The 54,894-nt window shown below is 65.8% G+C and carries 52 protein-coding genes and 3 pseudogenes (2 of these 55 only partly in view); 21 read left to right on the forward strand and 34 right to left on the reverse strand.

Features of this window, described 5'->3' with window-relative positions:
• The 3 genes in view from L6D75_RS17135 to L6D75_RS17145 are tightly spaced (at most 7 nt apart) and all read left to right on the forward strand, a layout consistent with a single transcriptional unit that may run on beyond the window.
• Nucleotides 1-429, forward strand: the 3' portion of a protein-coding gene (locus tag L6D75_RS17135) for an iron-containing redox enzyme family protein (RefSeq protein WP_176517492.1). It extends 906 nt beyond the left edge of the window; 429 of the gene's 1,335 nt are visible here — the last part of the coding sequence; its start codon lies beyond the left edge, outside the window; the stop codon is at nt 427-429.
• Complete coding sequence (locus L6D75_RS17140) at nt 429-1,382, forward strand: methyltransferase (RefSeq protein WP_176517491.1); 954 nt, start codon at nt 429-431, stop codon at nt 1,380-1,382. Before L6D75_RS17135 ends, L6D75_RS17140 begins: the two co-directional genes overlap by 1 nt.
• Nucleotides 1,383-1,389: 7 nt before the next feature.
• Nucleotides 1,390-2,505 (forward strand): carboxylate-amine ligase, encoded by a 1,116-nt coding sequence (locus L6D75_RS17145; RefSeq protein WP_176517490.1) that lies wholly within the window; start codon nt 1,390-1,392, stop codon nt 2,503-2,505.
• A gap of 25 nt (nt 2,506-2,530) precedes the next feature.
• Here the strand turns inward: L6D75_RS17145 and L6D75_RS17150 are convergent, their stop codons facing one another.
• From L6D75_RS17150 to L6D75_RS17165, 4 genes are all read right to left on the reverse strand, one after another.
• On the reverse strand, nt 2,531-3,925 hold the full coding sequence (locus L6D75_RS17150; protein WP_236193718.1) for a purine-cytosine permease family protein: 1,395 nt from the start codon (nt 3,923-3,925) through the stop codon (nt 2,531-2,533).
• A 274-nt stretch (nt 3,926-4,199) separates the two neighbouring features.
• Nucleotides 4,200-5,609, reverse strand: coding sequence for an amidase (locus L6D75_RS17155; protein WP_176517488.1), 1,410 nt, complete (start codon nt 5,607-5,609; stop codon nt 4,200-4,202).
• Nucleotides 5,609-6,202, reverse strand: a complete 594-nt coding sequence (betI, locus tag L6D75_RS17160; protein WP_176517487.1) for a transcriptional regulator BetI — start codon at nt 6,200-6,202, stop codon at nt 5,609-5,611. The genes L6D75_RS17155 and betI overlap by 1 nt, the downstream gene beginning before the upstream one ends.
• A gap of 199 nt (nt 6,203-6,401) precedes the next feature.
• Nucleotides 6,402-7,025, reverse strand: coding sequence for a LysR substrate-binding domain-containing protein (locus L6D75_RS17165; RefSeq protein ID WP_236193720.1), 624 nt, complete (start codon nt 7,023-7,025; stop codon nt 6,402-6,404).
• 1 nt (nt 7,026) lies between these two features.
• Between L6D75_RS17165 and L6D75_RS17170 the strand changes: the two are divergent.
• Nucleotides 7,027-7,311: pseudogene (locus tag L6D75_RS17170) on the forward strand (MFS transporter); the annotation flags it as partial.
• A gap of 19 nt (nt 7,312-7,330) precedes the next feature.
• Here the strand turns inward: L6D75_RS17170 and L6D75_RS17175 are convergent.
• The 9 genes from L6D75_RS17175 to phnD all read right to left on the reverse strand — a co-directional run bounded on the left by L6D75_RS17175 (nt 7,331) and on the right by phnD (nt 15,531).
• Nucleotides 7,331-8,131: an aminoglycoside phosphotransferase family protein gene (locus L6D75_RS17175; RefSeq protein WP_176517500.1), complete on the reverse strand. Its 801-nt coding sequence runs from the start codon at nt 8,129-8,131 to the stop codon at nt 7,331-7,333.
• Nucleotides 8,124-8,495: an ASCH domain-containing protein gene (locus L6D75_RS17180; protein ID WP_176517501.1), complete on the reverse strand. Its 372-nt coding sequence runs from the start codon at nt 8,493-8,495 to the stop codon at nt 8,124-8,126. The genes L6D75_RS17175 and L6D75_RS17180 overlap by 8 nt, the downstream gene beginning before the upstream one ends.
• Before the next feature lie 64 nt (nt 8,496-8,559).
• Nucleotides 8,560-9,432: a LysR substrate-binding domain-containing protein gene (locus L6D75_RS17185; RefSeq protein ID WP_176517484.1), complete on the reverse strand. Its 873-nt coding sequence runs from the start codon at nt 9,430-9,432 to the stop codon at nt 8,560-8,562.
• Nucleotides 9,433-9,538: 106 nt separating this feature from the next.
• Entirely contained in the window at nt 9,539-10,366 is an 828-nt protein-coding gene (gene phnX, locus L6D75_RS17190; protein ID WP_176517483.1) for a phosphonoacetaldehyde hydrolase, read from the reverse strand.
• Between the two features lie 35 nt (nt 10,367-10,401).
• Nucleotides 10,402-11,694: an MFS transporter gene (locus L6D75_RS17195; protein ID WP_176517482.1), complete on the reverse strand. Its 1,293-nt coding sequence runs from the start codon at nt 11,692-11,694 to the stop codon at nt 10,402-10,404.
• Nucleotides 11,695-11,804: 110 nt separating this feature from the next.
• On the reverse strand, nt 11,805-12,896 hold the full coding sequence (gene psrA, locus L6D75_RS17200; RefSeq protein ID WP_176517481.1) for an iron-containing alcohol dehydrogenase PsrA: 1,092 nt from the start codon (nt 12,894-12,896) through the stop codon (nt 11,805-11,807).
• 159 nt (nt 12,897-13,055) lie between these two features.
• Nucleotides 13,056-13,874 (reverse strand): phosphonate ABC transporter, permease protein PhnE, encoded by an 819-nt coding sequence (gene phnE, locus L6D75_RS17205; RefSeq protein WP_176517480.1) that lies wholly within the window; start codon nt 13,872-13,874, stop codon nt 13,056-13,058.
• A 2-nt stretch (nt 13,875-13,876) separates the two neighbouring features.
• Nucleotides 13,877-14,665, reverse strand: a complete 789-nt coding sequence (phnC, locus tag L6D75_RS17210; RefSeq protein WP_176517479.1) for a phosphonate ABC transporter ATP-binding protein — start codon at nt 14,663-14,665, stop codon at nt 13,877-13,879.
• Nucleotides 14,662-15,531, reverse strand: coding sequence for a phosphonate ABC transporter substrate-binding protein (phnD, locus tag L6D75_RS17215; RefSeq protein WP_176517478.1), 870 nt, complete (start codon nt 15,529-15,531; stop codon nt 14,662-14,664). The genes phnC and phnD overlap by 4 nt, the downstream gene beginning before the upstream one ends.
• Nucleotides 15,532-15,642: 111 nt before the next feature.
• Here phnD and L6D75_RS17220 point away from each other — a divergent pair, with 111 nt between their 5' ends.
• Both L6D75_RS17220 and L6D75_RS17225 read left to right on the forward strand, forming a co-directional pair.
• Nucleotides 15,643-16,521 (forward strand): LysR substrate-binding domain-containing protein, encoded by an 879-nt coding sequence (locus L6D75_RS17220; RefSeq protein WP_176517477.1) that lies wholly within the window; start codon nt 15,643-15,645, stop codon nt 16,519-16,521.
• Nucleotides 16,522-16,573: 52 nt separating this feature from the next.
• Nucleotides 16,574-16,807 (forward strand): hypothetical protein, encoded by a 234-nt coding sequence (locus L6D75_RS17225; RefSeq protein ID WP_176517476.1) that lies wholly within the window; start codon nt 16,574-16,576, stop codon nt 16,805-16,807.
• A 288-nt stretch (nt 16,808-17,095) separates the two neighbouring features.
• On the opposite strand, the gene L6D75_RS17230 is transcribed toward L6D75_RS17225, so the two are convergent.
• On the reverse strand, nt 17,096-17,551 hold the full coding sequence (locus L6D75_RS17230; RefSeq protein WP_176511462.1) for an REP-associated tyrosine transposase: 456 nt from the start codon (nt 17,549-17,551) through the stop codon (nt 17,096-17,098).
• Between the two features lie 253 nt (nt 17,552-17,804).
• Here L6D75_RS17230 and L6D75_RS17235 point away from each other — a divergent pair, with 253 nt between their 5' ends.
• Nucleotides 17,805-18,077 (forward strand): PepSY domain-containing protein, encoded by a 273-nt coding sequence (locus tag L6D75_RS17235; RefSeq protein WP_176511463.1) that lies wholly within the window; start codon nt 17,805-17,807, stop codon nt 18,075-18,077.
• 53 nt (nt 18,078-18,130) lie between these two features.
• Here the strand turns inward: L6D75_RS17235 and lhgO are convergent, their stop codons facing one another.
• Entirely contained in the window at nt 18,131-19,372 is a 1,242-nt protein-coding gene (gene lhgO, locus L6D75_RS17240; protein ID WP_176511464.1) for an L-2-hydroxyglutarate oxidase, read from the reverse strand.
• 55 nt (nt 19,373-19,427) lie between these two features.
• Nucleotides 19,428-20,414, reverse strand: a complete 987-nt coding sequence (gene glaH, locus L6D75_RS17245; protein ID WP_176511465.1) for a glutarate dioxygenase GlaH — start codon at nt 20,412-20,414, stop codon at nt 19,428-19,430.
• A 166-nt stretch (nt 20,415-20,580) separates the two neighbouring features.
• Here glaH and csiR point away from each other — a divergent pair, with 166 nt between their 5' ends.
• The 6 genes from csiR (at nt 20,581) to L6D75_RS17275 (ending at nt 26,287) form a co-directional block, all read left to right on the forward strand.
• On the forward strand, nt 20,581-21,273 hold the full coding sequence (gene csiR, locus L6D75_RS17250) for a DNA-binding transcriptional regulator CsiR (protein WP_176511466.1): 693 nt from the start codon (nt 20,581-20,583) through the stop codon (nt 21,271-21,273).
• Nucleotides 21,274-21,427: 154 nt separating this feature from the next.
• On the forward strand, nt 21,428-21,982 hold the full coding sequence (locus tag L6D75_RS17255) for a helix-turn-helix domain-containing protein (protein WP_176511467.1): 555 nt from the start codon (nt 21,428-21,430) through the stop codon (nt 21,980-21,982).
• A gap of 27 nt (nt 21,983-22,009) precedes the next feature.
• On the forward strand, nt 22,010-23,356 hold the full coding sequence (locus L6D75_RS17260; RefSeq protein ID WP_176511468.1) for a glutamine synthetase family protein: 1,347 nt from the start codon (nt 22,010-22,012) through the stop codon (nt 23,354-23,356).
• A gap of 67 nt (nt 23,357-23,423) precedes the next feature.
• Entirely contained in the window at nt 23,424-24,197 is a 774-nt protein-coding gene (locus L6D75_RS17265) for a gamma-glutamyl-gamma-aminobutyrate hydrolase family protein (protein ID WP_176511469.1), read from the forward strand.
• 55 nt (nt 24,198-24,252) lie between these two features.
• On the forward strand, nt 24,253-25,611 hold the full coding sequence (locus L6D75_RS17270) for an aspartate aminotransferase family protein (protein WP_176511470.1): 1,359 nt from the start codon (nt 24,253-24,255) through the stop codon (nt 25,609-25,611).
• Nucleotides 25,612-25,732: 121 nt separating this feature from the next.
• Complete coding sequence (locus L6D75_RS17275) at nt 25,733-26,287, forward strand: helix-turn-helix domain-containing protein (protein ID WP_176511523.1); 555 nt, start codon at nt 25,733-25,735, stop codon at nt 26,285-26,287.
• Between the two features lie 66 nt (nt 26,288-26,353).
• Here L6D75_RS17275 and L6D75_RS17280 read toward each other — a convergent pair whose 3' ends face one another.
• The 4 genes and pseudogenes from L6D75_RS17280 to L6D75_RS17295 form a co-directional block, all read right to left on the reverse strand.
• A complete protein-coding gene (locus tag L6D75_RS17280) occupies nt 26,354-26,818 on the reverse strand; it encodes a hemerythrin domain-containing protein (RefSeq protein WP_176511471.1) in 465 nt (154 codons plus the stop codon).
• A gap of 83 nt (nt 26,819-26,901) precedes the next feature.
• Nucleotides 26,902-27,759, reverse strand: a complete 858-nt coding sequence (locus tag L6D75_RS17285; RefSeq protein WP_176511472.1) for an SDR family oxidoreductase — start codon at nt 27,757-27,759, stop codon at nt 26,902-26,904.
• Between the two features lie 307 nt (nt 27,760-28,066).
• Nucleotides 28,067-28,331, reverse strand: a pseudogene (locus L6D75_RS17290) (SDR family oxidoreductase); the annotation flags it as partial.
• Nucleotides 28,332-28,366: 35 nt separating this feature from the next.
• Nucleotides 28,367-29,569 carry a zinc-dependent alcohol dehydrogenase gene (locus L6D75_RS17295; RefSeq protein ID WP_176511474.1) on the reverse strand — a complete coding sequence of 401 codons (1,203 nt, stop codon included), beginning with the start codon at nt 29,567-29,569 and terminating at the stop codon, nt 28,367-28,369.
• 261 nt (nt 29,570-29,830) lie between these two features.
• On the opposite strand from L6D75_RS17295, the gene L6D75_RS17300 reads away from it, so the two are divergent.
• From L6D75_RS17300 to L6D75_RS17325, 6 genes are read left to right on the forward strand one after another with little or no spacing between them, the layout of a single operon-like run.
• Nucleotides 29,831-30,682 (forward strand): STAS domain-containing protein, encoded by an 852-nt coding sequence (locus L6D75_RS17300; RefSeq protein WP_176511475.1) that lies wholly within the window; start codon nt 29,831-29,833, stop codon nt 30,680-30,682.
• A 4-nt stretch (nt 30,683-30,686) separates the two neighbouring features.
• Nucleotides 30,687-31,049 (forward strand): STAS domain-containing protein, encoded by a 363-nt coding sequence (locus L6D75_RS17305; protein WP_176511476.1) that lies wholly within the window; start codon nt 30,687-30,689, stop codon nt 31,047-31,049.
• Nucleotides 31,046-31,450: an anti-sigma regulatory factor gene (locus tag L6D75_RS17310; protein WP_176511477.1), complete on the forward strand. Its 405-nt coding sequence runs from the start codon at nt 31,046-31,048 to the stop codon at nt 31,448-31,450. Before L6D75_RS17305 ends, L6D75_RS17310 begins: the two co-directional genes overlap by 4 nt.
• Nucleotides 31,441-32,457: an ATP-binding protein gene (locus L6D75_RS17315; protein ID WP_176511478.1), complete on the forward strand. Its 1,017-nt coding sequence runs from the start codon at nt 31,441-31,443 to the stop codon at nt 32,455-32,457. Before L6D75_RS17310 ends, L6D75_RS17315 begins: the two co-directional genes overlap by 10 nt.
• The gene (locus tag L6D75_RS17320; protein ID WP_176511479.1) at nt 32,450-33,325 is read left to right on the forward strand and encodes a sensor histidine kinase; all 876 of its coding nucleotides are present in this window, start codon (nt 32,450-32,452) and stop codon (nt 33,323-33,325) included. The genes L6D75_RS17315 and L6D75_RS17320 overlap by 8 nt, the downstream gene beginning before the upstream one ends.
• Complete coding sequence (locus L6D75_RS17325; RefSeq protein ID WP_176511480.1) at nt 33,315-35,261, forward strand: response regulator; 1,947 nt, start codon at nt 33,315-33,317, stop codon at nt 35,259-35,261. The genes L6D75_RS17320 and L6D75_RS17325 overlap by 11 nt, the downstream gene beginning before the upstream one ends.
• A 32-nt stretch (nt 35,262-35,293) precedes the next feature.
• On the opposite strand, the gene L6D75_RS17330 is transcribed toward L6D75_RS17325, so the two are convergent.
• Both L6D75_RS17330 and L6D75_RS17335 read right to left on the reverse strand, forming a co-directional pair.
• Nucleotides 35,294-37,081, reverse strand: coding sequence for a thiamine pyrophosphate-requiring protein (locus tag L6D75_RS17330; protein ID WP_176511481.1), 1,788 nt, complete (start codon nt 37,079-37,081; stop codon nt 35,294-35,296).
• Between the two features lie 72 nt (nt 37,082-37,153).
• Complete coding sequence (locus L6D75_RS17335) at nt 37,154-37,537, reverse strand: hypothetical protein (protein ID WP_176511482.1); 384 nt, start codon at nt 37,535-37,537, stop codon at nt 37,154-37,156.
• A 170-nt stretch (nt 37,538-37,707) separates the two neighbouring features.
• On the opposite strand from L6D75_RS17335, the gene L6D75_RS17340 reads away from it, so the two are divergent.
• Entirely contained in the window at nt 37,708-39,048 is a 1,341-nt protein-coding gene (locus L6D75_RS17340) for a cation:proton antiporter (RefSeq protein ID WP_176511483.1), read from the forward strand.
• Nucleotides 39,049-39,052: 4 nt separating this feature from the next.
• Here the strand turns inward: L6D75_RS17340 and L6D75_RS17345 are convergent, their stop codons facing one another.
• The 8 genes and pseudogenes from L6D75_RS17345 to L6D75_RS17380 form a co-directional block, all read right to left on the reverse strand.
• A complete protein-coding gene (locus tag L6D75_RS17345; RefSeq protein WP_176511484.1) occupies nt 39,053-41,254 on the reverse strand; it encodes a xanthine dehydrogenase family protein molybdopterin-binding subunit in 2,202 nt (733 codons plus the stop codon).
• Nucleotides 41,251-42,240: an FAD binding domain-containing protein gene (locus tag L6D75_RS17350; protein WP_176511485.1), complete on the reverse strand. Its 990-nt coding sequence runs from the start codon at nt 42,238-42,240 to the stop codon at nt 41,251-41,253. The genes L6D75_RS17345 and L6D75_RS17350 overlap by 4 nt, the downstream gene beginning before the upstream one ends.
• The gene (locus tag L6D75_RS17355) at nt 42,237-42,764 is read right to left on the reverse strand and encodes a (2Fe-2S)-binding protein (RefSeq protein WP_176511486.1); all 528 of its coding nucleotides are present in this window, start codon (nt 42,762-42,764) and stop codon (nt 42,237-42,239) included. The genes L6D75_RS17350 and L6D75_RS17355 overlap by 4 nt, the downstream gene beginning before the upstream one ends.
• Nucleotides 42,765-42,925: 161 nt before the next feature.
• A complete protein-coding gene (locus L6D75_RS17360) occupies nt 42,926-46,051 on the reverse strand; it encodes an efflux RND transporter permease subunit (RefSeq protein ID WP_176511487.1) in 3,126 nt (1,041 codons plus the stop codon).
• An 8-nt stretch (nt 46,052-46,059) separates the two neighbouring features.
• A pseudogene (locus tag L6D75_RS17365) lies at nt 46,060-47,268 on the reverse strand (efflux RND transporter periplasmic adaptor subunit); the annotation flags it as partial.
• On the reverse strand, nt 47,265-48,518 hold the full coding sequence (locus L6D75_RS17370; RefSeq protein ID WP_176511488.1) for a TolC family protein: 1,254 nt from the start codon (nt 48,516-48,518) through the stop codon (nt 47,265-47,267). The pseudogene L6D75_RS17365 and the gene L6D75_RS17370, both read right to left, overlap by 4 nt.
• A gap of 90 nt (nt 48,519-48,608) precedes the next feature.
• Entirely contained in the window at nt 48,609-48,959 is a 351-nt protein-coding gene (locus L6D75_RS17375; protein WP_176511489.1) for a hypothetical protein, read from the reverse strand.
• 61 nt (nt 48,960-49,020) lie between these two features.
• A complete protein-coding gene (locus L6D75_RS17380; protein ID WP_176511490.1) occupies nt 49,021-49,287 on the reverse strand; it encodes a FecR/PupR family sigma factor regulator in 267 nt (88 codons plus the stop codon).
• Between the two features lie 192 nt (nt 49,288-49,479).
• On the opposite strand from L6D75_RS17380, the gene L6D75_RS17385 reads away from it, so the two are divergent.
• The gene (locus L6D75_RS17385; RefSeq protein ID WP_176511491.1) at nt 49,480-49,971 is read left to right on the forward strand and encodes a DUF1543 domain-containing protein; all 492 of its coding nucleotides are present in this window, start codon (nt 49,480-49,482) and stop codon (nt 49,969-49,971) included.
• Nucleotides 49,972-50,105: 134 nt separating this feature from the next.
• On the opposite strand, the gene L6D75_RS17390 is transcribed toward L6D75_RS17385, so the two are convergent.
• The 4 genes from L6D75_RS17390 to L6D75_RS17405 form a co-directional block, all read right to left on the reverse strand.
• Nucleotides 50,106-52,274, reverse strand: coding sequence for a TonB-dependent siderophore receptor (locus L6D75_RS17390; RefSeq protein ID WP_176511492.1), 2,169 nt, complete (start codon nt 52,272-52,274; stop codon nt 50,106-50,108).
• Nucleotides 52,275-52,400: 126 nt separating this feature from the next.
• Nucleotides 52,401-53,240 (reverse strand): TIGR03915 family putative DNA repair protein, encoded by an 840-nt coding sequence (locus tag L6D75_RS17395; RefSeq protein WP_176511493.1) that lies wholly within the window; start codon nt 53,238-53,240, stop codon nt 52,401-52,403.
• Nucleotides 53,231-54,451 (reverse strand): putative DNA modification/repair radical SAM protein, encoded by a 1,221-nt coding sequence (locus tag L6D75_RS17400; protein WP_176511494.1) that lies wholly within the window; start codon nt 54,449-54,451, stop codon nt 53,231-53,233. The genes L6D75_RS17395 and L6D75_RS17400 overlap by 10 nt, the downstream gene beginning before the upstream one ends.
• 88 nt (nt 54,452-54,539) lie before the next feature.
• Nucleotides 54,540-54,894: the 3' portion of a GNAT family N-acetyltransferase gene (locus tag L6D75_RS17405; RefSeq protein ID WP_176511495.1), read on the reverse strand. Its footprint extends 101 nt past the window's final position; the window shows 355 of its 456 coding nt (coding positions 102-456); its start codon lies off the right edge, out of view — the gene reads right to left on this strand; the stop codon is at nt 54,540-54,542.

Raw genomic sequence — 54,894 nt, forward strand, 5'->3', positions numbered from 1 at the left:
CACTGCCTGCTGCAAGGCCGCACCATCAACCAGTGGCTTGCCGAGCCTGCCGGGATGCCGGGTTTTTTGCGCGCACTAGAGGCGCAGCGCTGGGTGCGCCGCGGTGAAGACCCGCAGCACAGCCGTTTCTGGACCCTGATCGACGGCCCGGTGGCCGCCATGTTCGGCGTGTTCAATGCCTATGAAAAACAGCTCTGGTACGACTGGATCGCCAACGACTGGCCTGGCGTGACCTACCGGCGCGTGGCGCCCGGGCAGTGGGAAAAGGAACTGGCGCTGGAGCCCGAGCACGACACCTCGCAGGGCCTGCCTGGCGTCGAACGCATGATCGAGCAGATGTCGGCCGGCCGCCATGCCGAGCCCGAGGGCCTGCGCGCCACCCGCGATTTCATCCGCGCCACGGGCCTCGCCCACGGAGGGCCGCACTGATGTTGCTCGACCAGCAGCAGGCCCAGGCCGACCACGCGCTGTTGCAACTGGGGCGGCGCCTGCGCGCCGATGGCTATCGCTTCATCTGCCCGACACCGGCCACGCAGGCGCGGGTCAATGCCCGGCCCGAGCTGCACCAGGCCCATGACCTGCGCGGCGTGTTCGGCTGGAGCCGGCCCTTCTCACCGGCGTTGCTCAGCGCTGACGAACTGCGGCAACTGACCGCGGCCGGCGTGCTGAAAGAGCAGGGTGGCCTGCTGCGCAGCACGGTGCGCTGGTCGAGCCTCGATGACCTGCTGCTGGTGCATTCGGCCTGGCCTACCGACAGCAGCGACGCGGTGTTCTTCGGCCCCGACAGCTACCGCTTCGCCCAGGTTATCGGCAACCACCTGCAGCACCGTACGACGCCGGTGCAGCATGCCGTGGACATCGGCTGCGGCAGCGGCATCGGTGCGCTGCTGATCGCCCGCGCCGCGCCCCATGCGCAGGTCAGTGCGCTGGACATCAACCCCCTGGCGCTGCGCTATACCGCCATCAATGCGGCGCTGGCCGGCATCGCCACTGTGTCGGTGGAGCCCAGCGACCTGCTGGCCGGCATCACCGGCAGCTTCGACCTGATCGTGGCCAACCCGCCGTACATGCTCGATGCCGGCAAACGCACCTACCGCCATGGCGGCGGCGCCCTGGGCGCCGAGCTGTCGTTGCGTATCGTCGAACAGGCGTGCCAGCGCCTGGCGCGGGGCGGCACGTTGCTGCTGTACAGCGGCGTCGCCATGGTCGACGGCCGCGATGCCCTGCATGAGGCGGTGCAGCAGCGCCTGCACGGGTCGGCCTTCAGCTGGGCCTACCGCGAAGTGGACCCCGACGTGTTCGGCGAGCAGTTGCTAGAGCCTGGCTACGAGCAGGTCGAGCGCATTGCCGCTGTCGCCTTGACCCTCACCCGCAATGGCTAATCGGGCCATGCCTGCGACCTGCACGTTCGGCATCGAGGAGGAATACCTGCTGGTCGACCTTGCCAGCGGCCAGGTGCAGGCCAGGCCATCGAAGGCCGTGGCCCGTTGCTGCAGGGAGGCCCTGGGCGGGCATTTTGCCGAAGAGATGTTCTGCAGCCAGATCGAGCTGGTATCCCCGGTGCTCGGCAACCTGCACCAGGCCCGCAGCTTCTTCGGCGAGCACCGCCAGCGCCTGAACCGCGCGCTGGCCGAGCACGGGCTGGGCCTGTATGGCGCCGCCAGCCACCCCAGCGCCCAGTGGCGACGCCAGCAACCCCGCAGTAGCGGGCATTACCGCCAGCTCTTCGACGACTACCAGGCCGTGGCCCGGCGCAGCCTGCTGTCGGGGTTGCACGTGCATGTCGGCGTGCCTGCCGGGTGCGACCGCATGCAGTTGATCAATCGCGTGCTGTACTGGCTGCCGTTGTTTCTGCTGCTCAGCACCTCGTCGCCGTTGTGGAGTGGCGAGGTTACCGGCTACCGCAGCTATCGCCGGGTGATCTGTGGCGAATGGCCGTACATGGGACTGCCCGAAGCGCTGCCGGACTGGAACGCCTACCTGCGCTACCGGGCGCTGCTGCAACGCACCGCAGCGCTGGATGCCAAGGGGGATTTCTGGTGGGCGCTGCGCCCGTCGCGGCGCTACCCGACGGTCGAATTGCGCATCTGCGATGCCTGCCCGCGGCTGGAGGATGGGCTGGCGATTGCGGGCTTGTTCCGCCACTTGGTCGAGCATGAACTGCAGCCCCACGCGGGTTCGCGGTCGATGACCCGTGAGCTGCGCTGGGTCACCCAGGAGAACTACTGGCGGGCCTGCCGCTACGGGCGCCAAGGCACCTTCATTGGGGTTCACCAGGAGCAACCGGTGACTGCCGCAGGTTGGCTGGCGCAGCTCGAGGCATTGCTGCCTGCGGCCTGCGTGGATGCCGAGCGCTCGTTCACGCACGCGGCGCGGATCATCGCCGAGGGCACCAGTGCCGAGCGTCAGCTGGCGGCATTCGAGCAGGCCCGCACGCAAGGTTTCGACTTGCGTGGGGCGATGCGGGCGGTGGTGGGGCAGGTGCTGGAGGATGCCTGGCATTGACCCGGCACCGCCGCTGGCCGGTCAATCAACCGGCCGTGCCGTTGTCCAGGCGCAAATCTGCCGTGCCGAGCGCGGTCAGTTCCGACTCGATGTTCTGGGTACGGCATAGCCCCAGATAGACCAGGGCCGAAACCGCCAGGCCTATTGGCATGCTGATGTCTGCACCGCCCAGTTGCTCGGCGATGTAACCGGTGTACAGGCCCGTGTTGGAGAACGGCAGCATGGCGATGAAGCCAACCAGGTAGGCGCCGATGCCCCTCCAGTTCCAGCGGCCATAGATGCCATTGGGGTTGAAGATTTCCGTGATCGAGTAGCGCCCGTGCCTGACGGCGTAGAAGTCCACCAGGTTGATGGCGGTCCACGGCGTGAACAGGTAGAGCAATATCGCCAGGAAATCACCGAACTCCTTCACGAAGTTGTCATTTGCCAGCAACGCCAGCAGCATGGCCGCGCTGCCCACCACCAGCATTGCCATGATGCGTTTGAACAAGGTCGAGGTTTGCGTCTTGAGCGTGTCGATGATGCTGAGCAATGTGATGGAGGCGCCGTAGAAGTTCTGCGCGGCGCTGGTGATCAGGATCAGCACGGACACCACCACGAGGGTCTTGCCGAAGCCGGCAAACACCATGTCGCCGACCATGATCAAGCCCGCTGCCAGGTTTTGCCCGGGGCTCAAAGCCGCTGCGGCCGCGCCGATCAACATCATCCAGACGCCGCCGATCATGGCACCGAGGTAGGTCCACCAGAACGACGCACGCACACTGACTTCGGCCGGCAAGTAGCGCGAATAATCGGACACGTAGATTGCCCAGCTGAGTTGGTAGGCGGCGGCAACGAAAAACTGCGCGAGAAACGCATTCAGGTTGAAGTCCTGCAAGGCCAGCTGGCGCTCGGGCAGCTTCAGCCACACGGCCAGGCCAATGGTCAGCACCGCCATCATTGCCACCATGACGAAAGCCAGGCCTCGCTGAACCTTGTGGAAGGAGTTGTACCCCACGATGGCCATGAAAATGGCCAGCAGCGAGAAGGCCATGGCCGACCCTTGCGCGGAAACTCCGGTGAGTTCGTGCAAGGTCTGGCCGACCAGTAGCTGGTTGAACGCGTTGTAGCCGATGTAGGTGACGATCGCCACCAGATACACCAGCAAGGCGCCGATATAGCCGAACTGTGGGCGCGACTGGATGAGTTGCGGCAACCCCATCTGCGGCCCCTGGGTGGAATGGCCGGCCATGAACAGCGTGCCGAACGCGCAACCCAGCACGATTGCAATGGCCGACCAGATCAGGTTGGCGCCCATCGCGATGCCGATGATCCCGACAGCCAGCGTGGTGAGCTGCGCGCCTCCGCAAAACCAGATCGGCCACAGGTGCCAGGCTTTGCCATGGCGTTCCGAATGGGGAACATGATCGATGGAACGCACTTCGAAGTTAAACCGTCCAGCGGGCGAGCCAGGTGCTTTCGTTGACATGGTTACAGTACCTGTAGTTATTGTTTAGTACATGTATTGAGTGGAGAGAGACGATGCAAAAGCCCGCAGACGTTGAACTTCACTGTCAGGGTAGGGAATCCGTTTTATATGGGCGTCGCAGACGGGCGGGTACAACTGTGCTGCTGATCGACGAACAGGCGAGCGGGCCACGCAATCAACGCGTGAGCCACTCGGGATACACGGTGTTCACTGCAACTTTATCTATTTAATATTTCGCGCTGAAACTGCGTTCGATTTCGCTCGCCAGTCTTAGAATGGTTTCCTCGTCGCCAAACTTGCCGACCAGTTGCAAACCGATTGGCAGCCCGTCACCCATCACGCCAATGGGCACGCTGATTGCGGGTTGCCCGGTGAGGTTGAACAGTTCGGTGAAGGGCGAGAAGGCATAGGCGTTGTCGTACCAGACTTGCAGTTCCTGCGCTTTCGCCGCGGTAAAGCCACCGATCAGGGGTGGGGCGAGGGCCACGGTCGGGGTGACCAGTACGTCGATGTCCTTGAACAGCGCCGCCATGTGCCGCGACAGCCGGTTCTGCACTTGCCTTGCGTGGTACACATCCAGCGCCGAGCGCGCTTTCGATGCCTGGTACATGGCATAGGTGACCCATTCGACATCGTCTTCCTGCAGCGGGCGGCCAAGGTCGAGCGAGCGCTGGGTCATCAGCGCCTCGATCTCCAGCTGCCAGAACACCGCCGCCGCATCCCCGGCGCCGGTGATATCGGGCCACTTGAAGTCCTGCAGGCGATGCCCGTCAGCGCCGAGGAAATCGACCACGGCCAGCACCGACCCGCGAATGGCGTCGTCGATATCGCTGCCGTCGGGCCTGCTGCAGCTGAAGGCGATCTTCAGCGGGGCGGACTTGGCCTGCAGGCTGGCGAGCCAGGAGCCAGGGCCTGGCGGCGCGGCATAAGGGGCGCCGGCTTCGTAGCCCGCCAGTACATCGAGCATCAGCGCGGTGTCGCGAACCGTTCGGGTAAGCACGTGCTCGCAATCCAGGCCACCGACAAACTCGCCAACGTGCGGGCCGACAGGGTTGCGCCCGCGGGTAGGCTTCAACCCCACCACCCCGCATACCGCTGCCGGCACCCGGATCGACCCGCCACAATCGGTGCCATGGGCAACCGGCACCATGCCGGCCGCCACCGCGCAGGCCGAGCCACCGCTGGAGCCGCCGGATGCGTAGCGTGGGTTTCTGGGGTTGCGGCAAGGGCCGAAATATTCGGGCTCGGTGACGAAGTCGCCGGCAAATTCGGGCGTCTTGGTTTTACCCAGGATGACCGCACCGGCCTGGCGCAAGCGCCTCACGAACTCACTGTCGGCCGTTGCTGCAGGGGCGTCCTTGTACAGGCGCGAGCCATGGCGCGTAGGCAAGCCGCACACGTCGATATTGGTGTCCTTGATCAACACCGGCAGCCCTGCCAACGGGCCTGACTTGCGCTGCGCCGCAGATTGTCGGGCGCCGTCGACATCGACCGACACCAGCGCTCCAAGTTGCGAGTCCTGCACTTCGATTTCCCTGATCGCCAGTTCCACCAACTGCAAGGCGCTGACCTCGCCTGCGTCAATCAGTTGTTTGAGGCCAACCGCATCATTGTTCTTGTATTCGTCGCGAGTCATTACTGCACCTTGAGGTTGTAGCCAAGTAAGTTGTTGAGAAACTCATAAGCCAGTTGTCGAGATTCCCTGAGGGCCTCCTGCGTTGGGTCGATGGCTGCGCGCAGCCAGATGCCGTCGATGAATACCGCGATCATCCGCGCCTTTGTGCGCGCCGCCTGGGCGTCCATCGTCTTTGCCAGGGCATGGAACAACAGCGAATGGCTTCGCCGCGCCACGATGTCTTGAATCCGCTGGAACTGGGCGTGCTGGGGAACCTGCGCCCAGAAGGCCAGCCAGGCGGCGACGTTTTCGCGGGTGAGGTTCAGTGCACTGACGTTGCCCAGCACGAATGCCTGGACACGTTCGTCAGGTGTCTGCGCGGCGCGCAGGTGGTTGAAGATCTCTGCGTTGATGCGCTTGTTCAGTTCACGCAACGTGGCTTTGAGCAGGGCGTTCTTGTCGGAAAAGTAGTGGTGCACAATCCCGTTCGACATGCCCGAGCGCGCGCTGACCTGGGCCATGCTGGTGCCCGCCAGGCCTTGCTCGCCGATCAGGCTGAGCGTCGCTTCGACCAGCTGTTTCTTGCGGATTTCCTGCATTCCGACCTTGGGCATGACCGCTTTCCTTTTTTTCATTGGTTGCTCAATGAAAAAAAATTAGCACTCATTTTCAGCCCGGATCAAGCAAAAGGTCCGTCATCCGCCCGAGCGGCAGGATGATGACGGACATGCCTAGGTGCAGGTCGTTTTCAGGCAGCTTCAGCAACGCCAAAGCGCCGTGGTTGGCCAGCGAAAAGGGGGCGTCAGCCCATCATCAGGCGGTTACACACTGGCGAAGTGACTGCGCAAAAAACTCTGCCGCCATCGACGATTCACCCGGGCTTCGCCGCAACTCGATCATGACGTTGCCCAGCGACGGCAAGCCGCTGGCCGCGTCGAGGATTTTCCAGTTCGGCTGGATAAGCGCCGTGGAGGTGGCTGCGATCGCCAACCCGCTGTCGACTGCAAGCCTCACGCCCGTCACCCCGGTACATTCGAACGCCACTTCATAATCGCGCTGATGGCTGCTGAGGGACGCGAGGATATGCCGGCGGTATCCGCAGCCGTGGGGGTAGAGCGCGAGGGGGATGGGGGCGCTGTCGTCCAGTTTGAATGAGGATGCCGCAACCCACTGCAGCTGATCGCATCGCAACACCTCGCCGTTGCCATCGGCGCTTTTCTGGGTCACCAGGGCAAGATCGAGATCACCACTTTCCAAGGCTGTGAACAGGTTCTGGCTGATGTCGTTGCGAATCTTCAGGCGAACATTGGGGAAGCGGTGCGTAAAGCTTCTGAGCACCGGGGGCAGGAAGGCGCTTGCATAATCATCCGGAATGCCGAAACGAACGGTTCCGCCAACCTCGCCCTTGGTGAAGACGGCCATCGCTTCTTCGCTCAAGGCGAGCATCTTGCGGGTCGGGGGTGCCCAGGTACTCACGCTTGTGTATCCAAACGAGATCTTCCCAACCGAGATGCGCGCCGTCGCGGTTGGCATCGGCACGTCCTTTTCCAGGATCGGCGCCGCTGCCGGTACCTACCTGGTGCCGGCGTCACTGTCGGGGATCGGCGTAGCCAACACCCTGTATGTGGCCGCCGCCATCACCCTGATCGGGCTGGTTGTGTCGTGGCTTTACGCCCCTGAAACCTGCGCCATGTCCTTGCAGGAGGCTGCTGCCCTCGACTGAACAGGCCCTGGGGCCCAGGCTAGTGCGCGTTAGCCAGCGCCGCCGCGGCCAGTTTCGCAATCTCGAGCCTGCAACCGGTTTCATCACCCTCTTCGAGCATCCAGGCTGCCGAGAGCCCCGCCCAGGCAAGCACCCATTGCAGCAGCCGTGGCCGATCGATTGCGGCGGCTTCGGCGATAAGCGCTACGCGCCGCGCAAAGCGCCCCGGCGCAAGGGCACTGGCATCATCCGGGTTGCAGAGGATATTGGCGTAGTCGAAGCCGCGCTCGCCATGCAGGCCCTTGGGGTCGATGGCGAGCCAGCCGCGGGGGCCGAAATCGAGCACATTGGCGTGATGGATATCACCGTGCAGCGCCACCACGTCGCGCGGCGCCGCCAGCAGCTCGGTTGCTGCCCGGGCGCTGTGTTGCAGGATGCCGCCGTGGGTTGCGGCGCCATGCCAAAGCGCTTCGAACCAGCGTTCGAGCGGCACCAACGCCGGCAGCGGCCTGGCGCGAGGGCGGTGAAGGCGGGCGGCTACCGCGCACAGGGTGCGCGTGGCCTCATCATCGCGGCCACCCTCGACCCACTGCGCAAGCGATGCCGAGCCTTGCGCGCGTTCCATCAGCAACGCTCCACCATCAAGCGCCAGCACGGGCGCTGCGCCGTCGCCTTGCCACCAGGCCATGAGCTGATTGCCTGCCAACTCTTCTGGCGATTGCGAGACTTTCAACATGGCGGCTACATCGCCCTGGCGAACGGGCAGCAGGTTGCCATTGAGCGAGGCGAAGGCCTCGCCGTCGCGGCTCAGGCCCCACCGTTTCAGGTACCGATCAAACATTGTGGGCGAAATCCACCTCATAGATGCCACGGGCAGCACGCACGGGCATGGCGCTTTCGATGGGCCTCACGTCAGCCAACTCCCAGGCCAGCCAGCCTTCTTCGAAGTAGCTGGCGCAGGCCGCCTGCATGTCCGCGAGCACGAATGGCCGCACTGCCTTCACGCGGACGATGGCCACGGCGATACCGTCGGCATCTTCATCGCCTTCGGCATGCAGGAAGCGGCCGTTTTCCACGATCAGCAAGTCTTCAGAGGGGGCGAGGTCAGCAGGCCAGCGGCGTACCTCGAGGGTTTTCTCGCCAGCAGCGATCCGGCTGCCGCTGGGGCGGACGATTGACAGGGCTTTGATGGTGCGCTCCTTGATTGAACCGGCGAGTCTGGCTGGCTGCCCCGAGGTTTGTCAAAACCACTGGCCAGGGACGCTGGCCCTAGCGCATCGCCTGTTCGCATTGCTCGTATATTTCAGCAATCATCGCCCGCTTGCGCCGGGTCTCCAGGCAGCACAGGTAGTAGCTGATATGAAAAGGCTGTTCGACGAAGTCGATCGCCTTGGTGCCCGGGCGGTCGGCATATTCCACTGCCGACACAAACCCCACGCCAATGCCCTGCACCACCGCATGCACGATGGCCTCGCGGCTGTTGAGCTGCATCTTGCAGTTGAGCTTGATGCCATGGGCCGCGCACCCTTCCTCCACCAGCTGCCGCGTGCGCGAACCTTGCTCGCGCAACACCACCGGCTGGCCGACAATATCGGCCACGCTCACCTGCGCCTGGCTGGCCCAGGGGTGGTCGTCGCGCACCACCGCGAGGATGGGGCAGGTGCGGTACAGCTGGGTAGTGAGCCGTGGGTCGAACTCCGACAGCGCCAGGATCGCCAGGTCGATATCGAAGTTGTACAGCCGCTCCAGGGTGCCGGTTTCGCTGCTGAAGGAGGTTTCCACGTCGATGTCGGGGTAACGCTGCATGAGTGCGTAGGTGAGGCTCATGGCAATGGGCGGGGACACCGCGCCGATGCGCAGCATGCCGTGCTTGCGCTGGCGGAAGCTGCGCAGCAGCTGGATCGCTTCGTCTTCCTGGCCGAACAGGCCCTGGGTGATGTCGTGGAGCTTGTCGCCTGCGGCGGTGAGTTCGATGAAGCGCCCGCGGCGGTGGAACAGCTCGACGGAGAAGGTTTTCTCCAGGGCGCTGACCTGCTCGCTGATGGTCGGCTGGCCGATGTTCAGCAGCTGTGAGGCCTGGGTGAAGCTGCCGGTGCTGGCCACCGCGTGAAACGAGCGCAGCCACTTGTGGTACTGGTACATGCAGGGCAGCTCCAGAAGGCGTGAACAAATGCGGGCCAGCATAGAGCATCGGGCCCGCCACTCGCCATCGGCCCGCCCCATCGCGAGGGCGGGCCGACCCTGCGTGCTAGCAGCCCTGGGGCATCTCGCCGCGTGCCAGGCGCTGGTTGATGGCCTCGATCACCGCCGGCAGCTCGGCGATCGTGTCGATCAGGTAATGCGGGCGCGAGCCTTCGAAGGCCTGGCCAATGCGCGAACGGGCGTTTTCGAGCGCTGCCGCAGGCAGCGCCTTGTACTGCTCGTAGGTCAGGCCCAGCGCATTGCCCGAGCAGGTCAGCGCCACGGTCCACATGCCCGCCTTGCGCCCTTCGAGGATGCCCGGCCAGGTATCGTCGACCTTCACGCAGGCGGCCACATCATCGACCTGCAGCGCGATCACGTTGGCCAGGGCCTGGGCCGGGTAGGGGCGGCCATTGGGCACTTCGTCGGTGGCTACCACATGGTCGGCCACATAGCCGTTCTCGCGTGCCAGGGCCACCACCTTTTGCATGACGACGGCCGGGTAGCCGGAGCACGAGCCGATTTTCAGGCCCTTGCCGCGCAGGGCTTCGATGGCCTCTAGGGCGCCTGGGATCAGCGCCGAATGCAGGGCGATCTTTTCGATCTGCAGCGGCATGAAGCGCTCGTAGATCGCGGTCACGTCAAGGTCGGTGGGCGTGCGGCCGAAGGCGGCGCGGTAGCGCTCGGCAATCTGCGGCAGGTCGCACAGGGTGCGGATATGGTCCCACTTGCCCATGCCCATCGGGCCGCGGGCTTCTTCCAGGGACACCTCGACACCGAACTCGGCGAAGGCTTCGACGAAGATCTGGGTAGGCGCGAACGAGCCGAAATCAACGACGGTGCCAGCCCAGTCGAGGACGACTGCCTGAAGCCGGGTAGGTTGCGTGTAGTGCATGTTGATACTCCACTTTCAAGGGGCGAAGGGGCTGCCTAGCGGCGGATGAACAAGGCGACGGCGGCGCTGGAAAGGCACGCGGCTGTCACCACGATGAAAATCAGCGAAGTGTTGCCGGTGCTGTCGAGCATCGAGCCGATCAATGGCTCGGCCAGGCCGGCGAACAGGTAGGAAGAGAAATTCATGATGCCGGTGGCGGTGCCGGCGCGCTTGGCGCCGACCAGGTCCGGGCACAGTGCCCAGAAGCTGGACGCCGGGCCGTAGACGAAGAAGCCGCAGAGAAACAGCGCCACCAGGCCGATCGCGCTGTGGGCCGGCAGGCTCCACATCCACAGGCTGGTGGCAGCGCCCAGCAGCATGTAGAGCATGATCGCCAGGTAACGCTTGGAGCCGAACAGGCGGTCGGACACCCAGCCGTTGCTCAGTGCGCCGATGGCCATGCCCACCGGCAGCGCGACGGTGATCCACTTGGGGTCGATGAAGCCGTCGCCGTGCTTCCAGTCGGCGCCGAGAAAATGCACCGGCACCCAGACGATCAGCCCATAGCGTGCGGCGTTCTGGAAGCCCAGCGACAACGCGGCGATGATCAGGCGGGCGTTCTTCAGCACTGCCTTGTAGCGTTGCAGGGAGCTTTCCTGCTCGCCCACGGCTTCCTGGCCCTTGTCGTTGGCGTTGGCCACGCCGGTATCGGCCAGGGGCTCGAAGCCCATGTCCTGGGGGCGCTCACGGGCAATCAGGTAGAACAGGATGCCGCCTGCGAGCATCAGCAGCACCGGCAGGCGGAAGATCCAGCGCCACTCCAGTTGCAGCACCTCCAGCACCACGATCGAGGTGATGTACGACAGGATCGACGCGCACCCGGCCGCGAACACATAGAAGCCATAGACCTTGCCGCGCTCACCGGCGCTCCACCAGTTCGACAGCAGGCGGCTGCCTGGCGCCCAGCCCAGCGCCTGGAAGTAGCCATTGAGCCCCCACGGCAGGATCAGGCTGGCAAAGCCGCCGGCGAAGCTGGTGACCCAGTTGGCGGCGCACGACAGCACCGCGCCCAGGCTCATGATGCGCCGCCCGCCGAACTTGTCGGCGAGGTTGCCGTTGATCGCCTGGCCGATGGCGTAGGCCCACAACATGGCCGCCGAGGCCCAGCCCAGGGTTTCCTTGCTCAGGCCGAACTCGGCCTGGATGCCGGGGATGGCAAAGCCGAAGGTCTGCCGGCCGGTATAGAAGAACAGGTAGCAGAACATCGCGGCCAGCAGCATGCGCCACTGTGCCAGGCGAAACGAGGAGGCAGGTACGGCAAGGCTTGCATAGGTTTGCGCACGGTTCATGGTGGTTTTCCTTGTTGTTCGTTCCCGCCGGCCAGGCCGCGCAGGTGGGCACTCTTTTGCGGTGCATCAGGAAATGCCACGGCAGGCCGTGGCGGTGGGTTGCCTCGCCCTCAAGCGGCCTGGGCGCCGATGAAGTTCTTGCCGCGTGCCCCTTGCAGGGCATAGGCGATGATCTGCTCGGCCTCGGCCGCCGACACGCCGTAGTCGGCAAAATCGGTCTTCACCCCAAGCCCGTGGAGGAAGCTGCGCAGCTGCACCTGGGCCAGGGCCAGGTCGTCGCCGAACACCTGGCGCAGAGTGCGGTCGCGGGTTGCATCGCGGCCCCAGGCCAGCCCCAGCACCAGCGGCAGGATGAAGGAGCAGGCGATGCCATGGGGCAGGCCGTGGCGCAGGGTCATTTCGTAGGAGATGGAATGGGCGAGGGCGGTCTTGGTATTGGAGAACGCCATGCCGGCCTTGAGCGCTGCCAGAGCCATGCGTGCGCGCAGTTCCTGGTTGGCCAGGTCGCTGCGCAGCTTGGGCAGGCACTCCAGGATGTCGCCGATCGCGGAGATGGCAAAGCTGTCGGAGAGCGGGTTGGCGTTGATGTTCCAGATCGACTCCAGGGCGTGGGACAGGGCGTCCAGGCCTGTGGAAACGGTCACGCCGGCCGGCACCGTGAGCATCAGTTGCGGGTCGATGATCGCCACTTTCGGCCAGGTGCAGTCCAGGTGCAGGGAGTACTTCTTGTGGTTGGCGCTGTCCCAGATCGTCGCCCATGGCGTCACTTCACTGCCGGTGCCGGCCGTGGTGGGCACGGCGATCAGGCCCTTGCAGCGCGCCGGCACGAACGGCTTGGCAGACGACAAGCCGCGCAGCAGCTCGTCGAAGCTGCCGTTCTCGGTGCCGACGATCAGCGCCTTGGCGGTGTCGATGGCGCTGCCGCCGCCGACGGCGATCACCGTTTCACAGCCCGGCGCCTCACGCCAGAAGCGTTCGTAGGTGCCGCGCAGCTGGGCGACGTCGGGGTTGGGCTGGACATCCTCGACGATGTAGGCCAGGCGCTCGCCGAGCAGCGCCTGGATACGCGCCAGCAGGCCCAGGCCGCGGGCCTCGGGGAAGATCACCAGCGCGACCTGCTGGCCGGCGGTGAGGGCATCGAGCTCGAGCAGGCTGGCGCAGCCGAAGCGGGTATCGACCGGGTTGTGGAAACGAGCAGTCATGGCGACTCCCTGGTTTTTGTTGTTGGAGGTTGTCGCCATCGTCGGGGCCGCCCTCGCATAGCTCAAATCGATTGTTTGCAGGTATCCATCGGCTGGGCCGATAGGGAGAGGCACGGGGCGTCTAGCTTGCAGTGATGAGGTCATGGCAAAGGCACGTGATCAGTGACGGGCAGTGCCCTGGATGGCGTAGCGCAGGCGGCTCGAAAGCAAGTCGGCAAGCACCACCATGAGGGTGATGACCAGGATGCAGGTGGCGGTTTCCTGGTACTTGAACAGCTTCAGGCTGCTCACCAGTTCAAAGCCAAGGCCGCCCGCGCCGACCATGCCCAGCACCGTGGCCGAACGCAGGTTGACCTCGAAGCGGTACAGCACCACGGCAATCCACGCCGTGACCACCTGCGGCAGCACGCCGAAGGCGATCACCTGCAAGGCGTTGGCACCCGTTGCGCGCAGGGCTTCGATCGGCCCCTGGTCGATCTCCTCGATGCTCTCGGCGAAGAACTTGCCGAGCATGCCCACCCCGTGCAGCGCCAGGGCCAGCACGCCGGGGAACGGCCCGAGGCCGACGGCCGAGACGAACACCAGGGCGAGGATCAGTTCGTTGATGCTGCGGATCACGTTGAGCATCTGCCGCGTGCCCTGGTGCAGCCAGCGGTTGCGGTGCAGGTTGCGGGCGGCGAGAAAGCCCAGCGGCACCGCCAGCAGGATGCCCAGCAAGGTGCCCCAGAGGGCGATCTGCAGGGTTTCCAGCGCCGGGCGCCACAGGCTTGGCAGGATGCTCAGGTCCGGTGGCAGCGAACGGCCGAGGAAGTCGCCGATCTGCGGCAGGCCGCTGGCCAGGTCGGCCCAGCTCAGTTGCGCGCCTTCGGCGCTCCAGTGCAGCACGCCGAGCGCCAGCACCAGCAGCACGCCGCTGCTTAGCCAGCCGCGCGCGCTGCGCGGGGTGTTGACCAGCCATTGATGGGTCTGCAGGTTCATGTTCAGGCTCCCGCACCGGCGCAGCGGGCGCTGGCCGTGAATTGAGGCAGCGGCTCGCTGGCCGCCGGGCTTTCGTAGATGCGCTGCAGGGCCTGCTCGTCCAGTTGCCCCGGGCGGCCGTCGAACACCAGGCGCCCGCTGGCAAGGCCGATGATGCGGTCGCCGAACTCCATGGCCAGGTCCACCTGGTGCAGGTTGCACACCACGGTGATCCCCAGGCTGCGGGCGGCGTCGCGCAGGTAGTGCATCACCAGGTGCGCGGTCTTGGGGTCGAGGCTGGCCACCGGCTCGTCGGCCAGGATCACCTGGGGGCGCTGCGCCAAGGCGCGGGCAATGCCCACGCGCTGCATCTGCCCGCCAGACAGCGAATCGGTGCGGGCCGGCGCCTTGTGCTCCAGCTCCACCCGGCGCAGGCAGTCGCGCGCCAGGGCCACGTCTTCGCGGCTGAACACCTGCAGCAGCGAGGCCAGGGTGCTGCAGTAGCCGAGGCGGCCGGTGAGCACGTTCTTCAATACCGACAGGCGCGGCACCACGTTGTGGTGCTGGAAGATCATCGCCACGCGCCGGCGCAGCTCGCGCACATCGCCGGTGCCCATGGCGTCTATCCCGGCGACCTGCAACTGGCCGCCATCGGCCTGTGCCAGGCGGTTCATGCAGCGCAGCAGGGTCGATTTGCCGGCGCCGGAGCGGCCGAGGATGACCACGAATTCGCCAGCCTCGACTTCAAGGTCGATGCCCTTGAGCACCGGGTTGTCGGCGTAGCCTTTGCTCAGGCGCTGGATGCGGATCATTTCAGGCTCCGCAGGTTCAGGTCGAGCACCTTGGCGGTGTCGCGCACCACGTTGTAGGCGGCGTCGCTGGTGGGCTGGAAGCCATTGAGCAGGCCCTGGTCGCCCCATGGCACGTCCTTGATCGCGGCAAAGGCGCCGCGCAGCTTCTGCTGCAGTTCGGGGTCCAGGTTCTTGCGCCAGACCATGGGCGATTCGGGGATGTCGGGCGAGGTCCACACCACGCGCAGGTCGTCCTGCTTGACCTGGCCGCTGTTGATCGCCCCGCTGAGGATGCGATCGGCCACGGCGGCGGCGTCGACCTTGCGGTTGGCCACGGCGAGGATGCTGGCGTCGTGGGAGCCGGAGAAGATCACCCGCGAGAACAGCGCCTGCGGGTCGTGGCCGGCCTGCTCGAGGCCGGCCTTGGGGAACAGGTGGCCCGAGGCCGAGCTTGGGTCGACGAAGGCGAAGGTATGGCCCTTGAGGTCATCGAGGGTGCGGATCTGGCTGTCCTGGCGGGCAATGATCAGGCTGTGGTAGGCGCTGCTGGCGGTTTTCTTGGTCACGGCCACGGCGAAGGCTTCGGCCCCGGCGACCTGGTTGGCCAGCACGTAGGAGAACGGGCCGAGGTAGGCGACATCCAGCTTGCCGGCGCGCAGGGCTTCGATCACGCCGTTGTAGTCGGTGGCGACGAAGGGCTTTACCGGCATGCCCAGGCGCTGTTGCAGTTGGTCGAGCACCTGCTGGCTGCTCTTGATCATCGCCTGGGAATCCTCCGAGGGGATCAGGCCGACGGTGAGCACCTGCTGGGCCTGCACCGCTGGCGCGAGCAGCAGCGGAACCAGGGCGAGCTGGGCAAAGCGGAACAGACGAGCGAAGGAAGTCATGGGGTTACCGGAGGGGTTGTTGTCGGTAACGCCAAACTAGGGCTGTCATGTGACAGTCACCGCATCAGTTCAATATCGGTTTTCCCAGCCAACCATTCAAAGGATCTATGGATGTCCACGGCCCGCCTGCGCACCTTTCTCGCCGTTGCCCGCCATGCCAGCTTCAGTGCCGGTGCCAGAGCCATCGGCTTGAGCCAGCCGACCGCTACCAACCAGATCCAGGGGTTGGAGCGCGAGTTCAACGTCGAACTGTTCCATCGGCGCGGCCGGCGCATCGAGCTGACCGACGTGGGCCGGGCACTGCTGCCGATCGCCCAGCAGCTGTCGATGCTCGAGACCGAGGCGGCGGGGCTGCTCAAGGACTCGGGCAAGCTCAACCGCGGGCATTTGAAGCTGGGTGCGGTGGGCCCGTTTCATGTGATCGAGATGGTGGACCACTATTGCCGGGAATACCCGCAGATCGAGGTTTCGATCCGCATCGGCAACTCGGCCTCGGTGCTCGAAGACCTGGAAAACTACGTGATCGACATCGGTGTGCTGGCGGGGCTGCACGATGACCCCAACTTCGTCGCGCACCTTTACGCGCGCCACCCGGTGGTGCTGTTCGCCCATGTCGAGCACCCGTTTGCGCGCCATGACCAGGTGCCGTTGCAGGCCTTGCAAGGCCAGCGCCTGCTGCGCCGCGAAAGCGGTTCGACCACCCGCCTGGCGCTGGAGCGGGCCCTGGAGCGGGCCCAGGTGACGCCGAAGGTGGCCATGGAAATCGGCAGCCGCGAGGCCTTGCGCGAGGCGGTGATCCGGCGCCTGGGCATTGGGGCGGTGTCGGAGGCGGAATACATCGCCGACCCGCAACTGAAGATGATCCGCATCGAGGGCGACCCGGTCTGCACCGAAACCTACCTGTATCACCTGGTCGAGCGCAGCAATAACCAGATCGTCAGGTCGTTTCAGCACTGCTTGAAACCGCAAATGAAATCTTTGCATGAGTGAACTTGAGTGTTTCCCATAAGCAGACTAATACTTAAGCACTGCCGGAAGAGGGATGGTCATGCAGATTCGATTCGTTGTGGTGCCCGCCGTACCCCGCCAGAAGGAGGTATTTCCGCGACGCATCGGCTTTCCCAGCGTGCTGGGGGAGGGGTATGACCTGTATGACACGCAGGACAAGGTTCGCCTGAGCCTGAATTTCCCGACGCGCGCTGAAGCGGAGTTCGACTGTGCATGCCGCAATGGTTGCCAGGATGCCAATGAGGCAAGTGTCGTGGGGAGTGTTTGAGGGTTGGCAGGAGATCGTTTGTGTTGGTGAGATCGCGCGCCGCCCGCGCGGCGCATCGCGGATAAATCCGCTCCTACATTTGTTGCAACGTGCCACGGTCTGTCAGGCCATGGTTGTCCGCTTTTAGCGCCCGCCGAGAAATCGCGTCGTGCCCCCAAGGCTGACAACCATGGCCTATCAGGCATAGGTACGTTGCAACAAATGTAGGAGCGGATTTATCCGCGATGCGCCGCGCGGGCGGCGCGCGATCTCATGGGCCCCATTCATCCCATGACGGCCACTGGGCCATCACACCCAAACCGCATCCCAATGCGGATAATCTCCCACCTTCTCCACCAACCCAGCTCTCAAGGGATTGGCAATGATGTATCTGGCGGCCATCACCACATCCTCTTCCCGGCGCAAGGCGCGATCGTGATAGCCAGCTTGCCAAACGGGAACAGATCGGCACCCGGCTTTGCGCAACATATGGCTTGATCGAGCCTTGAAGCGGCGCATCAAGTTACTCAGCGTTTCATCCTTCAGCGCGATCAGCCAATGAACATGGTCAGGCATAACTACCCAGGCCAGTGACTGGCAGCTGTTTTCTTGGTCAGCCTGGCGAAGGTGCCTTATCACTGTCCGGGCATGTTGGAAATCCAGGAACAAGGGACGGCGTTGTTGGGTGACGGTGGAAAGCAGGTAGATTCGGCCGGGTTCAGAGCATCTGCCGCGACGGAGCAGACAACCTTTGGGGCTGGGCATGTGATCATCTGTGAATGGGGTGTTCTGGACAGCCTAGCGGTGGTGATTTTTCGGGGAGCAAGGTTCTTTTGCAGGATGTGAGGCCAGGTGTTCGGGGTTAGAGATTTTGCGCCCATGCGATCGCGCGGCCTTTGTAGGAGCGGATTCATCCGCGATGAGGCCAGCCCAGCCAACACAAATCCCAACGCAATGGAACTGCCCCAACCCCACCCGAGTCGCATCCTTTAACCCTCGCAAAAAAAGGATGTCGGCAATGAAAACCATCACTCGACTGTTCACCGGCCTCGCCCTGGTCGGCGCACTGGGCGCTTCTGCAGCCTGGGCCGATCAACCCGGCGCCGACTGGACCGTGACCAAGGACCAGGCCGAAGCCACGCTCAAGGGCGCCGGCTACACCCAGATCACCAAGATCGAAGCCGATGACGGCCATTGGGAAGGGGAAGGCATGAAGGCGGACGGCAAACGCTACGAATTCCACGTCGACCCGCACACCGGCGCCATCACCAAAGACGAACTGGATAACTGACCCGCCGCCCCGTTCGCCCGGCCTGAATGCCGACCGGGCGAACGGCGCGGTGCTCACACCGCCTGTGCGTGCGGCACCTGCACCGTGGTCTTGTTCAGGTCACCACCCACCTGCTCCTGAACCTTGGACACGATGTACGCCCCGATCGGTATCGCCGAGGTCGCCGCCGGCGACGGTGCATTGCACACGTTCACGCTGCGCGCCGTGTTCACGAACAGGAAGTCGTCGATCAGCTTGCCTTCGTTGGACACCGCCTGCGCCCGCACCCCGGCCGGGTAGGGCTTCAAGTCTGCCTTGGTCAGGCTCGGGCAGTACTTCTGCACGGTCTTGAGGTAGGCGCCCTTGAGCAGCGAATTCTTCATCTCGATCAGCCCCGGGCGCAGGTTGTCGCGCAGCACTTTGCGGATGCCGCGGTGGCCAAGCATGCTGCCCAGGTCGCTCAAGGAGATGTCGGACTTGCGATAACCCTCGCGCTTCATCGCCAGCACCGCGTTCGGCCCGACCGTGACCGTGCCATCGATCATCCGCGTCAGGTGCACGCCCAAAAACGGCATCGACGGGTCGGGGATCGGGTAGATCAGGTGGTTGACGATCTGGTTGTGCTGCGGCGGCAGCAGGTAGTACTCGCCCCGGAACGGGCAGATGGTGAAGCTCGGCTGCACGCCGAGCATGCGCACGATGCGGTCGGCCATCAGCCCCGAGCACGACACCAGGTAGCGGGTGCTGTAGGTGCCGCGGTTGCTGCTGACGACGATCGAGTCGGCGCGCTCGACCAGGCCGGTGACCTCGGTGTCGAACTGCACCGTGCCGCCTTTGTTCTGGAATTCCTTGCTCATCTGCGCGGTTACGGCGGCATAGTTCACGATGCCGCTGGAAGGCACGAAGATGCCGCCCAAACCGACGATATTGGGCTCGCGCTCGCGCAGCTCGCCAGCCGACAGCCAGTGACGCTCCAGGCCATTGGCCGCGGTGCGCTCCCACAGCGCGCGCATGCGCTCCATCTCCAGCTCGTTGGTGGCGACCAGCAGCTTGCCGCACTCGTCGTAGGCGATGCCGTGCTCATCGCAGAAGCGTTTGGTGGCCTTGTTGCCCTCCAGGCAGAACTTCGCCTTCAGGCTGCCGGGCGTGTAGTAGACGCCGGCATGGATCACGCCACTGTTATGGCCAGTCTGGTGCTGCGCCGGGCCGCTTTCCTTTTCCAGCAGCAGCATGCGTGCGTGCGGGTACTGGTCGGCCAGCTGCATCGCCGTCGACATGCCGACGATGCCGCCCCCGATGATCACGAAATCGTACATGGGTGTGTTCCTTGAAGCTGGCCTCGGCGCTCTTACGCCGAGGCCAGCTTGCACGTTAGTTGGAGGTCTGGCCGCGGTGGTGTTCCATTTTCGGGAAGCTGAAGTAGCCACGCTGGCGCATCAGTTCGCGGCGCAGGCCCGGGTGGGCGACGAAGCGGTCACGGCCATGCAGCCAGAACAGGTTGTTGATCAGCAGGAACGAGCCGACCGCCACCGGGATCGACACCTTGCTCACGCTGTTCTCCAGCGATTCGCCCAGCTGGAACAGCCAGGTGCCTTCCTCGAAGTTGTCCGGCTGCACGAACTGGTCGATGTAGCGCATGGTCGGGCGGCCCACCGCGTCGGTGTCGAACACCGCGTGGAACACGTCCTCGCGGGTGTTCTTGCTCGGCGGTGCGGTCCAGCGCATCACGCGGCGCGCCAGCGGGTGCTTGTAGAAGGTGTCCAGCTCAGCCCAGTCGTCCAGGTGCTGCAGCAGCGAGTTGCCACCCTCCATGTTCTGCTCGTCGATCTTCATCATCAGCACGTAGTCGGTGATCTGGTTGACGAAGGTGCCGTCGTTGTGCAGCTCCATTACCCGGTGCGGCTGGCGCAGGTAGCTGTCGGAGTTGTCGATGTTCTCGACCACGAAGCGCGCATAGAACTGGCCGCTCATGGCATCGAAGTTGGAACGGCCCAGCAGGTGCGCCACGGCGGTGGAGAGCTTCACCATGTCTTCGGCCTGGGCAACGCTGTCCAGGCCCTCGGGCACCACCAGCAGGCCGCCGGTGCCGCGGTCGAGCAGGGTGTTGACGATGACCGGGCGCAGGGTGCCCTGGCAGATGTCATCGAGGATCTTGCCCACCTGGAAGCGCAGGAACGACTTGTACTCCAGCGCCTGCACCGGCCACTGGGCGACTGCCGCGACGAAGGCCTCGACGGTCTGCTTGCTCAAACGCAGCTCCAGCAGGCGGTCGGACTGCGGCGTCGATTGCAGGGTGAAACCGTGCAGCAGGGCAGGTTGCTCGAGGGCAGGCATATCGATGCGGGTGATGGCGTTCATGGCGGCTCCTGGGGATCAACTGGTCAAGTGATGGCGCCAAAATATCGCTGAAAATTCAAAATGTCTACATTTTCGTAAAACGTAATAATTAAATGTTTTTGTTAACGTTCTGCGTTGCCTGGTCGAGTTCGGTATGATAGGCGCGCCTTGCAAGAGAGCCCTGTGGATGGACCTGACCGATCTCGCTGAAACCACCTCCGATGCTGCCTATGCGCGCTTGAAGAGCGACATTCTCCGTGGCGCCTACCGCCCCGGCGAAAAGCTGCTGATGAGCGCCCTCAAAGACCGCTATGCCGTCGGCGTCGGGCCGATGCGCGAGGTGCTGGCGCGGCTGGTGGGCGAGCGGCTGGTCAGCGCCATCAACCAGAAAGGCTACCGGGTGGCGACCATGTCGCTGGACGAGATGGTCGATGTCTACAAGGCCCGTGCCCACCTGGAGGCGCTGATCGTCGGCCTGGCGGTGGAGAAGGGCGATGAAGCCTGGGAGGCGTCCATCGTGGCCACCTCGCACACGCTGTCGAAGGTGGTCGAGCTGCATACCCCGCAGGAAATGGTCGATGTCTGGGATGCCCGGCACAAGGCCTTCCACAACGCCATCGCCAGTGGTTGCGGGTCCAAGAGCCTGCTGCAGGCGCGGGCCTTTCTCCAGGACCAGGCCGAGCGCTACCGGCAGATCTGGCTCAAGCGCACGGTGCTGTCGGAAGAGGCCTTGCGCCTCAAGCGCGAGGAGCATGCCGAACTGGTCGGCACCATCCTCGGGCGCGATGCGGCCAAGGCCAGCAAGATGATGCTGGAGCACCTGATGACCCCGGTGCCGATCATCACCCGCATCATCGAGCGTGAAGCCGACATTCTCTAACCACGCCGCTATCACCCCCTCATTGCCCTGATGTCGCGAGCGCCGGAATGCACCCGGCGCTCGCGATCGTGTGTCCGCGTCGCTTGACTCGTGAAATTTTTCATGTATTTTTTCATGAAAAATAAGTCCAATAATTTCACGGTGGTGCTGAGCGATGACGATGCACGAAGAGGTCGAAGCCCTGGCGATCCTCATTCACGACTTGCGCAAGTTCAAGAACCTGACGCTGGGCGAGCTGGCCGAGCGCGTCGATCGTTCGGTGGGGTTTCTGTCCCAGGTAGAGCGGGGCGTGTCGCGCCCCACCGTGGCCGACCTGACCGCCATCAGCGAAACGCTCGGTGTTTCCACCGCGTACTTCTACAACCTGAGCAAGCCGCGTGAAGTCAGCTGGGTCACCCGCCCCCACGAGCGGCGCACCTTGTACCTGGCCTCGGGCATCACCGACGTGCTGGCCTCGCCGACCATCGCGGGCGCCTTTTCTATGCTCGACAGCCGCCTGGAGCCAGGCGCGACCAGTGGCGAGCAGTACCTGAGCGACCGCTCCGAGCAGGGCTGCTTCGTCCTCGAGGGCGAACTGACGGTGTGGCTCGACGATGGCGAGCCGGTGACCCTGCAGGCCAACGACAGCTTCCAGCTCAACCCCCACGCGCATTTCCGTTACGCCAACCTGACGGACAAGCTGACCCGCGTGCTCTGGGTTTTCAATTGAATTCGTTCACATAACAAGGATAAGAAGATGAGTGTCATCTTTGCGGATCTGTTGACTGAAGTACGTGCCTTTCGCGCCAAGTACCCGCAGGTGCGTTACGTCGACCTGATTGCACTGGACATCCCCGGGCACTTCTATGGCAAGCGCTACCCCATGGACATGCTCGAGAAAGTCGCCGCCGGCACCCCGCTGAAGCTGCCGCAGAACTGCGTGCTGCTTGGCACCCAGGGCGGCCTGTACCCGATTGGCGACTACTGCTTTGCCGACGGCGACCCGGATGCCCCGCGGCGCCTGGTGCCGGGCACCCTCAAGCCGGTGCGCTGGGAGCAGGAAGTGATCGCGCAGATGCTGATCACCTCCGATGGCACCGCCAAGCCCATCGAATTCGAACCGCGCGAGGTGCTGGCGCGGGTGATCGAGCGCCTTGCCAAGCGTGGCATCCGCCCGGTGGTGGCGTTCGAGCTTGAGTTCTACCTGTTCGACCGCAAGCTCAAGGACGGCCTGCCGCAGTTCCCGCGCGATGCTGCCACCGAGGATCAGGACGACCAGCCGAACATGCACATCGAGCGGCTCTCGCGCTTCTCGTCGGTGCTCCACGAGATGGTCGATGTGGCCAACGAGCAGGGCGTGCCGGCCAACGTGATCACCGCCGAGCTCGGCCCGGGCCAGTTCGAGATCAACTTCTCCCACAGCGACGACCCGCTCAGTGCGGCGGACTGGTCGGCGCTGTTCTGCCGCAGCACCCGCGGCGTGGCGATGAAGCACGGCCACCGCGCCAGCTTCATGAGCAAGCCTTACCTGGACGCCCCGGGCAGCGGCATGCACGTGCATGTGAGCCTGTACGACAACGACGGCAACAACCTCCTGGCGGGCCGCGAGCAGCGCAACCTGCGCCATGCCGTGGCCGGTTGCCTGGAGCTGCTGCCGCACTGCATGCCGATCTTCGCCCCCAACCACAACGCCTACCGCCGCTACGGCGCCATGGTCAACGCCGCCAGCCGCGCCAGCTGGGGCTTCGAAGACCGCGATGCGTGCATTCGCATCCCCGAGTCCGACCCGCGCAACCTGCGCATCGAACACCGCCTGGCCGGCGCCGATGCCAACCCGTACCTGGTGCTGGCGGCGATCTTGACCGGCATGGAGCACGGCCTGGAGCGTGGCGTGGAGCCCATCGCCCCGCTCAACGACAACCGCCAGAGCGGCATCGACTTCCCCAAGGATGCCCTGAGCGCAGTGGCCGCCATGCGCCACCACCCGGTGGTCAACCAAGGCCTGGGCAGTGAGTTCGTGATGGTCTATTGCGAGAACAAGCGCCAGGAACAGCTGGATTTTCTGAATGAAATCAATGCACGCGAGTACCGCTGGTTCCTGTGACCCGCGCTGCACCTTCCAACCACAAGTTTGACCCTGACTTGCAAGAGTGATTTGCCGGAGGATTGATATGCCACGTGTGCCTGTTATCGGCATTACTGCATGCACCAGCATGATTGAGCAGCATGCAACCCAGACGATCAGCGAAAAGTACGCACGCGCTGCCGCCAATGCGGCCTGTGGCCTGCCCATCGTGATTCCCAGTCTCGCTGAGTTGATGGATACCGCCGACATACTCGACACGGTGGATGGCCTGATCTTCACCGGCTCGCCGTCCAATATCGAACCGTTGCACTACAACGGCCCGGCCAGTGCGCCAGGCACCCATCACGACCGCCTGCGCGATGCCACGACCTTGCCGCTGATGCGTGCGGCGATCGCCGCCGGTGTGCCGGTGTTCGGCATCTGCCGGGGCTTTCAGGAGATGAACGTGGCGCTGGGCGGCACCCTGCACCAGAAGGTGCATGAAACCGGCACGTTCATGGACCACCGTGAAGGCAAGGACGAGCCCCTGGCCCAGCAATACGGCCCGCGTCACAAGATGCACATCCAGCCCGGCGGGCTGATGGACCGCATGGGCATACCGGCGCTCATCGACGTCAACTCCATCCATGGCCAGGGCATCGATGTGCTGGCGCCCGGGCTGCGGGTGGAAGCCATTGCCCCGGACGGCCTGGTGGAAGCGATTTCGGTCGAGCACGCCAAGAGCTTCGCCCTGGCCGTGCAATGGCACCCGGAGTTCCAGGTCATGGACAACCCGCATTACCTGAAGATGTTCCAGGCGTTCGGCAAAGCCTGCCGGCAACGCTCGGTGTTGCGCCAACTGATGTTGAAGACCGCCTGAATAGACAACAGACATTTCCCGCAGCCCGGCTGCTCGACTTGATGGAGAGAGAACAATGACTGACAAGCACTCGCAGACCCTGGCCTGGCAGGCCATGAGCCGTGACCATCACCTGGCACCGTTCAGCGATGTCAAGCAACTGGCCGAGAAGGGCCCGCGCATCATCACCTCGGCCAAGGGCGTGTACCTCTGGGACAGCGAAGGCAACAAGATCCTCGATGGCATGGCCGGCCTTTGGTGTGTGGCGGTTGGCTATGGCCGCGACGAGCTGGCCGAGGTGGCCAGCAAGCAGATGAAGGAACTGCCGTACTACAACCTGTTCTTCCAGACCGCCCACCCGCCGGCGCTGGAGCTGGCCAAGGCGATTGCCGACGTGGCCCCGCAGGGCATGAACCACGTGTTCTTCACCGGCTCCGGCTCCGAAGGCAACGACACCGTGCTGCGCATGGTCCGCCACTACTGGGCGCTCAAGGGCCAGAAGGACAAGAAGGTCATCATCGGCCGCATCAACGGCTACCACGGCTCCACCGTTGCTGGTGCAGGCCTGGGCGGCATGAGCGGCATGCACGAGCAGGGCGGCCAGCTGCCGGACATCGTGCACATCCCGCAGCCGTACTGGTTCGGTGAAGGCGGCGAGATGACCGAGGCCGATTTCGGCGTATGGGCAGCCGAGCAGCTGGAGAAGAAGATCCTGGAAGTGGGCGAGGACAAGGTCGCGGCCTTCATCGCCGAGCCGATCCAGGGCGCCGGCGGCGTGATCATCCCGCCGCAGACCTACTGGCCGAAGGTCAAGGAGATCCTCGCCAAGTACGACATCCTGTTCGTCGCCGACGAAGTGATCTGCGGCTTTGGCCGCACCGGCGAGTGGTTCGGCACCGACTACTACGGCCTCAAGCCCGACCTGATGACCATCGCCAAGGGCCTCACCTCCGGCTACATCCCCATGGGCGGCGTGATCGTGCGTGACAGCGTGGCCAAGGTGATCAGCGAAGGCGGCGACTTCAACCACGGCTTCACCTATTCCGGCCACCCGGTGGCGGCGGCGGTGGGCCTGGAGAACCTGCGCATCCTGCGCGAGGAAAAGGTCATCGAGCAGGTTCACGAAAAAACCGCACCCTACCTGCAGCAGCGCCTGCGCGAGCTGGCCGATCACCCGCTGGTGGGCGAAGTGCGCGGCCTGGGCATGCTCGGCGCGATCGAGCTGGTGCAAGACAAGGCCACCCGCGCCCGCTACCAGGGCAAGGGCGTGGGCATGATCTGCCGCCAGCACTGCTTCGACAACGGCCTGATCATGCGCGCCGTGGGCGACACCATGATCATCGCGCCGCCCCTGGTGATCAGCCTCGAAGAGATCGACGAGCTGGTGGAAAAGGCCCGCAAGTGCCTGGACCTGACCTACCAGGCGCTCCAGTAAGGCCATGGCACCTCGGCAGGGCGCCAAACCCTGCCGCGGTGCCCGCCGGGCATGCGCTTGATTTGTGGAATTATTCAGGTATTTTCCATGCCAATAATTTCGCAACCTCTGGCCGCGCTCGATCATGGTTCACGAAGAAATCGAACAACTGGCAACCCTGCTTCGCGACCTGCGCAAGTTCAAAGGCCTGACCCTCGGTGAGCTGGCCCAACGCATCGGCCGTTCGGTGGGCTTTCTGTCCCAGGTCGAACGCGGCGTCTCGCGCCCGACCGTGGCGGACCTGACCGCCATCAGCGAAGCGCTCGGCGTGTCCACCGCTTACTTCTACAACCTGGAAAAGCCCCGCGAGCTGGACTGGGTAACCCGCCCCCACGAGCGGCGCACGCTACACCTTGCCGGCGGCATCACCGATGTGCTGGTTTCGCCCACCATCACCGGTGGCTTCTCCATGCTCGACAGCCACCTCGAACCCGGCGCCACCAGCGGCGAGGAGTTTCTCAATGACAGCTCCGAGCAGGGCTGCTTCGTGCTCGAAGGTGAGCTCACGGTGTGGCTGGACGAAGGCGAGCCGGTGACGCTGCGCGCCAATGACAGCTTTCAGCTGCAATCCCACGCCAGCTTTCGCTATGCCAACCTCACCGACAAACCTACCCGCGTGCTCTGGGTGTTCAATTGAGCCGCCACCTGCCTGAATAAAAAAAGCGCAGCCCAGGCTGCGCAAAGTACCCTCGCCGATCCCCGATCAAGCGGCGCGTTGCTCACCCTTGAGCACTTTCTTCTGCGCTTGCATGGTCTGCCCCAATTCCTCCAGCAGGTCTTTGCCCAGCAATGTCTTGGCCGTGGGGAACAACGCGTCTTCTTCTTCCTCGATGTGGTGCTCGAGCAGCTCCTTCAGCACTTTGACCCGGCCGGCGAATTCGAGGGTGCCGGTATCGGTGTGCAGCAGGTCAGGCAGCACCAGCGAGTCGACGGTGCGGTGTTCTTCCTTGGCCTCGTAATACATCTTCGCTTCCTCTTTGCCACCGGCCTCCTTGATGGCCGGGTAGAGGATCTGTTCTTCGAGTGCAGTGTGCACTTGCAGCTCCTGTTCGATGCGATGGAGCAGTTCGGCGCGCCGTTTGACCGCACGTTCGGTGGTGGAAGACAGTTCTTCGAGCAGCTTCTTGACCAGTTTGTGGTCCTGGATCAGGAGTTCGATGGCGTTCATGGGCAACCTCTTCGCGGATGGTGAACCCGGGCTCTCCTGGATGGGAGCCCGCCTTGTGCAGCAGAGTCGAGCGGCAGTGCCGGTCACAGAATGGGTTTGCCTCCCGTCACGGCATACCGCGAGCCTGAGATGTAGCTGGCCTCGTCCGAGCCCAGCAACACATAGATCGGGGCGACCTCCACCGGCTGCCCCGGCCGCCCCATCGGGTAGCCCGAGCCAAAGTTCTTCACCGCCTCGTCAGGCATGGTGGCCGGAATCAACGGCGTCCAGATCGGGCCAGGCGCCACGCTGTTGACCCGGATGCCCTTGTCTGCCAGCAACTGCGCCAGCCCGGCGGTGAAGTTGGCGATGGCGCCCTTGGTGGTGGCATAGGCCAGCAGCTTGGGCGAAGGGTCATCGGAGTTGACCGAGCTGGTGTTGATGATCGAGCTGCCCTTGGGCATCGACGGCAAGGCCCGCTTGCAGATTCGAAAGATGGCGGTGATGTTGACGTCGAAGGTCATCAGCCACTCGTCATCGTCGATCTCGTCAAAGCTTTCATGGGCCATCTGGAACGCCGCGTTGTTGACCAGGATGTCGATGCGCCCGAACTTCGCCACGGTCTGGTCGACGATGGCATGGCAGTGCTGTTTCTGCGCCAGGTCGCCGGGCAGCAGCAGGCATTGCCGGCCGGCGGCTTCGACCCAGCGTGCGGTTTCCTGGGCGTCTTCGTGCTCATCCAGGTAGGCAATGGCCACATCCGCGCCTTCGCGGGCGTAGGCGATGGCGACGGCGCGGCCGATGCCGCTGTCGGCCCCTGTGATCAGCGCGATCTTGCCTTGCAGCCGGCCGTGGCCGGTGTAGCTCTGCTCGCCGCAGTCCGGGTAGGGCTCCATCTTGCGCTGTGAGCCGGGGACGCTTTGCGGCTGTGAAGGGAAGGGCGGGGTCGGGTAGTCACGCATGGTGCAAGCTCCTGCAGTCGAGAACACATACCTGTTCGAACGGGGCGCGCCGCCAGTGTTGGACGCGATCGCGGCTCGATACGACGGGTGGTGGTGGCCGGGCCCGGCTAACGCCGCTTGCGCTGTGCCTCGGTGATGAGAAAGCCGGCAACGAAGCCCAGTAGCGCAGCCCCCGCCAGGATCACGTAGCCGTTGTTCAGGCGCTTCCAGGCGGTATTGGCGGGTGGTGGCTGCGGTTCAGGCACCGCCACCGCAGGCGGCATGGCTTGTGGCACAGGCGCGAAGGTCGCGCTGTCTTGCATGGGCGTAAGCTGCAGCGCTGTGCCGTCAACCAGCTTCAAGGCCAGGCCTTCGATGGTGCCGGCCACGCGGTCCGCAAACACCGGTTCGCCCTCGGCATCCAGGCTGTCGTAGATGAACCGGGTGCCTTCCAGCCAGCCCACCGCGGTCAACAGCTCCGGGCCAAGGTAGTACTTGCCGTCCTGGAAGAACCCCGGGAACTGATGGGCGCGCTCGACATTCTCCACGCAGTAGCGCTCGCCCCGTTTCATGCCTGTGGCTTGATCGATCATGGTGCAAACCCCTCTCGGTAACTGGTTGCTTCGGGCTACTGGAAGTCGCTGCCCGGGGTGCCGGACGCCGCGCCGGGCACGAGAATGACCTTGCGGCAGTCGTCCTGCTTCTGATCGAACAGCTTGTAGCCCAGGGCGGCTTCTTCCAGGGCCAGGCGGTGGGTGACGATCAGTTCCGGTTGCAGGCGCCCGTCCTCGATGTATTCGAGCAGCTCGGGCAGGTACTTGTGCACGTGGGTCTGGCCCATCTTGAAAGTCAGGCCCTTGTCGAACGCGTCACCGAACATGAAGGCGTGGATGAACCCGGCATATACGCCGGGGACGCTGACCACGCCGCCCCGGCGTACTGCGGCGATGCTCTGGCGCAACGCCTTGCCGCTGCTGCCCTCGATCTTCAACGCGGTCATTACCGTTTCCGCCGTGCTGCCCTTGGCCTCGAAGCCGACGGCGTCGATCACGGCGTCCACGCCGCGCATGCCTGGGGTCTGGCGGATGATGCTGTCGGCGGGGTCGTCATCCTGTTCGAAGTTGATCGGTAGCACGCCGTAGGCTTGCTGGGCGTAGGCCAGGCGGTAGTCATTGTCGTCCACCATGAAGATGGCCTGGGCGCCGAGCATTCGCGCGCAGGCGGCGCTCAGCAAGCCGACCGGGCCGGCGCCATAGATCGCCACGGTAGAGCCCTGGCTGATCTGGGCATTGATGACCGCTTGCCAGGCAGTCGGCAGGATGTCGGAGAGAAACAGCACTTTGTCGTCGGCAAGGTGGGTAGGCACCTTGAACGGGCCGATATTGGCCTTGGGCACCCTCACGTAATCGGCCTGGCCACCAGGGATGCCGCCATAGAGATGGCTGTAGCCGAACAAGGCGGCCCCCGGCGGTATGCCTTTGCGGTTGATGATCGAGCCGCGGCCGGTGTTGGTGGTTTCACAGGCGGCAAACAGGTCGTGCTGGCAGAAGAAGCAACTGCCGCAGGCAATGACGAAGGGGATCACCACCCGGTCGCCGACCTGTAGCCCGGTAACGGCGCTGCCGATGTCCTCGACAATGCCCATGAACTCGTGGCCGAAGATATCGCCGGGTTCCGTTGCCGGAATCTTGCCCCGGTACAGGTGCAAGTCCGAGCCGCAGATGGCGGTGGCGGTCACCCTCAGGATGATGTCGTCCGCTTCCTGAATGCTGGGATCAGGGACGGTATCGACTCTGACATCGTTGGCTCCGTGGTAGGTCAGTGCTCTCATGGCGGGCAACTCCTGCGAACGTAGGAAGGCAAGGTGTATGCAGGTGAAGCCAGGGGCGGTGGCAAAGTTCAGAGGAAACTGTTCAGTGGCGCCCACTTGGGCAACGCCAGGGCCGATCTTGGCCTAGAGTTAGCGGCACGGCAGCTGGCGCAATGAAATTATCCTGCGCGCGCCACAACTATTTCCTACGGCGGATGTCATTTTCCGAAGCTGGCTTCCTTATCGGGAGCCAAACCGGCCTTTTTCAGGAGCGAAGCGCACATGGCAGCACTGCAGAACAGCACGTTGGACGCGATTGTCGGCAATCAGGCGCAGTTGCTGGGGGAGTGGCTCGCGGCGCTGGAAGCCAACGGCGCGACACGCAATATCCGCGAGCAGGACCTGCGTCAGGAAACCCGCGACTTCCTGCAACTGGTGGTGGACGGCCTGCGCAAGGGCAGCGGCAACCAGGTGGGGGCCGAGGGCTGGGAAGAAACCCGCCACTTCCTCGAGAAACTCTCGGCCAGCCGTGCCCAGATCGGCCAGGAATCGCACCAGACCGCCTATTTCATCTTTGCCCTCAAGGGCCCGCTGTTCACCCTGCTGCAAGCCCACTACCGCGAACAACCGGCGCTGCTGGCCGAGCAGCTGTGGGAAATCTCGCAACTGCTGGATGCCTTCGGCCTGCACACCATCCGCACCTACCAGAAAAACCGCGAGGCGGTCATCAAGCGCCAGCAAGAAGAGCTGCTGGAGCTGTCCACCCCGGTGGTCAAGCTGTGGGAGGGCGTACTGGCCTTGCCGCTGATCGGCACCCTCGACTCGCAGCGCAGCCAGACGGTGATGGAGTCGCTGCTGCAGCGCATCGTCGACACCGGCTCCGAGATCGCCATCATCGACATCACCGGCGTGCCCACGGTCGACACCCTGGTCGCCCAGCACCTGCTCAAGACCGTGACCGCCATCCGCCTGATGGGCGCCGATTGCATCATCAGCGGCGTGCGCCCGCAGATCGCCCAGACCATCGTGCACCTGGGCCTGGACCTGGGCACCCTGACCACCAAATCCAACCTGGCCGACGCCCTGAAGCTTGCGCTCGCACGCCTGGGCACGGCCGCTGGCGAGAAGGTGTGAAACGATGGAGCGCATTCCCATTCTGCAAATGGGCGAGTTCCTGCTGGTGACCATCCAGGTCGACATGCATGACCAGCTGGCGCTGCGCCTGCAGGACGACCTCACCGACCGCATCGACCACACCTCGGCGCGCGGCGTGCTGATCGACATCTCCGCGCTGGACATGGTCGATTCGTTCATCGGCCGCATGATCGCCAGCATCTCCGGCCTGTCGCGGATCATGGACGCCGAAACGGTGCTGGTCGGCATGCAGCCGGCAGTGGCGATCACCCTGGTGGAGCTGGGCCTGACCCTGCCCGGGGTGAGCACGGCGCTCAACGTCGACCGTGGCATGCACCTGCTGCGCCAGCGAGTGGGCCGCCCATGACCACTCGCCAAAGCGGCAGCCAGCCGGTGCGCATCGAGCAGGACGTGGTACTGGCCCGCCAACTGGCGCGCAAGGTCGCCAGCGACTGCGGCATGCGCCTGGTCGATTTGACCAAGCTGGTCACGGCCGTCAGTGAACTGGCCCGCAACACCGTGGTGTATGGCGGCGGCGGGGACATGGACTGGGAAGTCATCGAAGAGGCCGGGCGGGTTGGCCTGCGCCTGGTGTTTCGCGACGAAGGGCCGGGCATCGCCGACGTCAAGCTGGCCCTCACCGACGGCTGGACCTCGGGTGGCGGCCTGGGCCTGGGCCTGACCGGCGCACGCCGGCTGGTCGATGAATTCGAACTGGACACAGCGCCCGGGCAAGGTACCCGGGTAACGATCACCCGATGGACGTGAACCTCAGCGCGAGCCTGACCCAGGTGTTGCGCCTGGACGATGCCAGCCAGGTCGGCCACGCCCGCCGGGTGGTGCAAAAGCTTGCCGAACAGCACGGCTTTGCCGCCAACGACGCCGGCCGCGCCGCCATCGTCGCCACCGAATTGTCGAGCAATGTGCTCAAGCACGCCGAACAGGGCGAGCTGCATGTGCGGGTGCTCGCCCATGGCGAGCATCACGGCCTGGAGCTGGTGGCGGTGGACCGCGCCAAGGGCTTCGACCTGCACAGTTGCCTGGTCGATGGCTATTCCACCGGCGGCACCCAGGGCATCGGCCTGGGCGCGGTCAGCCGCCTGGCCCAGGTGTTCGACGTGCACGCCGATGGCAACGGCGCGGTGGTGCTGGCGCGCCTTTACCCGCAAGCGCACCCGGCGCGCGACCTGCGCATCGGCGTGAGCCACCATTCGCTGCACGACGACCCGGCCTGCGGTGATACCTGGCACGTGGCCCTCGGCGAGCAGCGCCTGAGCGCGCTGGTGATCGACGGCCTGGGGCATGGCGAGGAGGCCGAACGCGCCGCCAAGGCCGGCGCCCAGGCGTTCGTCCAGGGCCCGTTCAATGCCCCCGAGCTGCTGCTGGGTGACCTGCACCACGCCATGTCCGGCACCCGCGGCGGTGCCGTGGCCATCGCCCAGTACCAAGGGGCGGGCGACAAGCTGGCCTTCATCGGCATCGGCAATATCGGCGCCACCCTGGTCGGCGGCGAGCGCCCGCGCGGCCTGGCCTCGTACCCGGGCATCGTCGGCGGGCAATACCGCAAGGGCCAGGTGTTCGACTACGCTCACGTGAAGGGAAATCTGTTGATCATGTTCAGCGACGGCCTGCAGTCCCGTTGGAACCTTCAAGCCTACCCCGGCCTTGCCCACCGCCACCCGGCGGTGATCGCTGCGGTGTTGCATCGCGACTTCTGCCGAGGGCGGGACGACGTGACGGTGCTGGTCATCGACCTGGAGGCCGCGCATGGCTGAGCCAACCCCCACCCCCCGCAGCGAGCAAGAAGCTCTGCTGGCCCGCCTGCAGGCGGAAAACCAGGCCCTGCGCGCCGAACTCGAAGAAACCAACCAGGGCGTGCTGGCGCTGTATGCCGAGCTGGACACCCAGGCCGAGCAGTTGCGCCAGGCATCGGACCTGAAAAGCCGCTTCCTGTCGTACATGAGCCACGAGTTCCGCACGCCGCTGGGCTCGATTTTGAGCATCACCAGCCTGCTTTCCGACGAGGTGGACGGGCCGTTGGCCAAGGAGCAGCAACTGCAGGTGGCGTTCATCAGCACCGCCACCCGCGAGCTGAGCGACATGGTCGACGACCTGCTCGACCTGGCCAAGATCGAGGCCGGGCGCATCACCATTTCGCCGGCCTGGTTCGACATGCTCGATTTGTTCGCCGCCTTGCGCGGGATGTTCCGCCCGATCGTCGATGCCGGCACCGTGGACCTCATCTTCGAAGAGCCCGAGGGCTTGCCGCGGATGTTCACCGATGACAAGAAGCTGGCGCAGATTCTGCGCAACTTCATCTCCAACGCCCTGAAATTCACCACCCGTGGCGAGGTGCGGGTGTCGGCGCAGTTGCACGGCAGCGATCAGATCCGTTTCGCCGTCAGTGACACCGGCATCGGCATTGCCCCGGAACTGCTGGGCGGGTTGTTCGAAGACTTCGCCCAGCTCGACTCGCCGCTGCAGAAACGCCTGCGTGGCACCGGCCTTGGCTTGTCGCTGTGCAAGCGTTTCGCCGCGCTGCTGGGGGGCGAAGTAGGCGTGGACAGTGCGCCCGGTGTGGGTTCGTCGTTCTTCGTCATCCTGCCGCTGGCGATTGCCCAGGAGGGTGCGGATGAACACTGACGCGCGCCTGCTGATCGTCGACGACAACGCCGCCACGCGTTATGCACTACGGCGCCGCCTGGCCCTGCACGGCTACCAGGTGCAGGAGGCGGGCACCGGGGACGAGGGGCTGGCGCTGATTGGCAGCGAGCAGTTCGATGCGCTGATCCTCGACGTCAACCTGCCCGATATGAGCGGCTTCGACATCGTCCGGCTGCTGCGCGCACAGCCGGCCACCGCGTTGCTGCCGGTGATCCATGTCTCGGCGGCATCGATCCAGACCGGCGACATCATCACCGGGCTCGATGCCGGCGCCGATGCCTACCTGGTGCACCCGGTGGACCCGGATGTGCTGGTGGCCACCCTGCGGACTTTGCTGCGGGTGCGCGACACCGAGCGGGCGCTGCGCGAAAGCGAGGCCAACTTCCAGGAAATCTTCACCAACGTTTCTGCGCCGATCGCGGTGCTCGGCAGCGGGCTCAAGGTGCAGGAGTGCAACCACGCGTTCGCCCGGCTGATCCAGGACAACCGCAACCCCGACGCGCTGCAGCAGTGCTTTGCCGATGGCCAGCAGGCCAACCTTGCCGCCCTGCACCAGCACCTGGCCGAGGGCCGGCGCTGGCGCGGCACCCTGGCCATGACGGTGGGTGGCGAGCCACGGGATACCGAGTGGCAGCTGTCACCCTACCGGGCGCCGGGGCTGTGCCTGGTGTTCGTCGAAGACGTCACCGAGCACCGCCACCGCGAACGCTCGCACCTGGCCCGCCTGGACGATGCCAACCTGCAGCTGGCGCGGGAAATGGCCCATCGCGAACAGACCGAGGCGCAGCTGCTGCAACTGCAGAAGATGGACGCCCTGGGCAGCCTCACCGGCGGCATCGCCCATGACTTCAACAACCTGCTGACCGGCATCATCGCCAGCCTGGAGCTGATCAACAAACGCGTGGCGCAAAACCGCCTGGAGAAGGTGCCCAGCTATGCCGACGCCGCGCTCAGCTCCGCCATGAGCGCCGCCTCGCTGACCCACCGCCTGCTGGCCTTTGCCCGCCAGCAACCGCTGGACACCCGCCCGGTGGACATCAACGAGCGGGTACGTTCGCTGGAAGAGCTGATCACCCGCACCATCGGCGAGCGCATCGAACTCAAACTCGAGCTTTCCAGCGAGCCGACCATCGCCCTGGTCGACCCGATCCAGCTCGAAAGCGCGGTGCTCAACCTGGTGATCAACGCCCGCGATGCCTTGGCCAAGGGCGGGCACATCTGGGTCAACACCTCGGCCAGTTGGTCCCATGGCGACCCCAACCTGCAGGACGGCCCCTATGTCGCGGTGACGGTGCGCGACAATGGCAGCGGCATTGCGCCGGAGCTTTTGCAAAAGGTCTTCGACCCGTTCTTCACCACCAAGCCGGTGGGCCAGGGCACGGGGCTGGGGCTGTCGACCATCTACGGCTTCGCTCGCCAGTCGGGCGGCCATGTGGCCATCCGCAGCGTGCTCGGGCAGGGCACCGAAGTCACCCTGATGCTGCCGCGCAGCAGCCAGCAGGAAGTCAGCGAGGTGCGCAACCCGCAGCTCGGCCAGCAGGGCGCCGGCGAGCATGTGCTGGTGGTCGAGGACATGGCCTCGGTGCGCCTGTCGGTGGCCGAGGTGCTGATCGATGCCGGCTATCGCTGCACCCTGGCCGAAACCATCGAGCAGGCGCTCGACCACCTGCGCGAGGATGCCGGCATCCACCTGCTGCTGACCGATGTCGGGCTGCCGGGCATCAGTGGCCGGGAACTGGCCGACATCGCGCGCACCTACCGGCCCGGGCTGCCGGTACTGCTGATGACCGGCTACGCCGAAACGGCGCTGGACCGCCAGGCGTTCCTCGACACCGGCATGGACCTGCTGATCAAGCCGTTCCAGATCGCCGAGCTGCTCGACAAGGTGCGACGCACCCTGGGCCAGGCAGGCTAACTGGCTGGCCCGCCCAGGGCAGCCCGCACCGGTCACTTCTTGCCAGGCAGCACCGAGCCAAGCACCTGCTTGGCCGTCTGCAGGATGACGCCGGCCTGGTCAGGGTCGCCCTTGAGCAAGGTGGTGGCGAACTTCTTCGCTTGCTCAAGCTTGATGTGCGGCGGCAGCGGCGGCACGTCGGGGTCGGTCTTGAATTCGATCAGCACCGGCCGGTCGGCGCTCAGCGCGCGCTCCCAGGCATCTGCGATGTCTTCCTCGCGGTCGACGTAGATGCCCTGCAGGCCGATGGAGATGGCGAACAGGTGGTACGGCACATCGGGGATCGACTGCGACGCTTCGAACTTGGGGTCGCCTTCCATCACCCGCTGTTCCCAGGTCACCTGGTTGAGGTCCTCGTTGTTGAACACCGCGCAGATCCATTGCGGGTTGTCCCACTGCTGCCAGTACTTGGCCACGGTGATCAGCTCGGCGAGGTTGTTCATCTGCATCGCGCCATCGCCCACCAGGGCCACCACGGGCCGCTGCGGGTGGGCGAACTTGGCGGCGATGGCGTAGGGCACCGCGGCGCCCATGCAGGCCAGGCCGCCGGACAACGAGCACTGCATGCCCTGGCGCACCTGCAGGTCGCGGGCGTACCAATTGGCGCAGGAACCCGAGTCGCTGGTGACGATGCTGTCATCGGGCAGGCGCGGCGACAGCTCGTAGACCACGCGCTGCGGGTTGATCGGGTCGGCCTTGGCCAGGGCGCGCTTTTCCAGGGTCTTGTCCCAGCGGGCGCGCCAGCCTTCGACCTTGTTGCGCCAGCGCCGGTCGCGCTTGGGGGTGAGCAGCGGCAGCAGGGCGCGCAGGGTTTCGCTGGCATCGCCAACCAGGTTCACCTCCATCGGGTAGCGCAGGCTGAGCATGTCGGGTTGCAGGTCGATCTGCACGCCGCGGGCCTGGCCTTCCTTGGGCAGGAATTCGGCGTAGGGGAAGCCCGAGCCGATCATCAGCAAGGTGTCGCATTCGTTCATCAGCTGGTAGCTGGGTTCGGTGCCAAGCAGGCCGATGGAGCCGGTGACCCAGGGTAAATCGTCAGGCAGCACGGCCTTGCCCAGCAGCGCCTTGGCCACGCCCGCGCCGAGCGTTTCGGCCACCGCGATGACCTGCTCGGTGGCCTGCAAGGCCCCGGCGCCGACCAGGATCGCCACCTTGCGCCCGGCGTTGAGCACCTCGGCGGCGCGCTGCAGGTCGGCCTCGAAGGGCACCACCTTGGGTTTGCTGTAGCCGATGCCGGAGTGCAGGGTGCCGTGGGCCCGGGCCGGCTCGTGGTAGGGCAGGTCCTGCAGGTCGTTGGGCAGGATCACCGCAGTGACGCGGCGCTCACCGACGGCGGTGCGCACGGCGCGGTCGAGCAGGTGGCGGACCTGCTCGGGGGTGGAGGCCTGCTGTACGAAGGCGCCGGCCACGTCCTTGAACATCGACAGCAGGTCCAGCTCCTGCTGGTAGTGCCCGCCAAGCGCAGCCCGGGCTTGCTGGCCGACGATGGCGAGCACCGGCTGGTGGTCCATGCGTGCGTCGTACAGGCCGGTGAGCAGGTGCGAAGCGCCGGGGCCGGAGGTGGCGATGCACACGCCCAGCTCGCCGGTGAACTTGGCGTGGGCGCTGGCCATGAAGGCGGCCATTTCCTCATGGCGTGCCTGGATGAACTCGATCTTGCCGTTGGCCCGGCTCAGCGCGCCGAACACGCCGTTGATGCCGTCCCCGGGGTAACCGAAGATGCGCCTCACGCCCCATTGGTACAAACGCTCAACCAGAAAGTCGCCTACCGTGCCTGTCATCGTCTGCTCCTGTCATGTACTCGATAGGGGTCTGGACTGGGCGCGTTTCGCGAAAGTTTCATCGGTCTTGGCTCAGCCGCCGGAACCCCCTGCGCCCGAGCCGCCGCCGCTCGAACCACTGCCGCCGGTACCACTTCCCGAGCCTGTACCGCTGCCACTGCTGCCACTGCTGCCACTGCTGCCACTGCTGCCGCCGGTTCCGCTACCCGAGCCGCTGCTGCCATCGCCACCGGTGTTGTCCGTGCCGTTGTCCCGGGTGCCGCCGTTGCCGGTGCCCAGGCCATCGCCGGGTGTGCCGGAGCCGCTCGCGCCGCCCTGGCCGTTCATCTGGCCGCTGTCCAGGGGCTGGTTGCCGGGGGTGCGCTGATCGTTGAGGTCGGTGGCGGCCAGGGCGATGGGCACGCTGGCGCCGAGGCACAGGGCGAGCAGCAAAGCATGGGGTCTTAGGGTTTTCATGGTGAAGCTCCTGTTTTTGAGGTGGCTACCCAGTGTTCGGCCTGCCCGGCGAGGGCGGGTGCCCGCAGAGCGACGAAAGGCGTGCAGCGCGCTTGTACCTGCGGAACGACCGCGTCCACGGCGCAGTCCACCCAAGGTCGGAGCATCACTTTCCCGAGGCACCTGCGCAGATGACCTTCATCGTCTGGTTCGCCATGCTGGGCGCGGTGCTGTTGCTGCTCGCGCTCTCGTCCTCCTACCTGCGCTGGATGCCTGTCACATCCTCGGTGGTGTGCCTTGGCCTGGGCATTGCGCTGGGTGGCTCCGGCGTGGGCCTGCTGCACCTGGACCTGGCAAAGGCCAGCGGCTGGATGGAGCACCTGACCGAGGTGGCGGTGCTGTTCTCGCTGTTCTTCAGTGGCCTGAAACTGCGCCTGCCCCTGGCTGACCCGCGCTGGCGCATCGCGGTGTACCTGGCCGGGCCATTGATGCTGGTGTGCATCAGTGGCGTCAGCCTGGTGCTGCACTACGGCTTGCACCTGAGCTGGGGCCTTGCGGTGCTGATCGGCGCGATCCTGGCGCCCACCGACCCGGTGCTGGCCACGCTCGTGCAAGTGGTCGATGCCCGCGACGCCGACCCGGTGCGCTTCAGCCTGTCGGGGGAGGCCGGGCTCAATGACGGCGTGGCGTTTCCCTTCGTCATCCTCGGTTTGCTGTTGCTGCAACCGTCCGCGCAGGAGGGCTTGGCCGGCTGGCTGCTCAAGGACGTGCTCTGGGCGGTGACGGCGGGGCTGTTGTGCGGCTACTGGATGGGGCGTGGGCTGGGCAAGTTGACGCTCTACCTGCGCCTGCGCAACGACGACAGCACCGTGTCGCCCAACGACTACCTGGCCCTGGCGCTGATTGCCCTGGCCTACGTGGCCGCCGAGCTGCTGCAGGGCTACGGCTTTCTCGCGGTATTCGCCGCGGGCCTGGGGCTGCGCCAGGCCGAGGTACGCACCTCCAGCAGCCCGCAGGCGCCGGCCGCCGAGCACCTGGTGCAGCCGGTGGTGGGGCACCAGCATGTCGCGCCGGAACAGGCGGTGAAGGGGGATGTGCAAGGCCTGGGCGACTCGCAGATCGCCGCAGGCATCATGCTCGGCGACATGCTCGCCTTCGGCAGCCTGGTCGAGCGGGCCATGGAGGTGTTTCTGGTGACCTTGCTGGGCGTCGTGCTGCTGGAGCACTGGGACTGGCGCGCCGTGATCGTGGCAGGGGCGCTGTTTGCGCTGATCCGCCCCCTGGGCGTGATGCTCGCGCCGCTGCGCGGCAGGCTGAACCTGGCCCAGCGCGGCCTGCTGGGGTGGTTCGGGATACGCGGCATCGGCAGCTTCTACTACCTGTTCTATGCCGTGAACCACGGCTTGCTGCCGGCCGCCGCAGTGGAAAGTACCAACCTGGTGCTGTCGGTGGTGGCCTTGAGCATCCTGCTCCATGGGCTGAGCGTGCAGCCGTTGCTGGCCCGCTACGAGTCGCGCAAGGGCAGGGGTTGAGCGGCTACAGCAGCTGGTCGAGGGTGATCGGGAAACCCCTCACGCGTTTGCCCGTGGCATGGTGGATCGCATTGGCCACCGCGGCCGCGACCCCGACGATGCCGATCTCACCCACGCCCTTGGAGCCCAGTTCGTTGACGATGTCATCGTTTTCCTCGACGAACAGCACCTCGATATCGCCGCAATCGGCGTTCACCGGGATGTGGTATTCGGCCAGGCTGTGGTTGAGGACGCGGCCCAGGGCATGATCGGTCAGCGTTTGCTCGTGCAAGGCCATGCCCAACCCCCAGACCACGCCGCCGAGTATCTGGCTGTGCGCGGTTTTCGGGTTGACCACGCGCCCGGCCGCGATCGCGCTGACAACGCGGGTGACCTGGACCGTGCCAAGGTCCTCATCGACCTGCACCTCGACGAACACGGCCGAATGGGTGGCGGTGGCGAACGGTTGGCGCCTGGCACTGGGTTCGGCGTCGATCTGCGCCTCGAAAGCCCCCTCGCTGGAACCGGCGACGATATCCGCCAGGGCAAAACGGTGGCTTCCCGCGTGCAGATGGCCTTCGGCGAAAACGATCTGTTCGCTTGCCGTGGCCGCCACCTCGGGGTAACGCTGGCGGGCCTGTTCGAGTACCTGGGCGCGCAGCACCAGGCACGCCTGGCGCACCGCCGAACCCACGGACGAGACAGTGAACGAGCCGCCCTGAAGCGGTGCCGTCGGCAGTGAGGAATCGCCCAGCTCGAAGGTGACGTCCTGCACCTTGGCGCCGATGGCATCGGCGGCGATCTGGGTCATCACGGTGTAGGTGCCGGTACCGATGTCGGTCGTTGCGCTGCTGACCGTCACCTGCCCCTGGGCATCGATGCGCGCCTTGGCGCTGGCCTTCATCTGCAGCGCCTCCCAGACCCCACCCGCCATGCCCCAGCCGACCCGTTGACGCCCCTTGCGCATGCTGCGCGGCAGCGGGTTGCGGCTGTGCCAGCCGAAACGCTCGGCGCCTTGCGCGTAGCACGCCAGCAGTGCCTTGCTGGAGTACGGTTTGCCTGTATTGCCGTTGCTGGGCGCAAAGTTGCGCCGGCGCAGCTCCAGCGGGTCGATGCCGGCTGTGCAGGCCAGCTCGTCCATGGCGCATTCCAGGGCGATCATGCCCGATGCGGCGCCCGGCGCCCGCATGTCCAGCGGGGTATAGACATCGAGCGGGGCGAGGCGATAGCTCAGTGCCACGTTGTCGCATTGGTAGAGCATGCCGCTCCATTCCACCAGATGCTCGGTGAAGTCTTCGAAGCGCGAAGTCTGGCCCACGGCATCGTGGGCGATCGCCAGCAATCGCCCGTCGGCCTGCGCGCCCAGGCGTACCCGCTGCTGGGTGCGCGGGCGGTAGCCGAAGGTGAACATCTGCTGGCGCGTCAGGGTGACGCGCACCGAGCGCTGCAGGTGCAGCGCTGCCATCACGGCCAACGGCAGCTGATACTGCGGGCGCAAGCCCGAGCCGAAGGCACCGCCGACGAATGCCGCGAGCACCCTGATCCGCTCTTTGGGCAGGCCGAACACCTTGTGCAGGTAGTCCTGGCAGTTTTGCGTGCCTTGGGTCTTGTCGTGAATCTCCAGGGCGCCGTCGGGTTGGTAGAGCACCGTGGAGGCATGCGGCTCCATCGGGTTGTGATGTTCGTTGGCGGTCAGGTAGGTGGCGTCTACCTGCACCGCTGCGCTGGCGTAATGGCCGGCAAAATCGCCGCGCAGGGGCGGCGTCTTGGCAGGTGCCGGGTGCGTCTGCGCCAGCGCGCCGAGCAGGTCGGTGGCGTGCGGCTCCTGGGCGTACTCGATGGTTATCAGCGAACCGGCGTACCTGGCGAGCTCCAGGCTGTCGGCGACCACCAATGCCAGCGGCTGCCCGCTGTACAGCACCCGGTCGTTGAACAGCGGCCGGAAGGCCGCGCCCTTGGCCGCGTCGGCATCCTTGTAGTCGTCGTCATAGCTGGAGATGTGCGGGCGCTGCTGGTGGTACAGCACAGCCACCACGCCCGGCACCTTCAGGGCCTGGGCCGTGTCGATCCTGAGCACACGGCCCCGGGCGATGGTGCTGCACACCACGCTGCCATGCAGCAGCCCGGCTTGCGGGTATTCGCCGGCATAGCGCGCCTGCCCGGTCACCTTGGCCACGCCGTCGACACGGTCCAGCGCTTTGCCCACCACACGCGTGTTGTCGTTCATGACTTCGCCCCTCTGGCTGCAGCCTCGCCCAGCGCCCGCACGATCGCGCGCTGCGCCAGAGCTACCTTGAAACCGTTCTGGCTCAGTGGCTGCGCCCCTTGCAGCAGGGCATCGGCCACGCGGGCAAACAGCGCGGCAGAGGCCGCCTGGCCCGGCAGCATCTGCTCCACGGCAGGGTCGCGCCAGGGTTTGTGCGCCACGCCACCGAGCGCCAGGCGGGCGGCGCGGATCACGCCGCCGTGGATGTGCAAGGCGGCGGCGACCGACACCAGGGCGAAGGCATAGGACGCACGGTCGCGAATCTTCAAGTAGCGGTAATGGCTCGCGAACTGCGGCGGCGGCAACTCGATGGCGGTCACCAGTTCATCCGCGGCCAGTTGCGTGTCGCGCTCCGGGGTGCTGCCGGGCAAGCGGTGCAAGTCTGCGAAGGCGATCTGCCGCTGGCCGGCACGGCCTTCTACATGCACCACCGCTTCGAGTGCCGCCAGCGCCACGCACATGTCCGAGGGGTGTGTGGCGACGCAGGCCTCGCTGGCGCCGAGGATGGCGTGGATGCGGTTGAGGCCGCTGCGCGCGGGGCAGCCGCTGCCAGGTTCGCGCTTGTTGCAGGGCGTGCCGGTGTCGTAGAAGTAGTAGCAGCGGGTGCGTTGCAACAGGTTGCCACCCACGCTGGCCATGTTGCGCAGCTGCGGCGAGGCGCCGGCGAGGATGGCCTCGGACAGCAAGGGATAATGCTGTTCGACCTGCGCATGCCAGGCCAGGTCGGCATTGCTGACCAGCGCGCCGATCAGCAGGCCGCCGCTGGCGGTGGGCTGCACGCCGTCCAGGCCGAGCCCGGTGATGTCGATCAGGCGTTCGGGGCGCACCACGTTCTCCTTCATCAGGTCGACCAGGTTGGTGCCACCGGCGATGAACCTTGAGTGGGGCGTTGCCAGGTGCAGTGCTTCGCCGACCGACGCTGGCTTGTGGTAACTGAAAGGGGTCATGGGCGTGAGCCTCCTTTGCCTTGGGCCTCGGCACGCATCAGCGGCAAGGCCTCTTCAACGGCCGCGACGATGTTGCTGTAGGCGCCGCAGCGGCACAGGTTGCCGCTCATCTGCTCGCGTATGGCAGCGCGTGTGGTGGCCCGGCCCTCCTGCACCAGGCCGATGGCGGAACAGATCTGCCCCGGGGTGCAATAGCCGCACTGGAAGGCATCGTGGGTGATGAATGCCCGTTGCATCGGGTGCAGCGCGTCGCCGCAGGCCAGCCCTTCGACGGTGACCACCTCGGCGCCGTCGCACATGACGGCCAGGGTCAGGCAGGCATTGATGCGCCGGCCATCGCGCAGCACTGTGCAGGCCCCGCATTGGCCGTGGTCACAGCCTTTCTTGGTGCCAACCTGGTCGAGCTGTTCGCGCAGCAGGTCGAGCAGCGTCGTCCACGGCTGAACCTGCAGCGCCAGGGGCTGGCCGTTGAGTGTCAGGCGGATGGAGTGCGCTGGGCCGCCTGGGGGAGAGAGTGCGGGCATGGCAAGTCCTCACGGTTTGGGGGGGCGCACAGTGGGCTGTGTCTATGTGCTGCGACTGGTCGGGCTGGGCAAACGTTCAGCGCTACTGCCCGAACGCACGTCAGCGGCACCGGTGGGCCGATGATCGCCTCGGGCAATCATCGGCCATGCCGTAACGCGACCTAGTGCAAGCTACGGCGCCGCACCAGCCAGTAGGCTGCCGGTATCACGAACAACGACAGCAACGGCGCGGTCAACATGCCGCCGACCATCGGCACGGCGATGCGGCTCATCACCTCGCTGCCAGTGCCGCTGCTCCACAGAATCGGCAGCAAGCCCGCCACGATCACCGCCACGGTCATCGCCTTGGGCCGGATGCGCTGCACTGCACCTTCGCCAATCGCCTGCAGCAGCGCCGCCTGGCCGCGCTCGCCATTGGCCTGGCGCTCGGCCCAGGCGTTGTTCAGGTAGATCAGCATGATCACCCCGAACTCCGCCGCGACCCCGGCCAGGGCGATGAAGCCGACCCCGGTGGCCACCGACAGGTTGAAGCCCATCAGGTACAGCAGCCACACCCCGCCGGTCAGGGCGAAGGGCAGGGTGGCCATGATCAGCAGCGCTTCGCCGAGGCGGCCGAAGGTGAGGTAGAGCAGCACGAAGATGATCGCCAGGGTCGCCGGCACTACCCAGGCCAGGCGGGCGTTGGCCCGCTCCAGGTATTCGAACTGGCCGGAGTAGCTCAGGCTGGTGCCTGCTTCGAGCTTCACCTCGCGCGCCACCGCCTGGCGCAGGTCGGCGACCACCGACGCCAGGTCACGCCCGCGCACATCGATGTACACCCAGCCCGAGGGGCGGGCGTTCTCGCTCTTGAGCATCGGCGGGCCCTCGGCGATGCGCACCTGGGCCACGCTGCCCAGGGTGACCTGGCCACCCAGCGCTGTGTAGATCGGCAGCTGGCGCAGGGCCTCGACCGAGTCGCGCCATTCGCGCGGGTAGCGCAGGCTGATGGGGTAGCGCGCCAGGCCTTCGACGGTTTCGCCGAGGGTTTCGCCGCCGATGGCGCCGGCCACGATGGCTTGCACGTCGGCGATGTTCAGGCCGTAGCGGGCGGCGGCCTGGCGGTCGATGTCGAGGTCGATGTAGCGCCCGCCGGTCAGGCGTTCGGCCAGCGCCGAGGTCACCCCCGGCACGCCCTTGGCGGCGCGTTCGATGGCCAGGGTGGTGCGGTCGATCTGCGCCAGGTCGTTGCCGGCCACCTTGACCCCGATAGGGCTCTTGATGCCGGTGGCGAGCATGTCGATGCGGTTGCGGATCGGCGGGATCCAGATGTTGGTCAGGCCCGGCACGCGCACCCGGCGGTCGAGTTCCTCGACCAGCTTTTCGCTGGTCATCCCTGGCCGCCACTGCTCCTTGGGCTTGAGCCGCACGGTGGTTTCGAACATCTCCAGCGGCGCCGGATCGGTGGCCGACTCGGCGCGCCCAGCCTTGCCGAACACGCTGGCGACCTCTGGCACGCTGCGGATCAGCCGGTCGGTGCGCTGCAGCAGCTGCGAGGCCTTTTGCGCCGACAGGCCGGGCAGGGCGGAGGGCATGTACAGCAGGTCGCCTTCGTCCAACGGCGGCAGAAATTCCCCGCCCAGCTGGCTCAACGGCCAGGCGCTGCTGAGCAGGATCACCAGCGCGCCCAGCAGGGTCAGCCAGGGCCTGCGCAGCACCGCGTCCAGGGCCGGGCGGTACAGGCGGATCAGCCCGCGGTTGAGCGGGTTGCGCGCCTCGGCGGGCAACGGCCCGCGGATCCAGTAGCCCATCAGCACCGGCACCAGGGTCACGGCCAGGCCGGCCGCGGCCGCCATGGCGTAGGTCTTGGTGAAGGCCAGCGGCGCGAACAGCCGGCCCTCCTGGGCCTGCAGGGTGAACACCGGGATGAACGACAGGGTGATGATCATCAGGCTGAAGAACAGCGCCGGCCCTACCTCCACCGCCGCATCGGTCATCACCTTCCAGTGCGCCTCGCCGCGCAGCGCCTGCCCGGGGTGGCGGGCGTGCCAGGCTTCGACCCGTTTGTGGGCGTTCTCGATCATCACCACGGCGGCATCGACCATGGCACCGATGGCGATGGCGATGCCGCCCAGCGACATGATGTTGGCGTTGATGCCCTGGTGGCGCATGACGATCAGCGCAATCAGCACCCCCACCGGCAGCGAGACGATCGCCACCAGCGACGAACGCAGGTGCCAGAGGAACGCCGCGCACACCAGCGCGACCACGATGAACTCCTCGATCAGCTTGTGGCCAAGGTTGCTCACGGCGCGGTCGATCAGCTGGCTGCGGTCATAGGTGGTGACCAGCTCGACGCCGGCCGGCAGGCTGCTTTTCAGCATGTCGAGCCGGGCCTTGACCTGGGCGATGGTCTCGCGCGCATTCTTGCCACTGCGCAGGATCACCACGCCGCCCACCGCCTCGCCCTGGCCGTCGAGCTCGGCGATGCCGCGCCGCGCCTGCGGCCCGAGCTGCACGCTGGCGACATCGCCCAGGGTCACCGGGGCGCCGTTGGCCGCCAGGCGCAGGGGGATGGCGCGAAAATCGTCGAGGGTCTTCAGGTAGCCCGAGGCGCGCACCATGAACTCCGCTTCGCCCAGCTCCAGCACGCCGCCGCCGGTTTCCTGGTTGGCCTTGCCGATGGCGTCCGCCACCTGGCCCTGGGTGATGCCCAGGCTGGCCATGCGCAGCGGGTCGAGCTGCACCTGGTACTGCTTGACCATGCCGCCGATGCTCGCCACTTCGGCGACATCCGGCAGGGTCTTGAGCTCGAAGCGCAGGAACCAGTCCTGCAGGCTGCGCAGCTGCGCCAGGTCGTGCCCGCCTGTGCGGTCGACCAGCGCGTACTGGTAGATCCAGCCCACCCCGGTGGCGTCCGGCCCGAGTACAGGCTTGGCCGAGGGCGGCAGGCGCGACTGCACCTGGCTCAGGTACTCCAGCACCCGCGAGCGCGCCCAGTACAGGTCGGTGCCGTCTTCGAACAGCACATAGACGAAGCTGTCGCCGTAGGCCGAGAAGCCGCGCACGGTCTTGGCGCCGGGCACCGACAGCATGGTGGTGGTCAGGGGGTAGGTGACCTGGTTCTCGACGATCTGCGGGGCTTGCCCGGGGTAGGAGGTGCGGATGATCACCTGGGCGTCGGAGAGGTCGGGCAGGGCGTCGATTGGCAGGCTGCGCAGCGAGAGCATGCCCCAGGCCACCAGCAGCAAGGTGGCCAGCAGCACCAGGATACGGTTGGCCACCGACCAGCGGATGAGCTTGGCGATCATGGCTGGCCCTCCAGCCCGGTGCTCGCTTCGATGCCCTTGAGGCTGGCTTCGGAGTCGATCAGAAACTGCCCCGAGGCCACCACCTTCTGGCCGGCTTGCAGGCCTTGCACAATGGCGACCTGGCCGTCGCTCTCCTGGCCCAGCAGCACCTGTACCGGGCGGAAGCGGCCCTGGTCTTCGGCGAGCATCACCAGGTCGCGCTTGCCGGTGCGGATCACCGCTTCGGCCGGCAGCAGCAGGCTGTCATCGGCCTGCTGGCCTGGGCGCAGCAGCACCTGCGCGGTCATGCCCGGGCGCAGGCGGCCAGTGGGGTTGGGCAAGGCGATGCGCAGGCGCAAGGTGCGGCTTTGCCGGTCGGCATCGGCGAGCAGGGCGGTCAGCGTGCCCTTGAGGGTTTCGCCGGGGTAGGCCGGCAGGTGCGCCTCGACGGCTTGCCCCTCCTTGAGGCCGCTGGCCTGCGCCTCGGGCACCGCCGCTTCGAGCCACACCGTGGCCAGGCCATTGATGCGCGCCAGGGTCGCGCCTGCGCTCAGGGCCATGCCGGGGCGCAGGTCCAGCGCCTGGATCACGCCGGCGCTCGGCGCCACCAGCGTTACCGCGTTGTGCACCTTGCCGCTGCGCGCGACCCGGTCGACCAGCTCGCTCGGCATGCCCGCCAGCAGCAGGCGCTGGCGGGCGGCGGCCAAGAGCGCGGCATCGCCCAGCTGGCGCAGCGCGAGAAACTCTTCCTGCAGGCCGGCCCATTCCGGGGCCAGCACGTCCGCCAGCGGCGCCCCCTTGGCCACCACGTCGCCCGTGGCCCGGCCATAGGTGCGCTCGACAAAGCCTGCGGTACGCGCTTGCAGCACGCTGAAATCCCGTTCATCGAAGGCCAGCACGCCACTCACTTGCAACGCGCGTTGCAGCTTGCCACGGGTGACGGTGGCCAGGCGCACCCCGAGGTTTTGTTGGATGCCTTGGCTGATCTGCACCGCAGGTTGCTCGCTGTCGTTACATGCCTCGGCATATTTGGCCACCAGCTGCATGTCCATGAATGGCGACTTGCCCGGTGCCGGGAAGTGCTGCTGCGGGTACATCGGGTCGTACCAGTACAGGGGCTGTTGCTCCGCTGCAGCGGGTGCCGGCTCTGGCTGGGCCGAGTGCCCCAGCCAGTAGCCCGCGCCGGCGCCAATGGCCAGGGCGAGGGTGGCGATCAGGCCGATGGATGGGGTGTTCATGTGCGTACCTCTCCATACACGAAGTGCAAGCGGGCTGCGGTCGCCGCCAGTTGCCCTTGCAGGTCGATGGCTTGTAACTGCGTCTCGACGCGCTGACGCCTTGCCGAGATCACCTGGTCGAGCGGCGACTTGCCCGCCCGGTAGTCGGCCAAGCTCAGGCGCACCCGTTGTTCGGCCAGGGGCAGCAAGGTTTCGCGGCTGCGCGCTACTGCCCGCTGCAGGCGCTGGTAGTCCGCCAGGTCCGCTTCGAGCTGCGCGGTGTGCTCACGCAGAGCGGCTTGCTGCTCGTCTTCCAGTTGCCGTACCTGGGCCTGGCGGGCGGCGATCATCGGGTCTTGCCGCGAGCCGCTGAACAGCGGCAGCTGGAAGCTGACCTGAACGCTGACCATGTTGCTGAACGCGGGGCCGCGGCGTTGGTAGTCGACCTGCCAGCCCCAGTCCGACTTCTTCTCGGCAATGGCCTGCTGCACCTGGGCTTGCGCCTCACGGGTCATGGCCCCGTAGGCCGCCAGCTGCGGGTGAGCGTGGAGGGTGTGCAGGTAATCGGCGGCGCGCACCGGCCATTGGGGAAACGCCGGCGCCTGGGCGTCGGCGTTCTGCCCGATCCAGCGCTTGAGCGCGGCGCGGGCCTGGGTGGCCTGGGCCAACAGCTGGTCCTGCTGTTCCTCCAGTTGCGCGGCCTCCTGGCCGGGGACCAGTGCATCGGCAGACGAGCCACCACCTGCGGCCAGGCGCGCGCGTACAGCGGCTGCCAGCAGGCGGTTCTCGCTGAACAGCGCGTCGAACTGCTGCAGTTTGCGTTGCAGGGTGTACGCCGTGATCCACGCTTGCGCGGTGGCCGCACGCACTTTCAGGCGCTCGAACAGCACTTCGGCATCCGCCCGTTCGACGGTGGCCTGCGCGGTTTCGACGCGGGCCTTGCGTTTGTCGCGGTTGGGCACTTCCTGCGCCAGGCCGACCACCTGCATGGTCATGAAGTCGCGGTTGGTGCTCCAGCGATCGCTGCCATCCACCGGCAGGTTCTGCAGGCCAAGGTTCAGCCGCGGGTCGGGCAGTTCGCCGGCGGGCAGCACGGCGTGGCGCGCTGCGGCCACCTGCTCCTGGCGGGCCTGCAGCGAAGGGGCGTTGCGCTCGGCCAGTTGCAGCGCAGCGTCCAGGGACAATGGAGCCGCCTGCGCCGAGAGCGTCGGCAGCAGGAGTATCAGGGCGGCCACCAGCGTGCGCCCTGAAGGGAGATGAAGGGGAGTCATGAACATGAGTCCTTGAAAAAACCAGCGCACAGGCGCATGCCACCGCTCAGCCGCCAAGGCAGAACGATGCTGTGAGGTTCAGGCAAGGAATCAGAAGCGCGGTGGGCGCCAGCGATCGGGAGGGGCGCGGGACACCAGGCTCACGGCGTAGGTATCGCCGGGGCGCGGGGTGGAGAACGACAAGGCAGGGTCGAGCAGGCTGACTTCAAGTGCGCTGGCGGTGCTGCATTCCTGGCCGACCTTGCAGGCTTTGGAGGCGTGGTCGGCGGGCTTGCCGGGGGCCTGGTCCTGGCAGCAGTCGTGCTCCATGCCGGCCATCATGGCCATGCCCATGGCCTGCATGGGGCAGGGCGCCACGGCCGAGTCGACGCCCGCCATCCCGTTGAGGGGAAGCGAGAGCATGAGCATCAGCAGGGTGAGCAGTCGCAGGGCGCGGGTCATGCGGGCGAGTCTAGGCGATTTCGGTTAGCGCGGCATTAACCAAATCACCCCCGTGTGCGCTTTACAGGTCCAGCGTGCCGTCCTCGCGCGGGGCGGCGTTGGTGAGCAGCCTGCTGGCGCTGGCCGGGTGGTTGGCCAGGCGGTCGCTGAGGTCCCAGATTTCCAGCATCTTGGCGTATTCGAAGGCGTGCAGCGGGTCGGCCTGCAGCCAGCGCTCGAAGGCCGCATGGTCGTCGGCGCAGCAAGCCTCATCGTGCAGGCGCAGGCACCAGCTGGCGGCTTCGCTGATGACGGTGTCGCTTGCCTGCGCAGGAGGGGGCGGTTTCATGTTCGGCTTCCTCTGTGACCGGGCCGCCACAGTAAGCAAGCAATTGCCAAAAAAACGTTAAAAAAACATCAGCAAATGGCATGGGTGGGGGCAGGCACCGGCTTGGCCGGTGTTCGCGGGGCAAGCCCGCTCCCACAGGGGTTTTATCCGGCACAATACGCCGGTTCATCATTCAGCTTGCAGGGATTGCCCATGCTTTACGTCGTCATGCTCGGAGGGCGTCATCCGGGCGCCAAGATCGAAGTCCACGATGTGGTCTTCGCCCACGCCGATTCGCTCGAAGCGGCCTACCCGCAATTGCGCAGCGCCTGGTTCGGGGCGGCCAAAGGGCTGCACGTCGATTCCTGGCTTGCGGTGGATGGGGTGGATGGTTATCGCGTCGAGCTGCGCCAGGAGCGGCCACCGGCGGGCGCGCCGCGCTTGTACTTCATCAACCTTGGCGGCTACGAGCAGCAGGTGTTCGGCGAAGCCCACCGCTACCTGCTGGTGGTGGCTGGCAACAAGGCCGAGGCCAAGGCGCTGGGCAAGAAGCGCATGCAGGCCGATTGGCTGAAACCGCATACCGATGCCCTGATCGATGTCGATGATTGCCTGGCCATCGACCAGGTGGCGGGGGCGTTCGTGCACCTGGTGCAAGGGCAGCATGCCGAGACGGTGGTGAGGAGTGATTACATCCTGCTTTGAGGGGGGACTGTGCGGGCCTCATCGCCGGCAAGCCGGCTCCCACAGTTGGGCAGCGGTGTCCTTTGTGGGAGCCGGCTTGCCGGCGATGAAGCCGGTCATGGCCCAGCAGCGCGTCCCTGCGCAGGGTCAAGCGATCAGAAGCTGTACTTGGCGGTGAGCATCAGGTTGCGCGGCGTGCCCCAGGTGTCGCCGGCGTAGTTCACGGAGCTGGCGATGGCGGAGTAGTACTTGCGGTCGAACACGTTGTTGGCGTTGAGCTGCAGGTCCAGGTGCGGGTTGACCTGGTAGCCGGTCATCAGGTTGGTGATGGCGTAGGAGCCCTGCACCAGGCGGTACTGGCTGCCATCGGCGACGGTGAAGTCGTTGTAGAGGCGGCTCTGCCAGGTGATGTTGCCGCCGATGCGGGCCTTTTCCAGCGGGCCTTGCAGGCGGTAGTGGGTCGACAGCTTGAACAGGTGCTCTGGCGTGTCGGTGTCGAAGCGCTGGTTTTCCTTGGCCGGGTTGGCAGCGTCCTTGAGCGTGTGCACGCGGGCGTAGGTGTAGCCGGCGCCGACCTGCCAGTTCGGGGTCAGGGCACCTTGCAGTTCCATGTCGACGCCTTGGCTGCGCACCTCGCCGGAGGCTACGTAGCAGTTGGTCGGGTCGCTGCAGCCGTTCAGGTCGGTCTGCGCGACGGCGCGGTTTTGCTGGTCGATGCGGAATAGGGCGATGCTGGCATTCAGCGCGCCGTCGAAGTACTCGCCCTTGACGCCGATTTCGTAGTTCTTGCCCTCGATCGGCTTGACCGGGCTGCCCGAGGCGTCCTTGTAGCTCTGCGGGTTGAAGATGTCGCTGTAGCTGACGTAGACCGAGTGATGCGGGTCGAGGTCGTAGATCAGCCCGGCGTAGCGGGTGACGTTGCGGGTGACCTTGTAGTCGGCGCTGGCGCTTTCCTTGTTGTCGTAGTCGTACCAGTCCAGGCGGCCGCCGAGGATCAGCTTGAGCGGGTCGGCCAGGCTCAGGCGGGTGGTCAGGTACACGCCTTCCTGGGTGGTGACTTCGCGGGTGTTGCCGGTGTGCCTGAAGTCGGGCTTGGCGCCGTTGAGCGGCCAGTTGGTGTCGTAGGGGCTGTAGTTGCGCGTGTCCATGTCGTAGATGCGCTTGCTGGCCCCGACCACCAGCTCGTGGGTGCGGCCAAAGGCCTGGAACGGGCCGCTGAGGAAGCCGTCCACCCCGGCCTGGTTTTCCTGGTGCTTGGACTGGTACACGGTGCGCGACAGCGGCGCTTGCAGGCCAGCCCAGCGCGACTGGTAGGAACCGGTGAACGCGGCATCCTGCTGCGAGTAGTTGGCGTTGACCTGCAGCGCCCAGTCGTTGGCCAGGCGCTGGCGCACCTCGGCGAACACGGTGTTGATCTCCTGGTCCTTGTTCTCCCAGTCGGTACCGGGGTTGTAGGAGCGCGAGAAGCCCATGTGGTGGCCGTCCAGCGCGGTGGGCATGGCGCCCCAGAAGTAGTTGGTGTTGTCCTTCTGGTGGGAAAAACCCAGGGTCAGGGTGGTGTCTTCGCTGAGGTCGGCCTCGGTGACGGCATAGAACAGGCCATGGTCTTCTTCGACGTCGTCGATGAAGCTGTTGGCGTCGCGGTACGACGCCACCACGCGGCCGCGCACCGTGCCGCTGTCGTTCAGCGGGCTGGAGGCATCGAGTTCGCCGCGGTAGTTGTCCCAGCTGCCGGCGGCGCCGGTGAGGGTGACCTTCTGCTCGGCCAGCGGGCGCTTGCGCACCAGGTTGATCGCCGCCGACGGGTTGCCGGCCCCGGTGACCAGGCCGGTAGCGCCGCGCACGATCTCGACCCGGTCGAACATCGCCAGGTTCGGCTGGGCGCCCACCGTCCAGCCCTGGTAGCCGCTGGGGATGCCGTCATACATCAGGTTGTCGATGTCGAACCCGCGGGCCGAGTAGGTTTGCCGGCCGGGGCCGTTGGAGTAGTCGAGGAACAGGCCGGGGGTGGCGTTGACCACATCGTTGATGCTGGTCATGGCCTGGTCGTCCATGCGCTGGCGGGTGATGACGGTGACGGCCTGTGGCGTTTCTCGCAGGCTCAGTGGCAGTTTGGTGGCGGTGGCCATGGCGCCGGTGGTGTACGACGCCGAGCCTTCGGTGGTGCTGCCCAGCTGGCTGGAGCTGATCTCGGTTGCGCCCAGTTCCAGCGTGGCAGGCGGTGGGTCCTGAGCCACGGCGGGGCTGGCGATGGCCATGCACACGGCGATGGCGAGCAGATGGCGAGCGGGGAGGGCGCGCGTGGGCGCAAAGGCGGACTGCATGGGCGACTACTTCCTGATTGCTAATGCGTGTGAGAATGATTAGCAATAAGTGTGTCAGGATTTGTCGCACCTGATAAGTCTGGTATGCCAGAAAAATCACAAATTTTTCACATTTGCGGGTTCTGCCTATTCGCCGGGCGAGATCTTTTTTCCGCGCTGGCTGGCGATTTCCAGTGCTTGGCCATCGCGCTGCTTGCCTTGCCGGGCCAGGCCTTCGAGCTGGGGAATCAGCATGCCCTCCGGCAGATGCCGCCAGAAGCGCCCGGGCATGTGCAGCCGCAGGGCATCGGGGTTGAGCCGTGCCGGGTTGAAGGTGTGGCGGTAATAGGTACGCCACAGCTCCGCACCTGGATCATCGGCATTACGCGCCCATTGCCGCCAATCGTCAGGGCACTGGCGCTGATAATCGAAGGCTTGGCCATCGAAGCGAATGCCGTCCAGGGGCGTTGCGATCAGCCAGCGCTGGCGCCCCAGGCGGTCGGCGAAGTGGGGGCTGGCGCTGGGCAGGATGTCGTGGGCGGGTTCGTGATAGGCCACCAGGTCAAGCTGCAGCTGTTCGGCCAGCTGCGCAGGCAAGGGCACGAAGCGCACGAAGGCATGCAGGTGGTGGGCTTCGCGGCTCACCTGCTTGATGCGCCGGTGCAGCTCGCTGCCCAGGCGGTCGCCGGCGAGCATGGCGGTGCGGTCGCCGTGGGCCACCCGCCAGAGCACTTCGTAGAGCAGGTTCCAGCGTTGCTCGCCGCGATAGCGGGCGGCTTGCTCCAGCAGCGGCAACAGGGCTGCCGGCACCGTTGCGCGGAAGGGGCCGGGCCCCTCGGGGGGCGCCGCCGGTATGGCCAGCAGGTCTGCCATCGGGCCTTGCGACCAGGTCACCGCGGCCGGGTCGATGCCGTGCCCAAGCAGCTTGCGCGCCTGCTCGCGCCAAGTGTCGAAGCGTTCGTCGCAGTCGAGCGCGATCATCCCCACAGCCCCATCTGCACCGGCGCCTGCGGCTCGCGCAGGCGGGCGCGCAACAGCCCGCTGCGCAAGTCGGCGTCGGCTGGGCGGTAGTCGCTGGTGACGATGAACGGCCTGGCCTTGTCCAGCACGCAGCGCAGCTGGATCAGATCGTCGTAGCGCACGCGCCGTTCACGGCGCAGTTCCACCAGGCGCTGCACGCTGCGCAGGCCGATGCCTGGGATGCGCGCCAGCAATGCCGGCTCGGCGCGGTTCACGTCCAGCGGAAACACCTCGCGGTTGGCCAGGGCCCAGGCCAGCTTGGGGTCGATGTCCAGCGCCAGGTTGCTGCCCTGGCCGAGCAGCTCGCCGGCCTTGTAGCCGTAGCCGCGCAGGAGGAAGTCGGCCTGGTACAGGCGGTGTTCGCGCAGCAGCGGCGGGGCGGCCAGGGGCACGCTGCCGGGGCTGTCGGGGATCGGGCTGAAGGCTGAATAGTACACGCGCTTGAGGCCGTAGCCCTGGTACAGCGATTCGGCGTTGCGCAGCAGGGTGCTGTCGTCGGTGGCGTCGGCGCCGACGATCACCTGGGTGCTTTGCCCGGCCGGGGTGAAGCGCGGCGCTTTCGGTTCGTTGGCCACGGCCTGCTGGCCCTGGTGGATCACGCCCATGGCCTGGCGGATGGTGTGCGCGTGCTTTTCCGGGGCCAGGCGCTTGAGGCTGGCGTCGGTGGGCAACTCGATGTTGACGCTGAGGCGGTCGGCCAGGCGCCCGGCCTCTTCGATCAGCAGTGGGTCGGCATCGGGGATGGTCTTGAGGTGGATGTAGCCGCGAAAGTTGTGCTCCTCGCGCAGCAGGCGGGCGACGCGGATCAGCTGCTCCATGGTGTAGTCGGCCGAGCGGATGATACCCGAGCTGAGGAACAGGCCGCTGATGCAGTTGCGCCGGTAGAAGTCCAGGGTCAGGCGTACTACTTCCTCGGGGGTGAAGCGCGCCCGCGGCACGTTGCTGGAGCGGCGGTTGACGCAGTACTGGCAGTCGTACAGGCAGAAGTTGGTGAGCAGCACCTTGAGCAGCGACACGCAGCGCCCGTCCGGGGTGTAGCTGTGGCAGATGCCCATGCCATCGGTGGCGCCCAGGCTGTCGCTGCCGCGCGAGCTGCGCTTGGGGGCGCCGCTGCTGGCGCAGGAGGCGTCGTACTTGGCGGCGTCGGCAAGGATGCCGAGCTTGGCGATGAGTTGCATGGGCCGGTCTCGTTATACTGATTATTCATACAGTATTTGCCGAGGCGGCCGATTGCAAGAGGGACGCGGATGGGCGGCGCCCCGGGCGCTACAGGGGCTTGCGCATGAACACCCGGGCAAAGCCGTGCTCGTGTGCCCGGTGGGTCTCTTGATAGCCGAGTTTCTGGTAGATCGCGATGTTCTCGGTCATGCGTTCATGGGTGTAGAGGCGGATGGCCTGGCAGCCGGCCTGCCTGGCATAGTCCTCGCAAAACTGCATCAGCGCCTTGCCCAGGCCTTGGCCTTTGCACGCGGGCAGCACCGCGACATTGGCCAGCAGCATGTCGCTGCCTTCGCGCTGCATCACCAGCACGCCCGCCACCTGGCCGGCCTCGAGCGCGACGTACACCTCGTGGTCTTCGACCACTTGCTGGTAGTCGTCGAGCATCGGTCCTGGCGGCTTG

It is taken from the genome of Pseudomonas faucium (assembly GCF_021602585.1).
Classification (GTDB): domain Bacteria; phylum Pseudomonadota; class Gammaproteobacteria; order Pseudomonadales; family Pseudomonadaceae; genus Aquipseudomonas; species Aquipseudomonas faucium.

Excerpts from the sequence above, each read along its gene's own strand:
- L6D75_RS17140 (WP_176517491.1), top strand. The coding sequence starts at position 429 with ATGTTGCTCGACCAGCAGCAGGCCCAGGCCGACCACGCGCTGTTGCAA.
- L6D75_RS17145 (WP_176517490.1), top strand. The coding sequence starts at position 1,390 with ATGCCTGCGACCTGCACGTTCGGCATCGAGGAGGAATACCTGCTGGTC.
- L6D75_RS17155 (WP_176517488.1), bottom strand. The coding sequence starts at position 5,609 with ATGACTCGCGACGAATACAAGAACAATGATGCGGTTGGCCTCAAACAA.
- betI (WP_176517487.1), bottom strand. The coding sequence starts at position 6,202 with ATGCCCAAGGTCGGAATGCAGGAAATCCGCAAGAAACAGCTGGTCGAA.
- L6D75_RS17175 (WP_176517500.1), bottom strand. The coding sequence starts at position 8,131 with ATGTTTGATCGGTACCTGAAACGGTGGGGCCTGAGCCGCGACGGCGAG.
- L6D75_RS17185 (WP_176517484.1), bottom strand. The coding sequence starts at position 9,432 with ATGTACCAGTACCACAAGTGGCTGCGCTCGTTTCACGCGGTGGCCAGC.
- phnX (WP_176517483.1), bottom strand. The coding sequence starts at position 10,366 with ATGCACTACACGCAACCTACCCGGCTTCAGGCAGTCGTCCTCGACTGG.
- L6D75_RS17195 (WP_176517482.1), bottom strand. The coding sequence starts at position 11,694 with ATGAACCGTGCGCAAACCTATGCAAGCCTTGCCGTACCTGCCTCCTCG.
- psrA (WP_176517481.1), bottom strand. The coding sequence starts at position 12,896 with ATGACTGCTCGTTTCCACAACCCGGTCGATACCCGCTTCGGCTGCGCC.
- phnE (WP_176517480.1), bottom strand. The coding sequence starts at position 13,874 with ATGAACCTGCAGACCCATCAATGGCTGGTCAACACCCCGCGCAGCGCG.
- phnC (WP_176517479.1), bottom strand. The coding sequence starts at position 14,665 with ATGATCCGCATCCAGCGCCTGAGCAAAGGCTACGCCGACAACCCGGTG.
- phnD (WP_176517478.1), bottom strand. The coding sequence starts at position 15,531 with ATGACTTCCTTCGCTCGTCTGTTCCGCTTTGCCCAGCTCGCCCTGGTT.
- L6D75_RS17220 (WP_176517477.1), top strand. The coding sequence starts at position 15,643 with ATGTCCACGGCCCGCCTGCGCACCTTTCTCGCCGTTGCCCGCCATGCC.
- L6D75_RS17225 (WP_176517476.1), top strand. The coding sequence starts at position 16,574 with ATGGTCATGCAGATTCGATTCGTTGTGGTGCCCGCCGTACCCCGCCAG.
- L6D75_RS17230 (WP_176511462.1), bottom strand. The coding sequence starts at position 17,551 with ATGCCCAGCCCCAAAGGTTGTCTGCTCCGTCGCGGCAGATGCTCTGAA.
- L6D75_RS17235 (WP_176511463.1), top strand. The coding sequence starts at position 17,805 with ATGAAAACCATCACTCGACTGTTCACCGGCCTCGCCCTGGTCGGCGCA.
- lhgO (WP_176511464.1), bottom strand. The coding sequence starts at position 19,372 with ATGTACGATTTCGTGATCATCGGGGGCGGCATCGTCGGCATGTCGACG.
- glaH (WP_176511465.1), bottom strand. The coding sequence starts at position 20,414 with ATGAACGCCATCACCCGCATCGATATGCCTGCCCTCGAGCAACCTGCC.
- csiR (WP_176511466.1), top strand. The coding sequence starts at position 20,581 with ATGGACCTGACCGATCTCGCTGAAACCACCTCCGATGCTGCCTATGCG.
- L6D75_RS17255 (WP_176511467.1), top strand. The coding sequence starts at position 21,428 with ATGACGATGCACGAAGAGGTCGAAGCCCTGGCGATCCTCATTCACGAC.
- L6D75_RS17260 (WP_176511468.1), top strand. The coding sequence starts at position 22,010 with ATGAGTGTCATCTTTGCGGATCTGTTGACTGAAGTACGTGCCTTTCGC.
- L6D75_RS17265 (WP_176511469.1), top strand. The coding sequence starts at position 23,424 with ATGCCACGTGTGCCTGTTATCGGCATTACTGCATGCACCAGCATGATT.
- L6D75_RS17270 (WP_176511470.1), top strand. The coding sequence starts at position 24,253 with ATGACTGACAAGCACTCGCAGACCCTGGCCTGGCAGGCCATGAGCCGT.
- L6D75_RS17280 (WP_176511471.1), bottom strand. The coding sequence starts at position 26,818 with ATGAACGCCATCGAACTCCTGATCCAGGACCACAAACTGGTCAAGAAG.
- L6D75_RS17285 (WP_176511472.1), bottom strand. The coding sequence starts at position 27,759 with ATGCGTGACTACCCGACCCCGCCCTTCCCTTCACAGCCGCAAAGCGTC.
- L6D75_RS17295 (WP_176511474.1), bottom strand. The coding sequence starts at position 29,569 with ATGAGAGCACTGACCTACCACGGAGCCAACGATGTCAGAGTCGATACC.
- L6D75_RS17300 (WP_176511475.1), top strand. The coding sequence starts at position 29,831 with ATGGCAGCACTGCAGAACAGCACGTTGGACGCGATTGTCGGCAATCAG.
- L6D75_RS17305 (WP_176511476.1), top strand. The coding sequence starts at position 30,687 with ATGGAGCGCATTCCCATTCTGCAAATGGGCGAGTTCCTGCTGGTGACC.
- L6D75_RS17310 (WP_176511477.1), top strand. The coding sequence starts at position 31,046 with ATGACCACTCGCCAAAGCGGCAGCCAGCCGGTGCGCATCGAGCAGGAC.
- L6D75_RS17315 (WP_176511478.1), top strand. The coding sequence starts at position 31,441 with ATGGACGTGAACCTCAGCGCGAGCCTGACCCAGGTGTTGCGCCTGGAC.
- L6D75_RS17320 (WP_176511479.1), top strand. The coding sequence starts at position 32,450 with ATGGCTGAGCCAACCCCCACCCCCCGCAGCGAGCAAGAAGCTCTGCTG.
- L6D75_RS17325 (WP_176511480.1), top strand. The coding sequence starts at position 33,315 with ATGAACACTGACGCGCGCCTGCTGATCGTCGACGACAACGCCGCCACG.
- L6D75_RS17330 (WP_176511481.1), bottom strand. The coding sequence starts at position 37,081 with ATGACAGGCACGGTAGGCGACTTTCTGGTTGAGCGTTTGTACCAATGG.
- L6D75_RS17335 (WP_176511482.1), bottom strand. The coding sequence starts at position 37,537 with ATGAAAACCCTAAGACCCCATGCTTTGCTGCTCGCCCTGTGCCTCGGC.
- L6D75_RS17340 (WP_176511483.1), top strand. The coding sequence starts at position 37,708 with ATGACCTTCATCGTCTGGTTCGCCATGCTGGGCGCGGTGCTGTTGCTG.
- L6D75_RS17345 (WP_176511484.1), bottom strand. The coding sequence starts at position 41,254 with ATGAACGACAACACGCGTGTGGTGGGCAAAGCGCTGGACCGTGTCGAC.
- L6D75_RS17350 (WP_176511485.1), bottom strand. The coding sequence starts at position 42,240 with ATGACCCCTTTCAGTTACCACAAGCCAGCGTCGGTCGGCGAAGCACTG.
- L6D75_RS17355 (WP_176511486.1), bottom strand. The coding sequence starts at position 42,764 with ATGCCCGCACTCTCTCCCCCAGGCGGCCCAGCGCACTCCATCCGCCTG.
- L6D75_RS17360 (WP_176511487.1), bottom strand. The coding sequence starts at position 46,051 with ATGATCGCCAAGCTCATCCGCTGGTCGGTGGCCAACCGTATCCTGGTG.
- L6D75_RS17370 (WP_176511488.1), bottom strand. The coding sequence starts at position 48,518 with ATGACTCCCCTTCATCTCCCTTCAGGGCGCACGCTGGTGGCCGCCCTG.
- L6D75_RS17375 (WP_176511489.1), bottom strand. The coding sequence starts at position 48,959 with ATGACCCGCGCCCTGCGACTGCTCACCCTGCTGATGCTCATGCTCTCG.
- L6D75_RS17380 (WP_176511490.1), bottom strand. The coding sequence starts at position 49,287 with ATGAAACCGCCCCCTCCTGCGCAGGCAAGCGACACCGTCATCAGCGAA.
- L6D75_RS17385 (WP_176511491.1), top strand. The coding sequence starts at position 49,480 with ATGCTTTACGTCGTCATGCTCGGAGGGCGTCATCCGGGCGCCAAGATC.
- L6D75_RS17390 (WP_176511492.1), bottom strand. The coding sequence starts at position 52,274 with ATGCAGTCCGCCTTTGCGCCCACGCGCGCCCTCCCCGCTCGCCATCTG.
- L6D75_RS17400 (WP_176511494.1), bottom strand. The coding sequence starts at position 54,451 with ATGCAACTCATCGCCAAGCTCGGCATCCTTGCCGACGCCGCCAAGTAC.